General features: G+C 66.3%; 47 protein-coding genes and 1 pseudogene. 30 read left to right on the forward strand and 18 right to left on the reverse strand.

Annotated elements, in window-relative coordinates; all coding sequences use genetic code 11:
- Positions 1 to 165 precede the first annotated feature (165 nt).
- The 4 genes and pseudogenes from AB0B25_RS26655 to AB0B25_RS26670 form a co-directional block, all read right to left on the reverse strand.
- Entirely contained in the window at positions 166 to 1,440 is a 1,275-nt protein-coding gene (locus AB0B25_RS26655; RefSeq protein WP_357184950.1) for a HEAT repeat domain-containing protein, read from the reverse strand.
- A pseudogene (locus AB0B25_RS26660) lies at positions 1,423 to 2,277 on the reverse strand (IS5 family transposase); the annotation flags it as partial. The pseudogene AB0B25_RS26660 and the gene AB0B25_RS26655, both read right to left, overlap by 18 nt.
- A 167-nt stretch (positions 2,278 to 2,444) precedes the next feature.
- A complete protein-coding gene (locus tag AB0B25_RS26665) occupies positions 2,445 to 3,428 on the reverse strand; it encodes an EamA family transporter (RefSeq protein WP_357184832.1) in 984 nt (327 codons plus the stop codon).
- A 678-nt stretch (positions 3,429 to 4,106) separates the two neighbouring features.
- Positions 4,107 to 5,258 (reverse strand): TauD/TfdA family dioxygenase, encoded by a 1,152-nt coding sequence (locus tag AB0B25_RS26670; RefSeq protein WP_357184835.1) that lies wholly within the window; start codon positions 5,256 to 5,258, stop codon positions 4,107 to 4,109.
- A 341-nt stretch (positions 5,259 to 5,599) separates the two neighbouring features.
- Here AB0B25_RS26670 and AB0B25_RS26675 point away from each other — a divergent pair, with 341 nt between their 5' ends.
- The gene (locus AB0B25_RS26675; RefSeq protein WP_357184838.1) at positions 5,600 to 5,725 is read left to right on the forward strand and encodes a hypothetical protein; all 126 of its coding nucleotides are present in this window, start codon (positions 5,600 to 5,602) and stop codon (positions 5,723 to 5,725) included.
- An 880-nt stretch (positions 5,726 to 6,605) separates the two neighbouring features.
- On the opposite strand, the gene AB0B25_RS26680 is transcribed toward AB0B25_RS26675, so the two are convergent.
- On the reverse strand, positions 6,606 to 6,971 hold the full coding sequence (locus tag AB0B25_RS26680) for a cytochrome P450 (protein ID WP_357184841.1): 366 nt from the start codon (positions 6,969 to 6,971) through the stop codon (positions 6,606 to 6,608).
- On the opposite strand from AB0B25_RS26680, the gene AB0B25_RS26685 reads away from it, so the two are divergent.
- Genes AB0B25_RS26685 through AB0B25_RS26695 form a run of 3 tightly spaced genes read left to right on the forward strand, consistent with a single transcriptional unit; the run spans position 6,953 to position 11,672 of the window.
- A complete protein-coding gene (locus AB0B25_RS26685) occupies positions 6,953 to 9,115 on the forward strand; it encodes a methyltransferase (protein ID WP_357184844.1) in 2,163 nt (720 codons plus the stop codon). The two genes, AB0B25_RS26680 and AB0B25_RS26685, sit on opposite strands and share 19 nt — an antisense overlap.
- The gene (locus AB0B25_RS26690; RefSeq protein ID WP_357184846.1) at positions 9,112 to 10,830 is read left to right on the forward strand and encodes an SDR family NAD(P)-dependent oxidoreductase; all 1,719 of its coding nucleotides are present in this window, start codon (positions 9,112 to 9,114) and stop codon (positions 10,828 to 10,830) included. The genes AB0B25_RS26685 and AB0B25_RS26690 overlap by 4 nt, the downstream gene beginning before the upstream one ends.
- A 5-nt stretch (positions 10,831 to 10,835) precedes the next feature.
- A complete protein-coding gene (locus AB0B25_RS26695) occupies positions 10,836 to 11,672 on the forward strand; it encodes an alpha/beta hydrolase (RefSeq protein ID WP_357184953.1) in 837 nt (278 codons plus the stop codon).
- A 3-nt stretch (positions 11,673 to 11,675) separates the two neighbouring features.
- Here AB0B25_RS26695 and AB0B25_RS26700 read toward each other — a convergent pair whose 3' ends face one another.
- Entirely contained in the window at positions 11,676 to 12,497 is an 822-nt protein-coding gene (locus tag AB0B25_RS26700) for a MaoC/PaaZ C-terminal domain-containing protein (protein WP_357184849.1), read from the reverse strand.
- Between the two features lie 337 nt (positions 12,498 to 12,834).
- Positions 12,835 to 13,314, reverse strand: a complete 480-nt coding sequence (locus AB0B25_RS26705) for a nitroreductase family deazaflavin-dependent oxidoreductase (RefSeq protein WP_357184851.1) — start codon at positions 13,312 to 13,314, stop codon at positions 12,835 to 12,837.
- A gap of 276 nt (positions 13,315 to 13,590) precedes the next feature.
- Between AB0B25_RS26705 and AB0B25_RS26710 the strand changes: the two genes are divergently transcribed.
- Positions 13,591 to 15,774 (forward strand): molybdopterin-dependent oxidoreductase, encoded by a 2,184-nt coding sequence (locus AB0B25_RS26710; protein WP_357184854.1) that lies wholly within the window; start codon positions 13,591 to 13,593, stop codon positions 15,772 to 15,774.
- 100 nt (positions 15,775 to 15,874) lie between these two features.
- On the opposite strand, the gene AB0B25_RS26715 is transcribed toward AB0B25_RS26710, so the two are convergent.
- Positions 15,875 to 17,668, reverse strand: coding sequence for a molybdopterin-dependent oxidoreductase (locus AB0B25_RS26715; protein WP_357184856.1), 1,794 nt, complete (start codon positions 17,666 to 17,668; stop codon positions 15,875 to 15,877).
- A 147-nt stretch (positions 17,669 to 17,815) separates the two neighbouring features.
- A complete protein-coding gene (locus AB0B25_RS26720) occupies positions 17,816 to 18,436 on the reverse strand; it encodes a TetR/AcrR family transcriptional regulator (protein ID WP_357184859.1) in 621 nt (206 codons plus the stop codon).
- 148 nt (positions 18,437 to 18,584) lie between these two features.
- Here AB0B25_RS26720 and AB0B25_RS26725 point away from each other — a divergent pair, with 148 nt between their 5' ends.
- The 4 genes from AB0B25_RS26725 to AB0B25_RS26740 all read left to right on the forward strand — a co-directional run bounded on the left by AB0B25_RS26725 (position 18,585) and on the right by AB0B25_RS26740 (position 21,876).
- On the forward strand, positions 18,585 to 19,358 hold the full coding sequence (locus tag AB0B25_RS26725; RefSeq protein WP_357184861.1) for a GMC family oxidoreductase N-terminal domain-containing protein: 774 nt from the start codon (positions 18,585 to 18,587) through the stop codon (positions 19,356 to 19,358).
- Entirely contained in the window at positions 19,359 to 20,162 is an 804-nt protein-coding gene (locus AB0B25_RS26730; RefSeq protein WP_357184865.1) for a GMC oxidoreductase, read from the forward strand.
- A 133-nt stretch (positions 20,163 to 20,295) separates the two neighbouring features.
- The gene (lexA, locus tag AB0B25_RS26735; RefSeq protein WP_357184869.1) at positions 20,296 to 20,958 is read left to right on the forward strand and encodes a transcriptional repressor LexA; all 663 of its coding nucleotides are present in this window, start codon (positions 20,296 to 20,298) and stop codon (positions 20,956 to 20,958) included.
- Between the two features lie 48 nt (positions 20,959 to 21,006).
- On the forward strand, positions 21,007 to 21,876 hold the full coding sequence (locus AB0B25_RS26740; RefSeq protein ID WP_357184872.1) for an NAD-dependent protein deacetylase: 870 nt from the start codon (positions 21,007 to 21,009) through the stop codon (positions 21,874 to 21,876).
- Between the two features lie 127 nt (positions 21,877 to 22,003).
- On the opposite strand, the gene AB0B25_RS26745 is transcribed toward AB0B25_RS26740, so the two are convergent.
- A complete protein-coding gene (locus tag AB0B25_RS26745; RefSeq protein ID WP_357184874.1) occupies positions 22,004 to 25,612 on the reverse strand; it encodes a CHAT domain-containing protein in 3,609 nt (1,202 codons plus the stop codon).
- On the opposite strand from AB0B25_RS26745, the gene AB0B25_RS26750 reads away from it, so the two are divergent.
- From AB0B25_RS26750 to AB0B25_RS26760, 3 genes are all read left to right on the forward strand, one after another.
- A complete protein-coding gene (locus AB0B25_RS26750; RefSeq protein ID WP_357184876.1) occupies positions 25,606 to 25,962 on the forward strand; it encodes a hypothetical protein in 357 nt (118 codons plus the stop codon). The genes AB0B25_RS26745 and AB0B25_RS26750 overlap by 7 nt on opposite strands.
- On the forward strand, positions 25,959 to 26,834 hold the full coding sequence (locus AB0B25_RS26755; RefSeq protein WP_357184879.1) for a hypothetical protein: 876 nt from the start codon (positions 25,959 to 25,961) through the stop codon (positions 26,832 to 26,834). The genes AB0B25_RS26750 and AB0B25_RS26755 overlap by 4 nt, the downstream gene beginning before the upstream one ends.
- A 181-nt stretch (positions 26,835 to 27,015) precedes the next feature.
- Positions 27,016 to 27,477, forward strand: coding sequence for a Tn3 family transposase (locus AB0B25_RS26760; protein WP_357184882.1), 462 nt, complete (start codon positions 27,016 to 27,018; stop codon positions 27,475 to 27,477).
- 113 nt (positions 27,478 to 27,590) lie between these two features.
- Here AB0B25_RS26760 and AB0B25_RS26765 read toward each other — a convergent pair whose 3' ends face one another.
- From AB0B25_RS26765 to AB0B25_RS26775, 3 genes are read right to left on the reverse strand one after another with little or no spacing between them, the layout of a single operon-like run.
- Positions 27,591 to 27,905 carry a hypothetical protein gene (locus AB0B25_RS26765; RefSeq protein WP_357184884.1) on the reverse strand — a complete coding sequence of 105 codons (315 nt, stop codon included), beginning with the start codon at positions 27,903 to 27,905 and terminating at the stop codon, positions 27,591 to 27,593.
- Positions 27,902 to 28,207 carry a hypothetical protein gene (locus AB0B25_RS26770; RefSeq protein ID WP_357184887.1) on the reverse strand — a complete coding sequence of 102 codons (306 nt, stop codon included), beginning with the start codon at positions 28,205 to 28,207 and terminating at the stop codon, positions 27,902 to 27,904. The genes AB0B25_RS26765 and AB0B25_RS26770 overlap by 4 nt, the downstream gene beginning before the upstream one ends.
- Positions 28,208 to 28,220: 13 nt before the next feature.
- On the reverse strand, positions 28,221 to 28,520 hold the full coding sequence (locus tag AB0B25_RS26775; RefSeq protein WP_357184890.1) for a tyrosine-type recombinase/integrase: 300 nt from the start codon (positions 28,518 to 28,520) through the stop codon (positions 28,221 to 28,223).
- Positions 28,521 to 29,786: 1,266 nt separating this feature from the next.
- Here AB0B25_RS26775 and AB0B25_RS26780 point away from each other — a divergent pair.
- The 11 genes from AB0B25_RS26780 to AB0B25_RS26830 all read left to right on the forward strand — a co-directional run bounded on the left by AB0B25_RS26780 (position 29,787) and on the right by AB0B25_RS26830 (position 39,586).
- Positions 29,787 to 30,542, forward strand: coding sequence for an IclR family transcriptional regulator (locus AB0B25_RS26780; protein ID WP_357184893.1), 756 nt, complete (start codon positions 29,787 to 29,789; stop codon positions 30,540 to 30,542).
- Positions 30,539 to 31,339, forward strand: coding sequence for an ABC transporter ATP-binding protein (locus AB0B25_RS26785; RefSeq protein ID WP_357184896.1), 801 nt, complete (start codon positions 30,539 to 30,541; stop codon positions 31,337 to 31,339). The genes AB0B25_RS26780 and AB0B25_RS26785 overlap by 4 nt, the downstream gene beginning before the upstream one ends.
- Positions 31,336 to 32,154 (forward strand): ABC transporter permease, encoded by an 819-nt coding sequence (locus AB0B25_RS26790; protein ID WP_357184898.1) that lies wholly within the window; start codon positions 31,336 to 31,338, stop codon positions 32,152 to 32,154. Before AB0B25_RS26785 ends, AB0B25_RS26790 begins: the two co-directional genes overlap by 4 nt.
- A gap of 65 nt (positions 32,155 to 32,219) precedes the next feature.
- The gene (locus AB0B25_RS26795; RefSeq protein WP_357184901.1) at positions 32,220 to 33,224 is read left to right on the forward strand and encodes an ABC transporter substrate-binding protein; all 1,005 of its coding nucleotides are present in this window, start codon (positions 32,220 to 32,222) and stop codon (positions 33,222 to 33,224) included.
- Positions 33,224 to 34,153, forward strand: a complete 930-nt coding sequence (locus tag AB0B25_RS26800) for an amidohydrolase family protein (RefSeq protein ID WP_357184903.1) — start codon at positions 33,224 to 33,226, stop codon at positions 34,151 to 34,153. Before AB0B25_RS26795 ends, AB0B25_RS26800 begins: the two co-directional genes overlap by 1 nt.
- Positions 34,146 to 34,865 carry a dienelactone hydrolase family protein gene (locus AB0B25_RS26805; RefSeq protein WP_357184905.1) on the forward strand — a complete coding sequence of 240 codons (720 nt, stop codon included), beginning with the start codon at positions 34,146 to 34,148 and terminating at the stop codon, positions 34,863 to 34,865. Before AB0B25_RS26800 ends, AB0B25_RS26805 begins: the two co-directional genes overlap by 8 nt.
- Complete coding sequence (locus tag AB0B25_RS26810) at positions 34,862 to 35,689, forward strand: MBL fold metallo-hydrolase (protein WP_357184908.1); 828 nt, start codon at positions 34,862 to 34,864, stop codon at positions 35,687 to 35,689. The genes AB0B25_RS26805 and AB0B25_RS26810 overlap by 4 nt, the downstream gene beginning before the upstream one ends.
- A complete protein-coding gene (locus tag AB0B25_RS26815; RefSeq protein ID WP_357184911.1) occupies positions 35,689 to 36,831 on the forward strand; it encodes an ATP-grasp domain-containing protein in 1,143 nt (380 codons plus the stop codon). The genes AB0B25_RS26810 and AB0B25_RS26815 overlap by 1 nt, the downstream gene beginning before the upstream one ends.
- Positions 36,828 to 37,712: a succinate--CoA ligase subunit alpha gene (locus tag AB0B25_RS26820; RefSeq protein ID WP_357184914.1), complete on the forward strand. Its 885-nt coding sequence runs from the start codon at positions 36,828 to 36,830 to the stop codon at positions 37,710 to 37,712. The genes AB0B25_RS26815 and AB0B25_RS26820 overlap by 4 nt, the downstream gene beginning before the upstream one ends.
- Positions 37,709 to 38,407: a class II aldolase/adducin family protein gene (locus tag AB0B25_RS26825; protein WP_357184917.1), complete on the forward strand. Its 699-nt coding sequence runs from the start codon at positions 37,709 to 37,711 to the stop codon at positions 38,405 to 38,407. Before AB0B25_RS26820 ends, AB0B25_RS26825 begins: the two co-directional genes overlap by 4 nt.
- Positions 38,408 to 38,428: 21 nt before the next feature.
- Positions 38,429 to 39,586, forward strand: coding sequence for an acyl-CoA dehydrogenase family protein (locus AB0B25_RS26830; RefSeq protein ID WP_357184918.1), 1,158 nt, complete (start codon positions 38,429 to 38,431; stop codon positions 39,584 to 39,586).
- Between the two features lie 186 nt (positions 39,587 to 39,772).
- On the opposite strand, the gene ligD is transcribed toward AB0B25_RS26830, so the two are convergent.
- Positions 39,773 to 40,735, reverse strand: coding sequence for a non-homologous end-joining DNA ligase (gene ligD / locus AB0B25_RS26835; protein ID WP_357184920.1), 963 nt, complete (start codon positions 40,733 to 40,735; stop codon positions 39,773 to 39,775).
- 235 nt (positions 40,736 to 40,970) lie between these two features.
- Here ligD and AB0B25_RS26840 point away from each other — a divergent pair, with 235 nt between their 5' ends.
- Complete coding sequence (locus tag AB0B25_RS26840; protein WP_357184922.1) at positions 40,971 to 41,201, forward strand: DUF6400 family protein; 231 nt, start codon at positions 40,971 to 40,973, stop codon at positions 41,199 to 41,201.
- 309 nt (positions 41,202 to 41,510) lie between these two features.
- On the opposite strand, the gene AB0B25_RS26845 is transcribed toward AB0B25_RS26840, so the two are convergent.
- The 3 genes from AB0B25_RS26845 to AB0B25_RS26855 form a co-directional block, all read right to left on the reverse strand.
- On the reverse strand, positions 41,511 to 42,959 hold the full coding sequence (locus AB0B25_RS26845; RefSeq protein ID WP_357184925.1) for an amidase: 1,449 nt from the start codon (positions 42,957 to 42,959) through the stop codon (positions 41,511 to 41,513).
- 498 nt (positions 42,960 to 43,457) lie between these two features.
- Positions 43,458 to 43,640, reverse strand: a complete 183-nt coding sequence (locus tag AB0B25_RS26850; protein WP_357184928.1) for a hypothetical protein — start codon at positions 43,638 to 43,640, stop codon at positions 43,458 to 43,460.
- Positions 43,641 to 44,015: 375 nt separating this feature from the next.
- A complete protein-coding gene (locus AB0B25_RS26855) occupies positions 44,016 to 45,221 on the reverse strand; it encodes a site-specific integrase (protein ID WP_357184931.1) in 1,206 nt (401 codons plus the stop codon).
- Between the two features lie 641 nt (positions 45,222 to 45,862).
- On the opposite strand from AB0B25_RS26855, the gene AB0B25_RS26860 reads away from it, so the two are divergent.
- The 4 genes from AB0B25_RS26860 (at position 45,863) to AB0B25_RS26875 (ending at position 48,548) form a co-directional block, all read left to right on the forward strand.
- Entirely contained in the window at positions 45,863 to 46,813 is a 951-nt protein-coding gene (locus tag AB0B25_RS26860; protein ID WP_357184933.1) for a hypothetical protein, read from the forward strand.
- Positions 46,814 to 46,978: 165 nt separating this feature from the next.
- Complete coding sequence (locus AB0B25_RS26865; protein ID WP_357184936.1) at positions 46,979 to 47,557, forward strand: DUF308 domain-containing protein; 579 nt, start codon at positions 46,979 to 46,981, stop codon at positions 47,555 to 47,557.
- Between the two features lie 196 nt (positions 47,558 to 47,753).
- Positions 47,754 to 48,164: a hypothetical protein gene (locus AB0B25_RS26870; RefSeq protein ID WP_357184939.1), complete on the forward strand. Its 411-nt coding sequence runs from the start codon at positions 47,754 to 47,756 to the stop codon at positions 48,162 to 48,164.
- Positions 48,165 to 48,362: 198 nt separating this feature from the next.
- Positions 48,363 to 48,548 (forward strand): TIGR02391 family protein, encoded by a 186-nt coding sequence (locus AB0B25_RS26875; RefSeq protein ID WP_357184942.1) that lies wholly within the window; start codon positions 48,363 to 48,365, stop codon positions 48,546 to 48,548.
- A gap of 184 nt (positions 48,549 to 48,732) precedes the next feature.
- Here the strand turns inward: AB0B25_RS26875 and AB0B25_RS26880 are convergent, their stop codons facing one another.
- Positions 48,733 to 49,053, reverse strand: a complete 321-nt coding sequence (locus AB0B25_RS26880; protein ID WP_357184945.1) for a hypothetical protein — start codon at positions 49,051 to 49,053, stop codon at positions 48,733 to 48,735.
- Positions 49,054 to 49,881: 828 nt separating this feature from the next.
- Here AB0B25_RS26880 and AB0B25_RS26885 point away from each other — a divergent pair.
- Both AB0B25_RS26885 and AB0B25_RS26890 read left to right on the forward strand, forming a co-directional pair.
- Positions 49,882 to 50,208, forward strand: coding sequence for a Tn3 family transposase (locus AB0B25_RS26885; RefSeq protein ID WP_357184948.1), 327 nt, complete (start codon positions 49,882 to 49,884; stop codon positions 50,206 to 50,208).
- A complete protein-coding gene (locus AB0B25_RS26890; protein WP_357184956.1) occupies positions 50,172 to 50,489 on the forward strand; it encodes a Tn3 family transposase in 318 nt (105 codons plus the stop codon). Before AB0B25_RS26885 ends, AB0B25_RS26890 begins: the two co-directional genes overlap by 37 nt.
- The last annotated feature ends 341 nt before the right edge of the window (positions 50,490 to 50,830 follow it).

Below are 50,830 nucleotides of genomic sequence, written 5' to 3' on the forward strand. Positions count from 1 at the left end.
TTCGGCGCTACATCATCTGGCGGAACAAGCACGTCGAGGACCAACGGCTACACGAAATCGTCAACAGGGCAAACGTAGCCTGATGCGGCACTAGTAGCGTCGCGCGACTTGTGATCTACGAAGCCAGGCAGGAGATCGACCGCGATGTCGCGATTGTTCGGATGGTCAGTCCCAGTCCCACCGGTGCCTGGTTCCGACTTCGCGCTTCTCGATGTTCTTCTCGCCGCTGGTGAGATCGGCCACGAGGTCGGCCGCAAGCTGTCTGACGTCGGCGTCGGGGTCATGTTCGACACGTGTGGCCAGATAGGTGACGGTGGGTGTGCGGTCCGCTGCGCGCTGGGCGACGTGCACAATCTCGACGAGTAGTTGTGCGCGGAGATCGGGGTCGGGATCGTCAGAGGAACGGCGGCGAATGAGGGCGGCGATATCCTCCCGGTCTGTCCAGAGGGCCAACTTTTCCCATGCCGCGCCGCGGACATTTCCGTGGGTGTCCACGACAGCGCGGTCACGCAGCAGTTCCAGGTCGGGGCCGTCGTCCTGCCAATCGAGTTCTTCGACAGCGTGGGCGCGAACCTCCCAGGACGGGTCGACCACCGCCATGCGCCGCACCATCTCCTTTGTTTCGGGATCGTCGTGACCGCTTGCGGAGAGTTTGAACATCATCGTGCGACGCTCTCGATCGTCGGGATGGTGCTCGGCAATCTCGCGCAGCAGCGCGCGGACCTCGGGGTCGTCGGTGAAATGATCGAGGAGATACACCGCGAACCGGCGACTCTTGGCAACGGGATCAGCCGCAACGTATTCCCGAAGTCCGCTGATTGCCTCGGGGTGGTGGGGCCACAGCACCCCCGAATTGCTGGGCCGCAAGGCTGTCCGCAGTGCTGCCTCGCGCACGTCCGGATCGTCGTCGGTGGTGACCCGCTCGTACAGCGCCTGAGCTATCGCAGTCGTGACTACAGTGCGGTATGTCCCCAAAGCGTCGACCGCGGCCGCACGAACCTTGGCATCGGGATCGACCACCGCCTGTAGCGCGAGAACGAACGTGCCCGGATCGGCACCGTCTTCCAGAGCGTTCATCGCCTCGTATCGCACTCCGGCCGAGCTGTCGCTCGTCAGACAATCGCGGATCGCGGCAAGCGTGTCGGGATGGTCACTCCAGAACGTTCGCAAGGTCCACAGTGCCCGCATGCGCACGCCCGGGTCCTGCGACCTCACATCCTCATGCATCCAGGACATGTTGCGCACTACCAACATGGGGAGCGGCGCGTCCAGTGGGCGGAAATCTCTATTCCACAATCCCGGTTGCGAGCACCCCGGATAGAACTGGCCGAGCATCATGCCCTCCGCCACGAATCGGTCTTTACTCAGCGAATGCACAGCGTCGATCCGGTGGTTGTCCGTCAAATCCTGAAACTTGTGTCGGAGCCATTGGTTGATCACGGCGACGTGGATCGTGGCCAGGTAGCGGACGGCGAGTTCGTCGAATCCGGTGGCCACGGCACGATGTCGTTTGAGCTGGTTGATACTTCGTTCGACCGTGTTGCGGTCGCGGTAGACGACCGCGTCGAACGCGGGTGAGCGGCCACCGGCACTGCCACGATTCCGGCGATGGGCCGCTTGGTCGGCCGGAACGGGAATCGTGGCTTTGATTCCGTGCCGGCGCAGCCAGTCTCGGTTGCGGCGGCTGGAGTACGCCTTGTCGGCGAGCTTTCCGACCTCGATCGCGTCGAGCACGGTCGTGAACAGCGGACTGTCGGCGGCCTGACCAGCGGTGACCAGTAATGCCAGCGACCGGCAGCCCTGCTCACACGCCAGATGCAGCTTGCTCGTCCACCCGCCTCGTGACCGGCCCAATCCATGATCGGCAGGCTCGGGCCCACTGTCGCCGCCCGGCGGTTCGGCCTGACCGGCACCATCGCGGCGGGCACCGGCAGCGTGCTGATGGGCCCGCACGATCGTCGAGTCCACGCTCACCTGCCACCGGATCGCGCCCGCCGCTCCAGCGAAGACCTGCAACAGTTTCCAGATCACCAGCCACACCCCGCCGCGCTGCCAGCGGCGGAACAATCCATAGATCGCCGACCAGGATCCGTACTGCGGTGGCACGTCGCGCTACGGGCAACCGACCCTCGTGGGCCACCTGATCCCGTCGATGAACTGCCGTTTGGTTCGCGCAGGCGGGCGTCCCGCCTTCTTCCCACGAGGCAGCAACGGCTCCAACCGCGCCCACTGGGCATCGGTGAGATCCGCCCGTCCCGCCACCGCTACGCTGGGCACGAGGTCTCCGGTATTCGTTCTGGCCTGGCACCGCGCAGCGGCGCCACCCCCACCTCACTTCGACACAGAACCTACTAGTGGCAGCGAGAGGACACTCGCTGCGGAGCTGCGGTAGTCGCTCGGCGGGCTATGGTCGCTAATCGTGGTGCGGGAACTGCCCCGACGATTCAGGACGCCGTCTCGGTGATATGGCGCAGCGGCGCCTCGGTCCGACGATCGCGGGTTTCGCCCTGCCGGGTCGAGCCGATGCGATCCACGGACTGCGGCGGACTCCAGGCGGCGCCGACGCATGCCACGGCCACCAAGCTGATACCCAACCACTGGGTCACCCGCAAATTCTCCCCGAGCAGTATTAAACCGATGCCCGCCGCCACCACGGGGTCCAGGCTCATCATCACACCGAACACCGCCGACGGGATCCGGCGCAGGGCCGCCAGTTCGATGGCATTCGGCACCAGAGACGATAGGACGGCGACGGCTGCGGCCCACGCGATGAATTCCGGATTCACCAGGACCGCAGCATCGTCCGCGACCACCAGCGGCAGCGCCAGGAGTCCGCTGAAGCCCATGGCCAGTGCGAGTCCGTCATTGCCAGCGGTATGTCTGCCGACCACGGCGCTGCATGCGATATAGGCGCCCCAGCCCGCCCCGGCCACGGCCGCGAACAGCACGCCGCTCCACGAAACCGGCCCTCCGCCGTCTACCAGCAGCAGCACACCCCCACCTCCGAACGCCACCCACAACGCGTCGCGCCAGCGCCGTGATCCGATCAAGGCGATCGCGAGTGGGCCGAGTAAATCGATGGTCACCGCCATACCCAGCGGAATACGGTGTAGCGCAGCATAGAAACACAGGTTCATGGCCGCCATGGCCACGCCGAGCGCGGCGATCGGCACCAGCGCCGTGCGCTCTACCCGTAGCGACGGTCGCCACAGCAGCATGGCGAATACGCCTGCCAACACGAGCCGGACACACGCCACAGTTGTTGGCGAACCGATCGAGAACAGATGCTTGGCGATGACCGCACCGAGATGGACACTGACCATGGCGACGATCACGAGCAGTGATGTGGGCACTCCGACCCGCGGCTCGGCGAAGCGCAGTGTGGCGCGTGCGCGTGCGCAGGCGTCCGGGACCGGACCGATGGCCACGTGTCGGTCCATATCGGGACGCGACTTCGGCCAATGTGGCCAACGATGCGTGCTGTGCAGGAGAATTCGGTGGTGCATTCCGCGCGATCTGCTCGAGTGGATGGGCGGCGCGGACGGATGTTTCTGCATGGAAATAAACTTTCATGACGCTCGGGCACAAAGTCCGTGTCGGCACGCTCGTAACCGCCGCCACCTCGAGGTCGTAGCGAAATGCGGCACCGGATTCGCGGCAATCGCTCGACCGAGCGGATGGCGGACTCGACCTGCACCCGGCTGCAGCCGGCCACGCATTCAGTGCTCCAGGATGTCCGGGGAGGCTCCGGGCCCAGGCATGGTCACGATCCTGACGCGCGGACGAAGACGCATGCTGATACGAGAGCGACAGAGGGCACGTGGCCGCTGTAGGGCCGATACAGTCCGCGTCATCGTTTTGCCGTCTCCAGTGAGTCAGCGGGTTCGGCTCGGGTGTGACGATCCCGCGGAAGCCGGGGCGATCTCGGATCGCTGACGTCGACGCCAAGGATGGAAGACCCGATTTGATGGTGACGGGAACTCCGTAATCGGCTCGGACGGCAAGCAGCGATGCGAGCTGATCGAGTAGTTCTGCGACGGCGGTGATCCGGTCGGTATTCCATGGCCGCTGCCGAGGATGTAGTGATGTCGATCAACTCGATCGGTTCACTCGCCAGCACGAGGGTGTGGGACTGTACGAACTTGTTCCTGAGTACCGCGCTCGGCCTGCAATGCTCGTGCCGCCCGAAACGGCGCGACGATACATTGACCATAACCATTCTCGCTGGCCTCCTCGTTCCGCCGCTGTCGTTCCGGAAGCCAAATGTTCACTCGTTTCAGCCACCGATCAGTGCCGTCGTACCGCGGGGTGAACGGCACCCGGCCGTGCACTGCGACGTCGTTGTCCAACAGCAGCACTTCGCCCGGCGCGAGCACAGCGGTCACGCAGACACGCTCGAACTCAGCGGTGAGCCGGTCGTATGCCGCACGGAATTCGGGGTCGGCCTCTGCGAGGGGGGTGTACGCGGGGTCGTAGCGCACCGTCTGTTCGGTGGCGTCGGTCGCGGTCCAGAGAGTGGGAACAGTTGGCGCCGAGTGTCCGGTCAGGTCGGCGCCGTAGGACACGTCCGGCAGGATCGGCAGGGTGGGCGTGCTCAGCTGAATGCGGTCCCGAGAGGAGAGCGCGACGCGGCGTACCGAGGACGCCGTGGTGCCGACCGAGTCCGCGTTGCGCAGGCAGCCCAGCAGCAGCAAGTGTGACCGCCTGGGATGGAATGCGTCTTCGGTGTGCGGACTCAGCAGTACTTTGCTGCTCGCGCCGGATTGTTCGTACTCGTGGCCGAGCGCTGGGATGATGTTGTTGACGAGCCGGCCGTCCTGTTGACCGTCCCAGCCGAACGGCTCGCCCGCGCTGCGCGCGAGCAGCAGCATGACGAGGTCGAGTTCGAACGAGTGCGCGCGCCACACCGGATCGCCGCTCCAGACCGCAGCGTCCCGCCAGCTCGGTGGCGTGGGCCCGATTTCATTGTCTGCCAGCGGAAGACGGCTGACGATGGTGGCTCCCGCCGCGGTGGCGGGCGGACGCATCACATGGCGTACCTCGGCGGGCAGTTCCGCGACGCGGGTGTCGATCTGGTCGATGAGCACCGGATCCGTGAGGGTGCGCGCCGCGGCGGCCGGATCGACGATCGCGGCATCGAGTAAGGCGCATATCTCTCTGGCGAGCGAGCGGACTGCCTGGCCTGCGCCGACGGACAGTTCACGTCTTTCGATATCTTGTTGGTGCTGTGTCTCATTTTCGGAAAGAACAATCTCCATCGGAAAAACTCCTGCTTCACATTTATTCGAAATGCATGTGCGTAATACGTGCGTGAGCAGAACGAAAATGCTTCCATATACGCGCTGCCATGCGGCTGTGCGGATTTATATTTCGCAGATGCTGTTGATCTGTCTACCGGCGGGGGAGCAAGATTTCCCGGTGGGCGGGCACTGGCGATTCTGATGACAGAAGAATTGTGTTTGCGGTTCTGGGTTGTGCCGTCTGTGGGATGCGATCGTCGCAAGTCGTTTGCATTGTGGATATGGGGGAAATGCCTACGATATGCCCCCCGGTCACAGCGGCGGGATGTCGCGATCGTGGACACACCAGCTGCAGTCGGGTGAGTGCGGTCGGCGTGGTCGCTGAGGTCGGTGAGTATCAGACGGAGCGGATGGCGATCGCGTCGGTAGCGGACAAGCTCGGGATCGGTTCGACGGAATCCTGCGAACTGGATCCGGTGGGGTGAGACGGGGCGCGTCTAGCGAGCCGCGGCACCGCACGCGGACATACCGGATCGCGACTGGACCGCGGCTTCGAGTATTTGTCCATGTCAGCGATGGCTATCGCGCTGTACGCACGACGATCGGCCCCGGCGAGTTCGGCAGAGAAGACCTGCCGAATCGGATTCAGGGGCCGACTTCGTGCACCGCGGCATCGGCGCGTACTCCGAGGGCCGCCGGCAGGACCATCCGGCATACGGGCATATTCGACAGGTGTCCGTGCAATGTGATCACGGCGTTCGCTGCGGCTCGCCGACATTCCTGGACAAGGTCGGCGAACGCCGGGGGAAGAGTCCCAGTCAGAGGTGCCGGCTCGTAGAACACGGTGCCCAGCTCGTAGCCGAGCGACTCTGCAGCGGTCCGTAGTAGGTCTTCACTCGACTTTCGGTCGTGTGCCCGGAGCAAGTCATCTCGCAAGTATCCGTATGCAAGAGGCAATAGTTCGGTCATCGGATATACCGTTTCCTGATTCGATGTGCATGTCGACGGTCCCCGTCGCCGTTAGTACTCGGATACCCGTCGGGTATGGAGAACTTTCGGGTCGGAACTACGACCCCACCGAGCATCGTTGCTCGACCTCGACTTCACTCCGTTGTGCGTCGCAGGGGTCGCGATCGTCCTTGGCGGGTATCGTCTTGCGGTTGACGCTCCCTTCCGGAGTCGACATATGTGTCCTCCCGCGCTTCCGATTCTCGTCGGAGAGGTCGTGTGCTCACATGGGGGAAATGCCTACATCGGACTTTCGATCGACGCGTCAGTTCTGGGGAGCTGACGCCGAGGCGTGTCCAGCAGTACTGGTCCGAGGGCAGGCATGGGGAGCGTTCGTGGCAAGATCGCGCGGTACGCCTAGCGGCAGCGGACCGGCAGGTGTTGCGGGCCGCGGATGACCCGGGACGGGCAGTAGCGTGCCGGACCGGTCACGCTGATTCGGGGAAACCGCTCGAACAGTGCGCGCAATGCGATCTGGCCTTCCAAGCGGGCCAGTCCGGCGCCGATGCAGTAGTGCACGCCGGTGGCGAACGATATGTGGTCGCGTGCGTTCGTTCGGCCGAGATCGAATCGTTCCGGTTCGGAGAATACCGAAGGGTCGCGGTTGGCGGCGGCCAACAGCGTGACCACCGGAGTCTTTTTACGCAGCTCCTGACCTGCCAGCTGGGTCGTCTCCCTGGCCACCCGCACGCTGTATTGCGCGGGTGCCTCGAGTCGTAGCACTTCCTCGACGACTTGTCTGGCCAGGTCGGGATTCGGAGGGTGATGCCGAGCGCAGCGCGGTCACCCTTGGGCCCGCCGAGCTGGCCGGGGAGCTCGAACCCCTCCGCCGCCAGGTCGCCGATCGCCTGGACCGACGGGTCTACGCCGGCGCGTATCAGCGGGATGTGCGTCGACTGTGTACCGCGTACGTGGCCGAATGCCTCCGGGAGTTCGCGCCGGGCGCCGAGTTCGCGGTGGACGAGATCCCCTCGCTGCTGCCCCGATACCACCGCGCGTTTCAGGGCCTGCTGCGGCTTCTGGTCGCCGACGGTGCGATGAGCGAGCACGGCGACCGTTACCGGAGGGAACGAACCGACGAATCCGATCCGGAAACGTTGTGGGCCGAACTGTTCACCCGGCATCCTTCGTGCGCCTGGGAGCTGTTGCTGCTGCATCGCACCGGTGCTCGGCTGCATGACGTGCTGACCGGCGCGGTCGATCCCCTGGAACTGCTGTTCCCGGCCGGGTCCTCCGCCGAGGCCGAGCCCATTTACCACACCTCGCCGGTGGCCCGCTTCTACAACGTGCTTGCCAAACACGTCCTCCAGCGAGTCGCCGAGGCCGCGGACCGGCGACGAACGCTTCGTGTGCTGGAAGTTGGCGGTGGGACGGGCGGGTTGACTGCGAGCCAGCTTCCAGCGCTCTGCGAGCAACAGTGCGAGTACGTATTCACCGATGTATCGCCTGTGTTCGTCGCGGCCGCGCGGGAACGGTTTTGGGACTACGATTTCGTCGACTATCGTGTGCTGGACCTCGTACACGACCTGCAGACACAGGATTTCGCCTCGGGCTCGTTCGACGTAGTCGTGGCGTCCGACGTCGTGCATGCCACCGCCGATGCCAAGAAGTCCCTGCTCTACCTGCAAGAAATGCTCGCTCCGGGTGGTCTGCTGCTGTTGATCGAGGCAGCCCCCGACACCCCGTGGCTCGATCTCACCTTCGGCCTCACCGCGGGCTGGTGGTCCTTCCGCGACCTGCGGCTGCGCCCGGACGGTCCGCTACTGTCGGCGCAGGAATGGCAGGACCTGTTGCGCTCGCTGGACTTCGACGATGTCGCTGCGCTCGGGGATCCCGATCACCTCGGTTCCGGTTCGCAATCGATTCTCCTGGCTCGCGCTCCGGAGGCAGAGCCGACCGGTGGTCCCGGTGGCGCAGCGGCCGATGGTTTCGGCGATTGGCTGATCCTGGACGGCGACGATCCGCTCGGTGCGGAACTGGCCGCGCGGATCGGCGCGCACGGTGGCCGCGCCACCCTCATGAGCAACCGTGCCGAGCGTGATCTCGAGGCCTTGGAGCCGGAAGGGATCATCGATCTGCGTGGCGCGCGTGGTCTGCCGCTGGAGCGGGCCCTGACCGAATTGTCACTCGGAGTGATCGACCTGCTCCAGCGTGTGTGCCGTAAAGAGTCCCAACACTGGCCTCGGCTGTATGTACTGACTCGCGGAGCGCATTCTTTCCGCAACAACGAGATCGACCTGTCCGCGTCGGCGGTGTGGGGTCTGGGCGCCGTGGTCGGGCTCGAACTGCCACAGCTGCGCTATACCGCCATCGACCTGGATCCGACGCCCGGCCCGGGCGAATCGGACGCGGTCTGGGCGGAGTTGCGTACCGACGACAACGAACGGGAGATCGCACTGCGCGCGGGTGAGCGGTTCGTGCGCAGGCTCGTTCCGCGATCGTCGGATCCCGAGACCATCCCGGCGCGGGATCTTCCGCCCGGCACCGCATTCGCGCTGACCACGGAAGTTCCCGGGTCATTGGACGAAGTGCGATACCGCGTGTGCAAGCGCGTCGCGCCCGCAGCCGGCGAGGTGGAGATCGAGATCGCCGCTGCCGGCGTGAACTTCCTCGACGTGATGATCGCCCTCGGTCAGGTGCCGCCGCTGGAATCGGCGGGCGGGTGCCGTTTCGGCGCGGAATGCGCGGGCATCGTCGCACGGGTCGGCGCCGGTGTCAGCGGGATTGCCGTCGGCGACGCGGTGGTGGCCGTCAACGCGGCGCAGGGCACATTGGCGAGCCATCTCACCGTGGCCGCCACCGCTGTGGTGGCGAAGCCGGCGAACCTGAGTTTCGAGGAGGCGGCCGGACTTCCCATCGTTTCTTGACCGCGTGGCATGCTCTGCACAAGCTCGCTCGGCTCACCGCCGGCGAGCGAGTGTTGATTCACGCCGCCGCGGGAGGGACCGGTCTGGCGGCGGTGCAGATCGCCTGTGCGGCAGGTGCGGAGGTATTCGCCACTGCCGGTAGTCCGGAGAAGCGGGCGCTGTTGCGCAGACTCGGCGTGCGGCATGTCTTCGACTCGCGGGCATTGGACTTCGCGGACGAGATCCTCGTGGCCACCGATGGCGCCGGGGTCGACGTGGTGCTGAACTCGATCGCGGGCGAATCCGCGAGCCGCAGCATCGCCTGTCTCGCACCGTATGGTCGCTTTGTCGAACTCGGCAAACGTGATCTATTGCAGGACAACAAGCTGGGCTTGCGGCCTTTCTTGCGCAACCTCGCGTATTTCAGCTTCGATTTGCGACAACTGCTGGTGGACCGGCCGGCCGCCGTGCACGCGGAGTTCGAGGCGCTGATGGCACGGTTCGCTTCGGGGGAACTGCACCCGCTGCCCTATCGGGTTTTCCACCCGGCTCAGGCGGAAGCGGCTTTCCGGCATCTGGCGGCCGCGCGGCATATCGGCAAGCTGGTGCTGGCGATGGACGAGCGTGAAGTGCCTGTCGTGCTCGCTCCGGAACCTCCGTCCACCGAGGGAACGTGGCCGATCACCGGCGGCCTCGGCGGCGTGGGGTCGGCCATGGCCGATCGTCTGGTCGACGCCGGAGTGCGTCACCTCGTGTTGGTCGGTCGTTCCGGCGCGTCCAGCGAGGTGGCCGCGTCCAGAGTGGCGGAGCTTCGCCTGCGCGGCGTGCAGGTCGTCGCCGAAGCGGTGGACATCGCTTCCCGCGCCGCGGTGGCCGCGCTGCTCAGCAGGATCGAAGATGAGCTGCCGCCGCTGCGTGGGGTGCTGCACTGCGCCATGGTTCTCGATGACGCGTTGATCACCGATATGGACCGGGACCGGGTGACGAACGTCGTGGCGCCCAAGGCTTTCGGCGCATGGTATCTGCACGAGCTGACCGCGCGCCTGCCGCTGGAGGCGTTTGTCCTGTTCTCTTCCGCGACCTCCATGGTCGGCAACCGCGGCCAGGCCAACTATGCCGTGGCCAACGCGTTCCTCGACCATCTGGCCCAGGTCAGGCTGGCCGCCGGGCAGCGGGTACTGACCGTCAACTGGGGTGCTTTCTCGGATGTCGGATATGTGGCCAGGCATGACGCCGTGGGCCGCCGCGTGGCGACCACCGGAATGGAGTCCTTCACCTCCGCCGAGGCGTTCGAGGCGCTGCGCGCGCTCTGGGGTGACCGCCTTCCACAGGTCGGTGTACTGCCGATGGATTGGCCGCAGTTCTTCCGCCAGCACGGTCTCGAACCGGAGGCGCAGCCGCGCTATGAACATCTGTCCACCGCGGGCTCGGAGCACGTGGACGTGGTCGACTCGGGCAGCCCGCTACGCCAGCAACTGAGCATTCAGCCACCGGAGGCGCGCAGCGGACTGATCACCGCGGCGTTGAAGGTCCGTTTGGCGGGGGTGCTCGGTATTCCGCTGGATTCCCTGGACGAGAACATGCCGCTGATGGATTATCTGGACTCACTGCTCGCGGTCGAGGTCAGTGCGTGGCTGGAGCGGGAGCTGGGTATCAAGGTCACCATCATGGAACTGATGAAGGGGCCAAGCGTGGTGCAACTGACTGCCCAGATCCTGGCTCAGCTGGACCGGTGACAACCATGGACGACGTCGCGTTTCGGCTGCCCCGCGCTGGAGTCACGGTGCGCGGGAAACGATCTCGGGTGGCGGGCGGACTGCCGACACTGTGCCTGCACGGTTTGCTGGACAACTGCGCGAGCTTCGACCTGCTCGCGCGACGACTCCCGGATCTGGACCTGATCGCGGTCGACCTGCCGGGGCATGGCCTTTCCGATCCCATTCCGTCGGCCACCTGCCACTATTTCGACTACGTGGCGTGTGTTCTGGAACTCGCGCAAACCCAGGGCTGGCAACGCTTCCAGTTGGTCGGCCATTCGCTCGGTGGTGCGTTGTCGTCCCTGGTGGCGGGCATTCACCCGGACAAGATCGAACGGCTCGTCCTCATCGACGCGATCGGGCCGCTGTCGGTCGTTCCGGAACAGGCTGTGTCCGGTCTCGCGCGGTATCTGGACACCTACCTTCGCGGCGATGAGCATCCCGTGTACCGCAGTCGGATCCAGGCGGTCAAGGCTCGTGTCCAATTGGCGGACATTCTGTGGGAAACTGCCGAAGCCTTGGTCGAACGCGACTTGCGGGAGGTGCACGGTGGCTACTCGTGGCGACACGATGTGCGGCTCAACCGTGGCGTCACCGCGACCTTCCATGAGGAGCAAGTACTGGCCTTCCTGCAGAACATCACCGCGCCGACCCTGTTGGTGACAGCGGAACGAACCGCGTTGCAAGAGGCCTTCTACCCGCAGCGGATCAACAGCGTGCCGAAGCTGCGGCAACTCACGCTGCCGGGCGGCCACCACCTGCACATGGAGAACGCCGACGCGGTGGCGGACGCGATCGGTGCCTTTCTGGCGACGGGTTGACGCTCAACCGATCGTCAATGTGCCCGACAGCACCGGCTTTTCGGCTCTTTCCAGGACGGAGGTGACGAAACGGCACGCGCTGTCGTCCGCCCACATCCGGGTGCGCAATGTCTCACCGGGGAACACGACGCCCAGGAAGCGGGCCGAGTACCTGCGCACCCGGCCCGGGTCGGCCTGCGCCAACGTCTCGAGCACCGTCGCGCAGACCATGGCGTAGGTGCACGCACCTTGCAGGATGGGCATCGGAAATCCGGCGGCTTCGGCGAAAGCGGGATCGGTGTGCACGTTGTTGCGCATGGAGTTTCCGCGACCACACCGTTGGTATCGGAGTGCCTGCTGTGGCGTGGTCGGCAGGTCCGAGCAGGTGTCCGGTCGGCGATCCGGCGTCGGCGCGGTTGCGGCGCCGGGTGGTCCACCACAGCCACCCTCGCCGCGGGCGTGAATGCGTGACACCCCGGTGATCAAGGGATGCCCGTCGGGGTCGGCGAGCGTGGTGTGCTGGACCAGCACCGCCGCCGTGCCGAGGTCCTCGACCTCGACGATCTCGCTACGAGAACTTGCCCTTCCCGCAACGGGGATCCGTCGGTGCACCACGATGTCCTGTTCCCGGTGCAGCAAGGTGGCGAGGTTCAGCCGGACACCGGGAAAACGCACCTCGGGCGGCTCGGGTCGGTAGAACTCCGGCGAGGCGACGCCGAACATTCCGGGTGCGGTCATCGCGAATGTCGGCAGCGCGATGTCGAGTTCGTGATTCCACCCCACTGCGCGGTGGTATCGGTGGACATCCGAGTCGGCCCAGTGGAAATCCTGTTCCGGCACGCTCACGCCGATCGCTGTATCTCGAAGTTTCGGCATAGTCAGCGCCACCGCCAAGGGCGCGCGCAGCGCTGGGGCCGGCCGCGCACGAAGCAACTGCGGGGCGGTTCGGTGCAAGCCTGCAGGCGGGAGGATGCGGGTGCGTTGACGATGTCGTCACCGTATCGGACAAAACTGGCTGCCCGCCGGTTGCTGGCTATCCATCCGTGGGGATCGAACGCGTCGTCCGGCTGGTTCGGCGGAGTGGAACGCAGATCCCGTTCCACTCGACCGCGGTCGGCTTCATCGCACCCGCCGAAACTCTGCCGCGCCCGTTCCCACGATGTCGAGCTCGCCGACGTCGTCACTAGGGGAGACGGTGCAGCTGGAAGATCCGGAACCGACGTCCGCCCGACAACTCGTGCTCCATGGCGTAACCAGGCCAGAACTCGAGCGCCAGGTCCCAGGCGCGTTTGCGGTCGACACCGGTGATCTCGGTGACCGAAACTGGGAAACGCTCGCCACGATGGCGCACTGTCGCACCGTTGGCGGCGCGCATATTCGTCGACCACACCGGGTGCTTCGGGCGGCCCCAGTTGGAGCCCAGAATCAGGAAGTCGTCGCCATGCGGGACATACAACAGCGATGTCGTGCGCGGAATGCCTGTCTTCCATCCCGGGACCGTGACCTGCACCGACGGCAACCCGGCCAGGTCCAGAACCCCCATCTGGCCGCCGCTCACCCGCCGGATCAGCCGCTCCAGCGGAAACACCACCGGCGCCGCGCGCATCGCCCAGCGCTGCTGGGCCAGCCGACGGGAGAGTGAAGGGAGCGGATTCGACACCATGCTCGAATACTGGCACGTCGCTGGTCTCGAGCTGAATCGATGAGCTGGGACCGAGTGGCATCTCACATCCTGCCGCCGTCCCGTGCTGCCTTGCGATCGCGGTCCTGGAACAAACCGGTTGTCCGTCGACCGTGTGTCCATCCGCGACCCGGTGCGGTGTCGGCCGGTTACGGTGGGGTTTGTGACCACGCATCTGACTCATTGGGGCGCGTTCGAAGCCGCAAGCGACGGGAACGGCTGACGTCGGTGCGGCCGTGGGGCGGGGATCCGGAACCGATGCCACTGATCGAGAACGTCGCTTCCGCGCAGCATCATGTGACCAGAATCGATCAGCCGTATGTTCGTCGGGGATGGTTGGAGAACGGGCCCGGCGCGGCTCCTCGGGGAGCGGAGCCGTTCGTCCCTGTGTCGTGGGAACGGGCGTTGAAACTGCTGTCCGGTGAGCTCGGGCGGGTATACCAGCAGCATGGCGCGGAGGCGGTGTACGGCGGCTCCTACGGGTGGGCCAGCGCGGGGAGGTTTCATCACGCGCAGAGCCAGTTGCATCGGTTCCTCAACTGTCTCGGCGGCTACGTACGCCATGTCAACAGCTACAGCCTCGGCGTATCGGCGGTGCTGCTGCCGCACGTGATCGGTGATATGGACTGGGTGATGCGGCACGCGACGGCGAAGACGGTGCTGGCCGCACACTCCGAGTTGGTCGTCGCGTTCGGCGGCTTGTCGCCGAAGAACGCGGCCGTGTCACCGGGTGGGGTGTCTCGGCACAATGCGCGGACCTGGATCGCCCGGGCCCGCGCGCGGGGTTGCCGGTTCGTGTCGATCAGTCCGCTGCGCGACGACACCCCGTCCGAGGCTGCGGCCGAGTGGATCGCCCCGTTGCCCGGCAGTGATGCGGCGATGATGCTGGCGCTGGCGCAGGTGCTGGATGCGGAAGGTTTGGCGGACAAGGACTTTCTGCGCGAGTACACCGTCGGCTACGACCGCTTCGCCGAGTACCTGCGTGGTGCGACGGACGGCGTCACGAAGGATCCGGAATGGGCCGCCGCGATCACCGGCGTGCCCGCCGACCGCGTCCGGACGCTGGCGCGCGAGATGGCCGCCGCGCGGACGTTGGTGACGGTGAGCTGGTCGCTGCAGCGCGCACAGTACGGTGAGCAGCCACTGTGGTTGGGTGTGGTGCTCGCGGCGATGCTGGGTCAGATCGGGCTGCCCGGTGGTGGTTTCGGGCACGGTTACGGGTCGACCGCCGACCTCGGTGAACCGGCGCGCATTCCGGTGCCGCGATTGCCGCAGGGACGCAACGGTGTCGAGACCTTCATCCCGGTCGCGCGGATCGCCGACATGCTGCTGAATCCCGGTGTGTCCTACCGGTACAACGGCCAGAATTTGGTGTACCCCGATATCCGGCTCGTGTACTGGTGCGGCGGAAACCCGTTTCATCACCATCAGGATCTCGCGCGGTTGCGTCAGGCTTTCGCCTGTCCGGACACGGTGGTGGTGCACGATGCGTTCTGGACGGCCACCGCGCGGCACGCCGACATCGTGCTGCCGTCGACCATGTCCATCGAGCGGGACGACTTCGGTGTGGGGGAGGGAGACCGGATGTTCTTCCCGATGCGGGCGCTCACCCGGCCGCACGGTGCGGCGCGCGATGACCACTGGATGTTTGCCGAGCTGGCCGGGCGACTCGGCGTCGGCAAGGAATTCACCGAAGGTCGCACCGTGGACGAGTGGTTGCGTCACCTGTATGAGGATTGGCGGCTCGTCCAGTCCGCCGCGGGGCACGACCTGCCCGGTTTCGATCTGTTCTGGGCGAGTGAGAGCATCGAGCTTCCGGTGCCCGAACCCGATCAGGTGCTGGCCGCGCAGTTCCGCGGTGACCCGGACCGCTTCCCGCTCACGACGCCGAGCGGGAAGATCGAGATCTTTTCCGAGACCATCGACGGTTTCGGGTACCCGGACTGCCCGGGTCACCCGGTGTGGCTGGAGCCCGAGGAGTGGCTGGGCGGTATGGCCGCGACACAATTCCCGCTGCAGTTGGTGGCGAACCAGCCGCGCACCAAGCTGCACAGCCAGCTCGATGTCGGCACGCACAGTCAGTCGGCGAAAATCGGTGGGCGTGAACCGGTTCGGTTACATCCGTCGGACGCTGCGGCGCGTGGCCTGAATGGTGGTGAGATCGTCCGGATCTTCAATGATCGCGGCAGCTGCCTGGCCGGGCTCATCATCGATGACGCGGTGCGGGTGGGCGTCGCCCAGCTGTCCACCGGCGCGTGGTATGACCCGGACCCGGCAGATCCGACGTTCTGCCGTCACGGCAATCCGAACGCGCTGACCGCGGACCGACCCGCATCCACGCTGAGCCAGGGCTGTACCGGCCAGCTCGCCTTGGTGCAGATCGAAAGGTATTCGGGTGTGGTGGCCGATGTGACGGTTCGCCGCCCGCCTGCGACGAGCTAGCGGTGTAGGACCACTCCGGCCATCATGGTGCTACTTTGCGGATCGTGGATCAGTGGCCGGTAGTCAGGTCGAGTCACTGATGAATCGTGACGTGTCGCATCTAGAGTGACTGTCGGTAGCCGTAATACTCGTGGTCTTCGTTGTAGCCGCCGTGCCCACCACCGACTTCCGAGAAATGGGTGACGAATTCGATCGCCGCGACCCACTTGACATGCTTGAAGCCGTGCTGCAGTTCGTTTCGCAGGCGCAACGGCGCACCGTGCCCGAAGGTCAGCGGCGCACCGTTCATGTCATAGGCGAGCATCGTCAGGTGGTGAGTCATCTGTTCGATCGCGTGCGCGTCGTAGTACGTGCCGCCGTCGGAGCCTTCGGCGAGAGAGTAGAAGATCACCCATTCGGCCTTCGGGAGTGGCTCGACGAGGTCGAGGATGGTCTGCATCGAGACCCCGCCCCAGGTGGCCACTCCGGACCAGCCCTGGATACAGAAGTGCTGGGTGGTTTGTCGGTGGTACGGCAGCGCACGCAACTGTTCGAGAGATAGTTCGACGGGATTCGCCACCTGACCGCAGATGCGCAATCGGTAGTCGATGAACCCGGTCTCGGACATTCGCTTGTACTCGTCGCTGTCCGGGTAGGTGCCGTTGTGCCACAGGTACGGTGAGATGTCCTTGTCGGTGTATGCGCCCGGTTTCGGGTCGGCGTACTCGAACAGGCGTTGCAGCGGTCCGATCAGGGCGTACCCGACGCGTTGGACGGTCCGCGGATGGCGGAAAGTGAAGGGTGTGGCAGCCACCCAGCCGACCACGACGACAGCCATCGCCACGGTGAAAACTGCGAAGCCGATCCAGCTTTCGTCGTCGCGGCCGGCAAACATGTGGTTGAGATTGCGCAGCGCGCCGGTGGTCACGACGAACGTGACGTGGATGGCGATGAACAGCAAAAACCAGAGCATCACCAGGAAATGCAGGGAACGTACGAGCTGGATGTTCAGCGGTTTGCTGATCCAGGTGAATCGGGTCGACAGGGCTGGTGACATACCGAGGCCGGTGAGGATCGCCAGGGGCGCGGCGACGAAGACGGTCAGGAAGTAGGCCAGTAGCTGCAGGCTGTTGTAGGCCACCCAGCCGTTGCCGGTGGGCCAGTCGAGCGACAGGTAACGGATCAGTACCGTCACGGCATTCGGGAAGACATCCCAGCTGGTGGGGACGAGGTGTCGCCACTGGCCGGTGGTGAAAAGCAGGATGTAGAAGATCGCGCCGTTGATCACCCAGAGGACGTCGGCGCCGAGATGCCACCACCTGGCCAGACCGATCGAGTGTCTGATTCCGGGCAGTCCGACGTGCCGCGGCAGCCCTACGGAATCCTCCTTCGCGGTCCACAGCGGGTCGGATGGGACGCGATGCTGAACGCGTAGCCATTCGGTTCCCGGGGTGCAGTCTCTGCTGAAATACAACCGTGGGTGATCGACGAATATCTGGATCCCCGATCGGAGGATGAAGATCATCAGAAAGAGATTGAAGAAATGTTGCCAGTCGACCCAGGCGGGAATGCCCGGACTCGGGTCGATGCCGTCCGGGATCCGCGTCCCGGGATAGCGCGCCATGAAATCCTGGATGGCCGGGACGTTGTGCGCGCCCTTGGCGACCGCGATCGCGGTGATCAGTGCGAAGAATCCGATCGGAAGCAACCAGAGCACGTTGAACCATCGGTCCCGGCCGGCTCTCAGTCGTGGTGCGATACCTCCGGTGTGGGGTATCCGGCCGGCCCATGTGGCTGGGTTGACGACGTCTTCGCCCGGCCGGAGCCGGGCGCGGTAGGTCGACACCGAGGTGTTGTCCATCCCCTGAGCCGGTGTGGAGGCAACTGGTGGGGTAGGTCGATCGACGGTCCCCATTCCTCGAGGTTAACCGCGCGCCAACTTCTCGACCACGCTCGAGCGACCGACCGCGATCGATCGACGCATTCCGGGCGGAAGCAGTTCCGTGGTCAGGCCGCCACCGGATCGACCGGCAGCGGTCGATGCGGTGACATCATTTCGCGCTCAGGTCGGTGGACGGCCGGAACTCATGCGCTGAGCGACGGCATCGAACATCAGCATCACCAGGTCCACCACAGTGCTGCGGGTCAGCCCCTGCTCGCCGTCCATCCACGCAAGCAATAGTTCGTCGGCGGCCGCCACTATCGCGAGCCCGAGCAGATGCGTGTCGGTCTTGCTCCGAGTCGAATTCGGGGGCAATAGGTCGGCGACCAGTTGGGCAAGCCGGTGTAGTCCCGCTTGGCGTTGCTGACGGGAAACCGGTCCGCCGCTGAGGATCTCGCGTAGTTTGACGCGGGCCCGACCGGGATTCCCGTCGAGTGAGCGTGTGAGCGTGTCGATCATGGCGCGAGCGCCCTCGGACGCCCCACTCGCGTTCGCGATCGCCGCGCGGCAGGCCACAACCTCTTCATCGATCAGCCGCGTGTAGACAGCGGCCAGTAACGAGTCGAGATCTGCGAAGCTTTCTCCGAAGTAACGGTCCCGCAACGCGGATCTCTGCAGCACGGAGCGTATCGACGTGGCGGCGAAACCGCGTTCGCCGAACAGTTCGGAGCCCGCATCAATCAGTCGCGTTCGTCGTTCGGCAGCGCGTTCGGCCGCCGTCTTGCCGTCGTAGTCCCTCATAGTCGCTTCCATTGCCCATCGCCACGGGTTGCTTCTCATGCGGAAGTGTATCCATACGGTTTCACTATCTGGAGACAACTATCATCTGATAGTATCTGTCCCCAGATAAGCTTATCGTGCGGGCATGACTCCAACACCATTGACTCCAATGACCGAGAATTTCGACTACATCATCGTGGGCGCGGGCAGTGCCGGCTGTGTGCTGGCAATCCGGCTCACCGAGGACCCCGCGACACGAGTGCTCCTCTTGGAGGCCGGACCGCCCGACAGTCTGGCGACCATCCGAGTGCCGGCGCTGTTCAGCGCGCTTTCCGGTTCAGAGATCGACTGGAACTATCAACTCGAGGAACAGGCCCACTATCAAGGCTCGACCACGTTCCCGCGAGGCAAAGCGCTCGGCGGTTCATCCTCGATCAACCTCATGATCTACATCCGTGGACACCGCACCGACTTCGACCGGTGGAGCGCGCTGGGCAATGCCGGATGGGACTACGACAGCGTGCTGCCGTATTTCATCAAAGCCGAGCAGAACAGCCGCCTCGGCGACCCATACCATGGCAGCGACGGGCCGGTACACGTCGAGGATCGCTTGTTCACCCACGAGTTGTCGCATGCCTGGGTGGACGCAGCCGCCCAGTGGGGATTGGCTCGCAACGACGACTTCAACGGGGCGTCGCAACTCGGCGTCGGCGCCTATCAGGTCAACTGCCACCATGGCCGTCGTTGGTCGTGCGCCGATGCGTATCTACGTCCGGCGATGCGGCGGCCCAATCTCGTCGTGCGCGTCGCGGCCCAGGTGACCCGGGTCCTTCTCGACGGCAACCGGGCGATCGGCGTCGACTATGTCGAGCAGGGCGTCGAGCGAACCGCACGGTCGGAGGTAGAGATCCTGCTCAGCGGTGGCGTCATCAACTCCCCGTAGTTGCTTCTGCTGTCGGGGATCGGTCCGGCCGACCAGTTGCGTGCGCTGGATATCGACGTCGTCGCCGACCTACCCGGCGTGGGCGAGAACCTGCACGACCACACGGTGGTGCCGCTGGTGTGGGCGACCGAGCACTCCACGGATCTGCTCGAAATGGCCGGCCCGGAGAACATGACGCGCTGGCAGAGCGGTGCCGGCGGCCCCTTCGCCTCCAACGGCGGTGAGGTCGGAGGTTTCCTGTCGACCGAGGGCGGTGAGGTGCCGAACGTCCAATTCATCGGCGGCCCCACCGCGTTCGTCGATCATGGGCGCACCAGCCCGCCGCTGCCGAACTTCACCATGCTCACCGCGTCCACGCAGCCGCGCAGCCGCGGCCGGTTATGGCTGAGATCGGCCGACCCGCTGACCCATCCCCACATCGATCCGGCGTACTTCTCCTGCCCGGAGGACCTCTCGGATATCGAAGCAGGACTGCGCGGGATCGCTGAGCAAAGCCCGATCGTCGAGTATCTGAGCGGCTTGAACCTGCCGGCTCAAACAACCCTGGACGGCGCAGCCCTTGCCGACCATGCGAAACGATGGTCGCAGACGGAGTACCACGCGGTCGGAACATGCGCGATGGGCGTCGACGAACGCGCTGTCGTCGATCTGCACCTGAAGGTGCACGGCACAGATGGACTACGCGTCGTCGACGCGTCCGTGATGCCGACCATCGTCTGCGGCAACACCAATGGGGCCACCGTGATGCTTGCGGAAAAGGCCGCCGACCTCATCACAACCGGGTCCGGCGCGTCGTTGTCCTGAACTCGTCGCACACGGCGGGGCGTCGCCGCACGACACTGTGCGACCACGAGTGATGTGGATTCGCGGTCGTGCCGGGGCAGGTCGGCGTGGCCCGTAGGCACGGCTCGGTGGCCGCCGCCTCTACCATTCCGGGGTGACCGGATACGACCGGCTCGACACGTTCGAGCACCTCGACACCTCGACACTGCCGCCACGGCAGCAGCGGATTCTCGAAACGATTCGGGACTGGGTGGTCCGGTACGGGTATCCGCCGAACACCCGCGAGATCGGCGACGCAGTGGGATTGCGGTCATCGTCGTCGGTGTCCAAGCATTTGAAGAGTCTGGAGGAGCGCGGATTTCTGCGCCGCAGCGAGTCACTGTCGCGTGCGATCGATGTGCGGATGTTCCTGTCGACCACGGTCGGTCGGGAAACCGCCGACGATACGGTCGCGGTGCCGGTGGTCGGCGACATCGCGGCGGGCACGCCGATCCTGGCCGAGGAGCATACCGACGACTCGATGAGGCTTCCCCGGGAGCTGGTCGGGCGCGGCACCGTGTTCGGGCTGCGTGTGCGTGGCGATTCGATGGTCGACGCGGCCATCTGTGATGGTGACATCGTGGTGATCCGCCAGCAGCACGAAGCGCATTCCGGGGAGATCGTCGCGGCGATGATCGACGGGGAAGCGACGGTGAAAGTGTATCGGCGGCGCAACGGGCATGTATATCTGGAGCCGCGCAACCCCGCCTACGACGTGATCGACGGTGACGAGGCGGTTGTCCTCGGGAAGGTCGTCTCGGTGATGCGTCGCATGTGACCCGGCCTCGGCAGCTGTTCGCCGTGGCGTCGTCGTACCCTGAACCGCATGTCGGACGTCGCGCGGGAATATCCCGGCGCCGAGTTCGAGCGGCTGGTGGAGCTGCTCGACGGGCGCCGGGTCGTTGCGCTGACCGGTGCGGGGATTTCGACCGACAGCGGAATTCCGGACTACCGGGGTCCGTCCTCGCCACCGCGCAACCCGATGACATACCAGCAATTCGTCGGTGACGCGGCGTTCCGGCAGCGGTACTGGGCGCGCAACCATGTCGGATGGCGCCGGATGGACGGCTCGTGGCCGAATCCGGGCCATCGCGCGCTGGCCCGGCTGGAGCACTCAGGCGTCGTCACGGGGCTGATCACCCAGAATGTGGACCTGTTGCACACGAAGGCAGGTCACCGCCGGGTGATCGATCTGCACGGCACGTACGCGCGCGTGTGCTGCCTGGGCTGCGGGGCGCTGATCTCGCGGCTGGCGCTGGCCGAGCGGCTGGAGGCGACCAATCCCGGATTCGCGGCGGCAGCGATCACCAAGGGGCTCGAGGTCGCCCCTGACGCCGACGCGGTGATCGCCGACACCGACGGTTTCCGGATGGTGGACTGCGAGCGTTGCGGTGGGATGCTCAAGCCCGACATCGTGTACTTCGGTGAGAACGTGCCGAAAGACCGCGTTGCCGCGGCCTACGAGCTCGTCGACAATGCGGACGCACTGCTGGTCGCCGGGTCATCGCTGACGGTGATGTCGGGGTTGCGATTCGTGCGCCACGCTGCCGCGCACCGCCGCCCGGTGGTGATCGTCAACCGGGGCCGCACCCGCGGTGACGAGTTCGCCGCGCTCACCGTCGACGCCGGATGCTCGCCAGTACTGACCGCGCTGGCCGACCATGTCGGTGAAAGTCGCGTTCTGGCAACGGGATAGCGTCGATCGGTTCGAGTCTGGCCTCGGGAAACGGATCGGGGACGTGATGTCAATGGTTGTGGCTGTCGCTATCTCGCGCCGGACGCGCCGGTGGGTGGTCGCGGGGGGCAGACCAACCGTAGGCAACTCAATCGCCGACGTGCACGTGGGCGGCCCACCTGGTCGGCACGGCCGGATAGGTGTCGCGCATGTGGCGCAGCGTAGCGGTGAGTGCGGTGGCGGCCTGGGCCGTGTCGGCGGGGTGGGTGCCATGCGCGGTGAGCGCCGCGTAGACCGCCTCGGCGGTCTCGGTGCTGTCGGCAGTGTGCCACAGTGTGCCGATGACGCCGCGGAAGCCGGCGAGATGGAACGCCGACGCCAGGTTGAGCGGCTCGTCCAACAGTGCCGGGTCAGGGCCTGCGGTGTCGCATGCGGAAAGAAACGCGAGTTGTGCCTGCGTGGTGCGCAGATCGTGCACGAACGAGGGGACGAACAGCGAATCGCTGAGCATGAGCCCGCCCTGGTCGGGGTGCTCGGCCGAGCTGACCGCCCGGCTGTGGCAGGCGAAGTGGGCGATCGCGTGCTCGTGCAGGCCTTGCTTGATGGCGTCGGGGTCGGCGGCGGAGTCGATGAGCAGGGTGGAGCCGGGCAGCAGCCTGGCCACCGTCTCGGCCTCGGAGCGGGCGCTCGGCAGGACGAGCACGCCTTTCCGCTCGCCGACGCCGACGACCAGCGCGGTGTGGCGGGTGTGCTGCGGGCGAGGGGTGGTCGATGTGTCGGCGAGCGCGGTCAGCGACGGTGTGTACGAGGAGACGACCTTGTCGAATACGGTCTGCCCCGTACCGTCACGGTGTTTTCCCGCGGCGTGTAGTGGCAGCTGAGCTGTGATTCCGATCGGGCACCACCACAGCCGCGAGGTCGTGACCCGGTCCAGCACCGGCCCGGCTGTGCTGTCCCACAGCCATTCCAGCACGGCGTGCACGTCCAGTTGGGCTTGTTCGCGCCGGTCGAACGAGCACGCTGGGTCCTTGACGTCGGCGAGCGCCGCCCGCAGCCGCTTGATCTGGGCGCGCGCCGTGGTCTCGGTCATCTCCCGCAGCGGCACCGCCTCGACGGGTTGCGCGTAGTCGGCGGGAACCACGAGCGCCGTGCCCGCGGCACTGACGATGACCACGGTGTGCCCGGCCGTGCGCGTACGCAAGACGTCGAGATTCGGTGGCGTCAGCAGATCTTCGAACCCCGGCACTGCCCGCGTCTCGGTGAGTAGCCGGTCCCGCCGTGCCGCGAGCAGCCGGATCTGTTCGACGGCCCGTGGTCGCGGGTCCCAGTCTCGGGTGGAGATCCGGCCGTCGAACTCCACCTCGAGGTGAAATGTGAGGTCGGCGTAGGTGTCGGCATCAGCCAACTTGCGCTCGACCTGGCTGAGTTCCTCGGCCAGTTGCGGCTGTGTACGGCGCAGTCGTGCCCAGCCGCGGCGGATACCCCACGCGTCACCGAACAACACGCCCCGGCACTGTTCGACCAACTCCAGTGCCCGGTCGAGCTGGCCCGAACGCGCACCGGCCTCGACCACCCGGTCGGCGAGGCCGTCCAACTGCCGCACCGCCGCCAACCTGCGGGATTGAGGCAGCGCCCGGCTGACCGTCGCGGGGATGGCGGCGATGACGCGTGCTTGCGCGTCCAGCCACGTCGCCGGGTCGGCCTCGGCATGCATCACGGCCTGGGCCTGTTCACAGATCATCCGGTGCTGCGCGCTGGCGGCCGGGTGCGCGGAGACCGCCTGGTAGTAGGTGATCGCGAGCTGGCGCAGCTGGTCGGCACGCGTCCCGCCGAACCCGGCGAGTTCACGCGCCGAGCGCGCCAGGGCGATCGCCCGCAACGGCCACCAGTGATGGCTCTGCGGCGTCTGATCGACGGCCTTCTGCGCGAGCTCGAGCGAGTCGTCCAACGCGTCCAGATCACCGCATTGCCGGTATCGGTGATAGAGCAGGTCGGCGATGGTGCTCTCGATCCGTGGAACGTCGGGGTGATCGAGACCCATCAGCGTCAGTGCGGCTCGGTAGGCGTATTCGGCCTCGCGGAACGGTTCGGCGTCCGTCACGTTCGTCTCGGCCGCCTGCGTCTGTAGGGCGGCGGCGTAGTTGTAGAGCATGCCGATCCGGCGTACGTCGTCGGCGGGGATGGTGGCCACGGCCGACGCGCCCGCCTCGACAGCTGTGGTGAACATGCTGTGATCACCGGCCTGGGCCACCTTCTGGGCCGCCCTCGACAGCGTCGACCAGCGCAACGGGAGGTTCGAGTCACCGGGTGGGGTCAGTGCGACAGCTTCCTCCGCGACGGCGACGGCCTCCTGGCCTGCTGCGGGGTTGTCGCCGAACTGGAACTGCGCGATCAGCGCGGACGCGAGTGTGCTGAGCCGGAGTGCGCGCTGGCCATCGTCCGCGGGCGAAACATCCACCGCGGCGCGTGCGGCATCGACGGCCTGCTTCGCCTCGTCACGGGAGCCGGTCCATCGGGCGGCGGTCGTCGCGGAGTTGGCGAGTGCATTCAGCAGCCGCGCTCGGCCTGCGTCGTCCGGTGACGTGGTGAGCAGCGCTTCGATCACCGTGTCGTAGGCGAGCATGCTCGCCTCGGTGTCGCCGCCGATCTCGCCGAGGTCGCTGTGTGCGTGGTAGAGGTCCAGTAGCGCGGCCGGCCTGCCATCGTGGTCCAGTGGTAGCCCGATGGCCAGCACCCACGCCTGGTCACGTCGCCGCTCGAGCACCTCGAGCGTGACCTGCTGTCGATGCAGGCTCTCGACCAGGTCGTACTGTGCCTGCAGCGCGCGGCGATCGCGATGGCAGGTCAGCAGGAATCGCGTTGTTTCGGGACCGATCCGGTCGCTCACCTCTCGCTCGAGTTGACGGAACTCGGGCACGGTAGCCGTGTCGCCGAAGTCCCGCTGCAGCGCGTCGACAAGGTCGCGGCAGGTGACCAACGCGCCGGCCAGGTGTATGGGCGTTGCAGTGTCGGTATAGAGATCGGACTGGTACTGGGCGAGTTCGATCACGACGTCGCGCCACACCGGGCGTTCCCGCAGTGCCAGCTGGGCAGCGGCCCGGTAGTCGGCGAGGATCCGCCCCGGCCGCCTGCCCGCGTTCAGCTGTGCTCGGGCGTGGTCGACCAGCCGGCGGGCGCGCTGTGGATCGTCGCGGGGTGTGCGGGTGATCATCCAGTCGAGCCCGTTGAGGACGATCTCGCGGTAGGTGTCCGTGCCGTCGTGCTCGTCGATCATGAGCAGCAACGTGGCGTGGTCGGCAGTGAGCGCGGCCGTCATTCGGTCATCGTCCAGCGCATTCATCAACGCCGTGTAGGCGTTCGCGAACGCTACCAGCGTCGCGCGGTCCGGGCAGTCCTCGAACTCCTGGCGTGCCTCGTCCAGCGCCTGGTACTGCGGCATGGCGGTGACTCGCGCGACCGCGAAATCACCGGGCCCGCCGGTGATGGCGGCTGCGATCTCCCGGTCGACCAGGCCGGTGAACCCGCTCTGTGCCTGGAACCGGAGCCAGTGCGCCCGAGCGAGGTGCGGCAGCAGGTGCGGAGGGCACTGCGCCGGTGGCGGCAGACCGGCCGAGAGTAGCGTGGCGATGTCACCGGTGTACTCGAAATCCTCGACTACCAACCGGACGTCGTCGTACACGCCTAGCCCCCAATCCCGTTCGGTCCACGGTAGCGTGATCGGTAACGCGGAGAAGGAGATTCGGAGTCGGCATGACACCAACGACCGGTCCTCGGGTCGAAGTCCTTTGCTTGCAGGCGGGAGAAGCGCTGGCCGAACGCGCTTCTCGCTACGGTGTCGCGGACGTGTTGGCCAGAATCGTCGCGGCGGTCGAGCGCGGCGAAGTGTCCGAGGCGGACCTCGACCTACTCGACAGCGCCTTCGCCCAGCACGGCATCGACAACCTGACCCGGACCCACCGAGGCTTCGAGCCGTGGAAGGGTGCCCGCAGCGTCGTGGCCACCGCATGGGTGTGCCCCGCGAGTGCGTGCCCACGCGCTGCGACCGAGATGCGTCCGTTCTGCCGGCTCACCGGGCAGCCGTTCCGCGAGACCAGGATCGACCTGTGACCGCGTTTCTCACCGAACTCGGCAAGAACATGGCCACCCGATGGGCTTCCGCGCTCGCGCTGCCCGCCGCGGTGTTCGTGGCCGTTGCGCTGGTGGCGGTCACGCTCGGGCCATCACACGCACTCGATGTCGAACTGTTGCGGACGCGGGTGACGGCGGTGTCGAGCGGGCCCGCGCTGGTGTGGGCCGCGGCGGCGTTGCTCGCCGCGACCGCCGTGGTGGGGCTGGCAGTCACCGCGCTCGGTGGCGTCGTGATCTTCGCGTGGGGAGTGACCGGCACGGGTGTCGGTCGGCCGTTCGTCGCGCTACGCCACCGTCGTTGGCGACGTGCGGCGGCGAAAGCGGACGTCGCGGTCAAGGCGGTACTGGCCGACCGATCGGACCGTCGAGCCAAACGTCAGGCGCGTCGGGCCGTGCTGCGGCGCGACGCGATCTCCCAGATCGAACCGCAATGCCCGACGTGGGCGGGCGACCGGTTGCGGGCCGTGGACGAGCGGGTCGGCCGTGGCACGGGACTCGACCTGACCACGACGTGGCCACGGCTGTGGCTGATGCTGCCCGATGCGGCGCGGACCGAGGTGGCAACGGTCCAGGAGCGGTGTGGCGCCGCCGCCCGTACCCCGGTGTGGGGCTTGGCCTATCTGATGGTCGGTGTGTACTGGTGGCCGGCGCTTGTGCCGGGTGTGTGTGCGTTTCTGGTGTCACGCCATCGGATTCGCCGCGCGGTGGGGGTGTACGCCGACCTCGTGGAGGCGTCGGTCGACCTGTATGCCAGGGACGTCGCCAACCAGATCGGGTTCGAGTTGACAGGTAGGTTGACGCCGTCGATCGGCGAGCAGTTGACCGAGGTGCTGCAAAAACGGCTCAGCTAGTGTCCCGCACCAGGAATTCGTTGAGTAATTCGGGGCCGGTAGGCTCGCCTCGTGGCGGGCAGGGGTCGGCCGGTGGCCGAGGTGGTATTGACCGACGAGGAGCGGCGAACGCTGAACGCTGCAGCGGTGGGCGCGGCGGGCGAAATCGTCACCGGCGCTGGCTCAGCGTTGCCGGATCGTATTGGGTTGCGCCGCGGGCGGGCCGGGGAAACGGGCTGGCTGCAAGGCCAGCACCGCGCCCCGGTCCGACCCAACCATCCTGCGCCTGGCCGACGATGAACCGTATCGGCGCGAGGCCAAGGCACAGGCCAACCTTCAGGAGGGCCGCCACGACCTGGGTCGCGCCATCTTCCACGGTCACAAAGGCGAGATCACCCGTAGCTATCTCGACGGTATGGAGAACCAGTTGTCGGCGCTGGGCCTGATTCTGAACTGCGTCGTGCTGTGGAATTCGGTGTACAGCGATCGGGCCCTGACCGCGCTGAGAGAGCAGGACTACCCGGTCCGCGAAGAAGACGCCGCCCGGCTGTCGGCGTTCATCCGCAGCCACATCGGCCTGGACGGGTACTACGCCTTCCACCTGCCCGACCTCGACGGAACCCACCGCCCGGTACGGGATCCGGACGCGGAGAACGACGAATGAGGCACCCGCTGCCGGCCGGGTGCCCACAGCAATACTGGTGTCGAAGCCGACGAATACATGAACGGGTCGATCAGTCTATGCCGAAATCCAAGGGTCGCAAGCCGAATACTCGCTCATTGCTTTGACCCCCTTTTTTCATCTCTTCCGCATCGTGGTAATACTTTCGCAATTTCTTCGATCAGGAAAGTGTCGAGTTCGGTATCGGAAAGTTCGCCAGTCCCGTCCATCCACCAGCCACCGATGCATTGAACGGCCGGGTAAGGTAAATTGAATGCATTCTGCATCAATTCCATCAAGTCGAGCGTCGACACATCTGGGTACAGTGTCAACATCTCTCGAAGTATCCGAGAGGGAACCCATCCTTCGCGATATTTTGAGGCCACCAGCGCGGCAGCCCCTTCGTCGAACTTCGGCTCGTAATAGTTCATCGGGTAAACTCCACCATTGCACTGGTGTACTCTCCGGGGCTACCCTCGACGTTCACAATTTCCACCCTCTCGAACCCCGCTTTAGCAGCTTGTTTTCCAGTCCATGTCTTCGCCGCCGCCGCCTCCAGCGACAATCCCTTACCAGTGAGCTCGTTCAAGCCGGCAAGGTTCGATCCGAATTGCCAATTTCCCACTATCGAAGCGAACTTTCCTTCGAAGAATTTCAGAATTGTTTGGAACTGTTCCGCACCGTTCAGCAGAGTCGACCGTTGTCCGTTTTCCAGTTCAGTTCTGACGCTCACGAAGAGATGTTGATCACCGACCTGCTCGCCGCCGTGCGGCGGGGTCGCTGTCGGCTTGATACCGCCGTAGCCCGTCGTCGGAGACCCGCGCGTATTTGGCGAGGCTGCGTAGGGAGGTTTGCCCCGACAGTTTCATCAGCACCGGCGTCGAGGCCTCTTCCTCGGCGGCGTGGGTCAGCCGCGAATGCCGCAACTGGTGCAGCGTGTACGGGCCGTCGTCGAAACGTTCGGTGTAAGTCTTGAACAACTCCGCCGCACGCCGATACGACAGGCGCGCCCGCCCGGTCGAGGGGTCGATATCGTTGCGGGCCACCGAAAGGCCGGGCTCTGCGGTCGGTGAGAAACAACGGACCGGATTTGCGGCCGGCCAGTATCCGCGGCAACAACCGCGCCGCGCCGGTCTGCCACGCGATGACCTCCCGCGCCCCGCCCTTGCGGGTCACCGCCGCGCACCGGTTCGCCGTATCCAGGTCAGGTACATCGAGCATCAGCACCTCCTCGGCACGCGCCGAGGACTCGTACAGCATGTGCCACAACACCCGTTCCCGCAGCGCCGCATCCGATCCCAGGATCTCGGCGACCCGCTCACGGCTCAGTGCTTTACTGGTATCCGGTGGTGCGGGCCGGGCCCGCAACCGCACCAACGGATCACCGGCCAGCCACTGCTGTTCGCGCCAATACCCGCACGCTGCCGCGAGCGCGGTCAACCGGATGTTGAACGTCTTGGGGGCCTTGCTGCCCCACACGAAGGTGAACCAGCCACTTACCCGGTCCGGTTCCTGATCCAGCAGCGCCACATTCGTGTCCGCGCCGAAATCTGCCACCAACTTCTCCAGCGCCGCCGCATAGGTTGCACGCGTGTTGGACATTGTGATCGTGGCCAGGTAGATCCGCACCGCGTCGGCCAATCGCACATCATTCACCGGCGTCGGCAGCATCCGAACCCGTCCCATCGACCGGCCTCCCACCAGTACCGCAGATAGTTTCCCGAGCTGCCGCCGCGTGAAAAGGGCATCGCGCAGGACGACTGCGACACTACCGCACATAGTGAGCTGCTAAGTGCGGTAACCGCTAAGCGCCGGATTTCTCAACGATGTTCCTCGACCCCCAGATAGCGAGCGGCGAATTGCGCTGCAGGAACCGGCCTCGACTCGGTCGACATCCTGGCGATCTGCGGCGAATGCAGTGCTCTCACCGCCGTTCGGTCGTTGGTTCGAGCCGTCGTGGTCACAGACCCCGGACCTGCGGATAGTCGCCACACACAAGGTGTCACGTTCGTCGGTGCGGACGGGATCGCGCTGGCCTGTCCATGATGCCGAATCCGACGGCGTGGAGAAATCGGCCCGCTCGCCGCGGGTACAGCACGGGGCGCACCTACTCCGTCGTCGGCGTTGTGCTCGTGAGTGGCGTCTGTCTGGTTCACCACCGACCACGTGTCGGGAAAGGCTGCCGATCGGCGATCGGATAGCCAGCAGGTTTTCCGGGGCACGGATCTCTTGACCTGGATGTCATCGCGTGATTAGCATCACGCGATGTTAACGTGTGATATTCGACTTTCACCTAATGAAAGGCATGGCTGATGCGGTCTAGTGACCGGCTCCTCGAGATCCTCGAGACGCTGGGCAGCGTCGAGGCGATGACACTCACGCAACTCGCCCACCGAGTCGACCTCACGGCACCGACCGTTCTGCGCCTGCTGCGTGCCCTCGAGGAGCGCGCCTGGGTCACCCGGCTGCCCTCGGGGGCGTACGCCGTCGGCCCGCAGTTGCTGGCGGCAGCGGGAAAGGCGTTGCAGCGCGACCCGCTCATCGCGGCCGCTCAGATCGCCCTCGAGAAGTTGCGCGCCGAGCTGGATGAGACTGTCTCGCTCACCGTCGCCGCGGACACCCAGCGCGTCTGCCTGATCGAACTCGAGAGTTCGCAGCAGCTCCGGTTCGTCCACGGGGTCGGCACCGTCGGCCCACTGGCCGCCGGCGCCAGTGGCAAGGTGCTGCTCGCGTTCAGTGAACCGAAACTGCTCGACAAGGTGTGTGACGGCCCGCTCGAGATCTACACCGAGGCTACGCCCGGCGCCGACGACCTGCGCCGCCAATGCGCCGACGCACGCAAGCAGGGGTGGGCGATCAGCTCCGGCGAGCGCAGTCGCGGCGCGTGCGCGATCGCAGTGCCCCTCATCAGTCCGCTCACCCGAGCGGTCTACGCGCTCACTGTTTTCGCTCCCGAGGCCCGCGCCACCGCCGATTCGCGGCGAGAGTGGCTCACCGCACTGCAGCGAACCCGCGACGACATCGTCCACCAGCTAATACCCGATCAGACCGGAGTGTCCACCCCATGACAGCCGACACGCTCACGCCGACTGAGGCGCCGTACCTCGTGCTCAACGATCTCAACTTCAGTTACAAGCGCAACCGCAAGGAGAACCCGGCGCTGAGCCACCTCTCCCTCTCGGTTCGGCGGGGCGAGTTCACGTGCCTGGTCGGCCCGTCCGGCTGCGGCAAGAGCTCGTTGCTGCGGATCCTGTCCGGCCTCGAGACGGCCAACGACCCACGGACCATCCGCTGGGCGGGCCGTGCACCGCGTGCCGCGATGATCTTCCAGAAGGCGGCGGTCTTCCCCTGGATGTCGGTGCAGAAGAACGTGGAGTACGGCATCGAGCGCAGCGTTCCCAAGAAGGAACGCGCCGCGAAGGCCGCGCACTGGATCGAGCGGATGGGGCTGGCGCCGTACGCGAAGCGCCGGGGGTCCGAGCTTTCCGGCGGCATGTCGCAGCGCGTCGCCATCGCGCGCGCCCTCGCCGCCGACACCGAACTGTTGCTGCTCGACGAGCCCTTCGCCGCGGTCGACGAGCCCACGCGGATCAAGCTGCAGCAGGACCTCCTCGCGGCGTGGCGGGAAACCCGCCCGACTGTCTTCTTCGTCACTCACAGCATCTCCGAAGCACTGCTCCTCTCGGACCAGGTCGTGATGCTCTCCGCCTGCCCCGCGACCGTCCGTGAGGTGGTCCGGCCTCCGTTCGGAGAAGAGCGCACCCTCGTCGGCGTTCAGGCGCACCCCAACTATGCCCGGCTCTCCGAAGCGCTGTGGGACGGACTCCAGACGGAGATGATGAAGCAGCGGGAGGCTCAGCGATGAGTGCCACGATCGTCGACGCGGCCCCGACGCGCCCGGGCATCCGCCTCAGCCGGGTCTACGACGTCGCTCGCAAGGTGGTTCTCTTCGCCGCCTCGCCGGTGATCCTGCTGATCCTCTGGCAGGTCCTGGCCAAGGCCGGCGTCCTCGACGCACGCTTCTTTCCGGCGCCGTCGGCGATTTTCGACAGCCTGCGCGGCGGCCTTGTGCACGGCACCCTGTTGCACGACACGGTGCTGACCACCGGCCGACTCGCCATGGGCCTGCTGATCGGCGGCGTCTCCGGTCTGGTCGTCGGCATCGCCATGGGGCTGTCCCAGTTCGTGCAGACGGTGCTGCGCCCGCTGGTCTCGATGACCTACCCGATCCCGAAGATCGCGATCCTTCCGCTGTTCCTCATCATCTTCGGCCTCGGCGAGACCGCCATGTGGGCGATCGTCTCGGTCGGCGTCTTCTACCCGGTCGCCCTCAACGCCTATGCCGGCATCCGCGAGATCGACCCGATCCATCGCGAGACGGCGGCCGTCTATCGGGTCTCCCTGTGGCGCCGGATCAGTACCGTCGCACTACCGGGCTCGCTCTCGCTCATCCTCACCGGTTTCGAGCTGGGCATCGGCGTCGGGTTCCTGCTGGTCGTAGCGGCCGAATTCATGGGCAGCAGCGCGGGCCTCGGTCACGCCATCTGGCAGTCCTGGCAGACCTTCGCCGTCTCATCGATGTACGCCGCGCTGGCCGTGATCGCCATCTACGGGCTGGTGATCCAACTCGTCATGAGCTGGCTGCACCGCATGCTCGTGCCCTGGCGCACCGAGCACTGATCCTCCTGTTCTCCTCCGGGATCCGTCGGCACCGCTGGCGCATCCCATCACGAAAGGCTCCACCTATGAACGCGTTCAAGACCCGTGCCTTGGTCGCAGTCACCGCCGCGGCGCTGGCTCTGGTCAGCGCGTGCGGCAACGACTCCGCCACGTCGGCAGGAGACTCCGGCACCGCGACGCTGAAGATCGGCCTGTTCGGAGCCCTCTCCGACGCGGGCCTGATCCTGGCGAAAGAGAACGGCTACTTCACCGAGCAGAACATCGACGTGTCGTTCACCCCCTCACAGTCGGCGCCCACGATCATCGGGCTCGTCGCCAGCGGCCAACTCGACGCCGCCGGCACGGCGCCCACGCCGGGGCTGTTCAACGCGTTGGGCTCCAATGTCTCGCTCAAGATCGCCGCCGACAAGGGCCGTATCGACCCCACGCACAGCTGGACCGGTCTTGTCGTGCACAGCGACGGGCCGACCTCGGTGGCCGAGTTGAGGGGCAAGAAGATCGCCCTGCCGGACATCAACACCTCCACCGGCGCCGAACTCGACATGGCGCTGCAGGGCGCCGGGCTCTCTACGAAGGACGTCGACCTCGTGTCCGGGTCCGCGGCCGACAACTACTCCGCCTTCGTGGGCGGCGCCGTCGACGCGGCGGCGCTTCAGGAGCCGTTCATCGCGCAGGCGATCGCCACGGGCAACGCGAAGGTGCTCGTGCCGTTCGGACAGGTGCTGCCCAACGGTCAGAACGGGATCATGCTCTTCGGCGAGAGGCTCTCGAAGAACACCGCGCTGGCGAAGCGGTTCGTGACGGCCTATCTGAAGGGTGTTGCCGACTACAACGCGGCCTTCCCGACCGACGGTTCCGCGGTGGTGGGCCGTGACAAGGTCGTCGCGGCGCTCGTCGCCAACACGGCGGTGAAGAAGCCGGAGGTCTACGAGGCCATGCAACCGACCCTCTTCGACCCGACCGGTGCGGTGGATACCGCGAGCATCGACGAGATGCAGAAGTTCTTCGTCTCGATCGGATCGCAGCAGAAGGTCATCCCGTCCAGCGACTACCTGATGGCGGTCAACTGATGCTGGATGTCCACTGCCACTTCGTCCCGGGCCCGACGATCGCGACGCTCGACAGCTTCCCCACCGTCCGACTCGGGGACGGGGCGATCTCACACGCCGGCCGCACCCTGCCGCTGCCGGCCCGCCTGGGCGACGCGGACGGCTTCGCCGCGCACATCGCCGGACTCGATCTGGCTGTCGTCTCCCCGCCGCCCGGGCTCTACCTCGAGTCCCTCGCCGAGGAGCGACCCGGCTACGCCGAGCAGGTCAACGACGACATTCTCGCGTGGGCGCCGGACGGAGTGGGTGTGCTCGGTTGGCTGCCGCTGTGGTCGCCGGCCGCGGCCCTCGCGGCGATCGAGCGCCTCGCGGGTCACCCGAAGGCGGTCGGCCTCACCATGGGCACCACCCACGGGGCTGCGCTCGTCGATTCGTCGTACGACCAGGTATGGCATGCTCTGGCCGAAGCTGGTTTGGCGCTGCAACTGCACCCCGACTCCGACCCCTACCGGCCGGACGCGAAGGGGCTCGCCAACGCCTCGGTTCTCGGCTTCCCGTCCGCCACGACCGCCGCGGTGGTCCGGCTGCTGCTCGACGGCGACGGCTTCTGGGCCAGCGGCGCGCGCCTGTGCCTGGTCCACGGCGGCGGGTTCCTCGCGCTGACCCTGCCCCGGCTGCTGCGCGGCGTTCCGGGAAAGCGCGACGTCGTCGTCGAGCGCATGACCAGGCTTTTCGCTGACGCGCTCGTCTTCGACGAGCCGGCCACTCGGCTGGTCGAGGCGACCTTCGCCCCCGAGCACGTCCTCCCCGGCTCCGACTGGCCGTTCCCGGTCGGGCTTCCCCAACTCCCCGAGCGTGACGACTGGCGTGCGGCTCTGGCCGGCTGGTCCCCACGGGCCGCCGCACTGCTCCCGCTCACCACCACGCGAAAGGACAGGCAAGATGGCTGAATTCGTCAACGTCCGCACCGTCGATGGCCCGATGCAGTGCGCCCTCGCCCGCCCCGACGGGACGCCACGCGGCGGCATCGTCATCATCCAGGAGGCATTCGGGCTGACCGACCACATCGTCTCCGTGGTCGACCGGATGGCCGGCGACGGCTGGCTCGCCGTGGCTCCGGCGCTCTACCACCGCTCGGAGAACGCCACCTTCGACTACGAGGACCTTCCGCCCGCGCTCGAGATGATGGGCACGCTCAACCCGACCGACATGCAGGTCGATGTCGACGCCGCCTTCACCCTCCTCGAGGATGCCGGCTTCAGCGACGCGCAGTGCGGCATCGTCGGGTTCTGCATGGGTGGTGCCATCTCCCTGCGCGCCTCGACCCTCCGCGAGTTCGGCGCGTCGGTCACCTACTACGGCGGCGGAGTCACCTTCGGCCGCTTCGGCCTGCCGCCGCTCATCGACCTGGCCCCCGATCTGAAGAGTCCCTGGCTCGGCCTGTACGGCGACCTCGACCACTCGATCCCCGTCGAGGGTGTGGAGCAGCTGCGTGAACGCGCCGCGAAGGCGCAGGTGCCCACCGAACTGATCCGATACGCTGCGGCCGGGCACGGCTTCAACTGCGATGACCGACCCGACCACTACAACGCCGAGGCCAGCAAGGACGCCTGGGCCCGCATGCAGGCGTGGTTCGACCAGCACATCGAGGTCGCCGGATGACCCTCGAGCACACGACGGTGCACCGGCGCGAAGTCGCGCCCGGTGTGCTGGTCTACGAGGGTGAGCACGGCATGCCCAACGCCGTCGCCCTGATCGGCTCGGAGCGGCTGGTCGTGGTGGACTCGCTGTTCACCCCGCGGCACGCGGAGGTGATGATGGCCGACGTGCGCACCGTGACCGACCTGCCGGTCAGTGCCTTGGTGAACACGCACTTCCATGGCGACCACACGCTCGGCAACGGTGTCATCCCCACCGATCGGATCATCGCCGCGGCATGCGTGAAGGAGCGACTGGAAACGCGGGGCGAGGAGTACCTCGATCTGCTCTGCGGCATCCGGCCCGACCTCGAGCCGGAGATCGCGAACGTCACCTGGGTGCTGCCGACCGAGGAGATCGACGGTCCGCTCGACCTCGACCTCGGTGGTCTGACCGTGCAGTTGCGACCTGTCGGCGGTACCGCGCACACCGAGGCCGACCTCTACGTGCTGGTGCCTGAGCATCGAGTGCTCATCGCTTCGGACCTGATCTTCAACGGGGTCCTGCCCGTCGCCCGAGACAGCGACCTGCCCGGTCTCCGTGCCGCCCTGCACGCGCTCGGGCAGCTCGACGTCGACATCGTCGTGCCCGGGCACGGGCCCGTCGGCGGTCGCGAGCTCATCACACAGCAGCTGGCAGTACTCGACGACATCGCGGCGGCCATATATCGAGCTGCGGCCGAAGGTCGCGACCTGACCGACGCGGCGGTGGCCGCGGTCGCCGCGCTCCTGCACGCCGACGAGCGGATCGCGCCGTACGTCGCACACTTCGGAAGGCAGGTGGCCTGATGGTTTCGCTGTTGGAATTCCAGGCCAAGGACATGTTGCGCGTCGCGGGCATCCCGGTGCCGGACGGCACGCTGGTACGCACCGCCGACGACCCGGCGCTCGGTCGGCGGATGGGAGGTGTCTGCAAGGCCCAGGTCGCGGCGAAGAACCGCGCCGCCTCGGGGGGAATCCGCTTCGCGGACGACGCCGCCTCTGTGGTCGCCGAGGTGGCGGCACTGCTGTCTGCCGACATCGCCGGCCACCGGGCCGCCGCCGTGCTCGTGGAGAACAGGCTGCCGATCGCGCAGGAGTGGTTCGTCTCGATAATCACCGACCCGTGGGGCTCGGGCCTCGTGCTCCAGGTGAGCGACGCGGGCGGCTCCGGCGTCGAGGACCGGCTCAGCGGTGGCGCCCGCCACGAGCTGTCGTTCACGCCATCGGCACCGCCGTCCGCGGACTCGATCATGGTCACGTTCGGCTGGAGCGGCCCCGACGTCGAGCAGATCGCTCGGCTGTGTGCCGACTTGTGCCGAGTGGCGCTCGCGCGCGACTTGCTGTTGCTGGAAGTGAATCCGCTGGCGATCACGCGCGAGGGTGCTGCCGTGGTCGTCGACGCCCACGTCACCGTCGACGATGCCGCGGAGTTCCGGCAGGAGTGGGTGAATTCGCTCAACGGCGACCTGGACCTGGTCCACGTCGGCCGAGCCTGGCGGCGGCGTTACGGCGGCGACTTCAAGGTCGTCGACGCCGAGGGCCAGGCCGCGATCCTCAACACCGGCGCCGGTGCCGGAATGCTGGTCATGGACGAGCTCGCTCGCCGCGGCATCCACGCCTACAACTTCAGCGACATCCGGGCCGGCTCGCCGCACCTGCGGCGGGAGCGGTTCGACGCCGCCGCCGACCTGATCTGCAGCGGCAACGAGGTCGGTGTGGTCATTGTCAACATCCACGCCGGCATCACCGACCTCCGCACGCTGCGGGAGGACTTGGAGCATGTGATCGGCCGCTTCGGCGCGGCCGACCTGCCCACGGTTGTTCGGTTGCAGGGCCCCTACTCGGAGGGGACCGGTGCGGCCCTCGCTGGCCTACCCGGCGTCGTCATCGAGCCACGGCTCGAGTACGCCATCGACAAGATCTGCGAGTTGCTAGGGGTGACCGCGTGAACAATTTGCGCACCATGCTCGAGGCCAGTGGCCTGATCGTGCACGGCCTCGCCGGTCGTGCCGCGATGGTCCAGATCGAGGAGATCCAGCGACAGGGCACCAAGGTGGTCGCCGGTGTGTCGTCCTCGAAGAACGGCCAGCAGCTCGCCGGCATCCCGCTGTACGCCACGATCGCCGAAGCGGCGGCCGAGACCGGCGCCGACGTCGCGCTGCTATTCGTGCCGGCACAGCACGCGAAGGCCGCGACGCTCGACGCGCTCGATGCCGGGATGAGGCTGGTGGTGTTGCTCGCCGAGGGTGTGCCGGTGCTCGACGTATTGGCGATCCGCGAGCGGGTCGGTACGGCCCGCCTGATCGGGCCGAACTCCCCAGGCGTTGTCGTGCCCGGCGTGGCGAAGCTGGGTTTCATGCCCACGCAGGCGGTCTCTGCCGGGCGGGTCGGGCTGGTCTCGCGCAGCGGCACGTTGTCCTACGAGGTCTCGCGCTCGCTTTCCGAGCGCGGTGTCGGGATCTCCAGCTGGATCGGCATCGGCGGCGACGTCGTGCCGTTCACGTCGATGGCCGAGGCGGCTCAGCTGGTCGCCCACGACCCGGACACCGACGTGCTCGTCGTCGTCGGCGAGATCGGTGGCACGGGCGAGGAGGGTCTTGCGCAGGCGATGGTGGACGGGCTGGTCGATGTCCCCGTGCACGCGCTGATCGTCGGCGAGTCGGCCCGACCCGACGAGCCGCTCGGCCACGCGGGCGCGGTCATGCTCGGTGACGCCGGCAGTTACGACAGCAAGGTGCGCCGTCTTCGCGAGGCCGGGGTCGTCGTACACCACACACCCTGGCAGCTGGCCGACGCCGTCACAGAACTCACGAGAGGAGCGGTCCGATGAGTCCGATGAGCACCGACAAGGACCTTCTGGCCGAGGCGACCCGGGTCGCTGCCGCATATGACCTGATCGGGATGTTCGGGCACCTGAGCTATTACCCCGAGCCCTCCGGCGACCACTACCTGCTCAGTCCCGGCGCGGGCTTCCAGAAGCAGAAGTGCGCCGGCGACGACGTCTACGACGTCGCGTTCGACGACGAGTGGGTGCCGGGCCTGCCGCTCGAGATCTACATGCACTCCGAGGTGCACCGGATGCACCCGGAGGTGGGTGCGCTCGTGCACAGCCACTCGCCCGCGCTGACGCAGCTCAGCACCCTGGCGGAGGTTCCGGGCGAGGCGCTGCTGCTGCACGCCTCCTTCTGGCCCGACGTGGTCCCGGTCTTCGAGGAGACCCACCTGGTCGTCGAGCGCCACGACGCCGTACACCTGATCGAACAGCTCGGCGACAGTCCACTCATCCTCATGCGCTGGCACGGCGCCGTCATCGTCGGCGCCACGCTCGAAGAGGCTGTCTTCCGTTCCATTCAGGCCGAGGCCAACGCCCAGGCCCTGCTCACTGCGATGGCGTCGGGGCGACCCTACGTCTCGCTACCGGCCGGCCCCGAGCGGCAGAGGACTGCGGAATCGGTCATCACGCCGCGGATGCTCGGCCTTCACCGCAACTACCAGGCAGCGCAGCTGTCGTCGAAGGAGTCGTAGATGTCTGACAGCCGCTACGGGTTGACCGCGCAGCAGCAGGAACTCGCGCTGCGGGTGCGCGAGATCGCCCAGGCCGAGTTCGCGCCGCGCTCGCTCGAGTGGGAGACCACTGGTGCCTTCCCCGAGCCCAACATCAAGTTGCTGGCCGAGGCCGGTGTGCTCGGCGCCGCCGTCCCGGTGGAGTACGGCGGCCAGGGCGGCAGCTGGCTCGACTCGGCCGTCATCCTCGAGGAGGTCGCCAAGACCTGTTACGTCACCGCCATGGCCACCCTCGGCGAGCTGGGCGTGCAGCCGCGTGCCATCGCGGCGTACGGCAGCGACGAGCTCAAGGCCGACCTGCTCCCGCGCATCGCTAAGGGCCAGGCGATCTGCTCGATCTGCATTACCGAGCCCGACACCGGCAGTGACATCTCCAGCGTGGCCACGACGGCCCGCCGCGACGGGGACGAGTTCGTCATCACCGGCACCAAGGCCCTCATCAGCCGCCTCGACGTGGTCGACGTGCTGCTTGTCTGCCTGCGTTATGCGGAGCCGGGAACCGCGACGAACGGCCTCGGGAACGTCGGCATGATCGTTGTCGAGCGCGAACGCGCCGGGGTGCGTGTCAGTGAGGGCGTGCAGACTCTCGGTGGTGAGAAGCTCTTCACCCTCACGCTTGACGAGGTCCGCGTGCCGGCGAAGAACGTCCTGCTCGGCCCGGGGGAGTTCGCCAAGCTGATGTCGGCGTTCAACGGGCAACGCTGCCTCAACGCCTCGATCAGCATCGGCATCTCGCAGGGTGCGCTCGATCATGCGATCGCCCGGTCGACCGAGCGGGTGCAGTTCGGCCGACCGATCTCCGGCTTCCAGGGGCTGCGCTGGATGATCTCCGACTGTGCTCTGGACATCGAGGCCGCTCGCGCGTTGGTACACAAGGCGGCTTGGAACGACGGCCGGCAGTTCCCGTCGCGCTACGACTCCGCCATCGCGAAGGTGTTCTCCAACGAGATGTCGCTGCGGGTCACCGACCGGGTACTGCAGATCTTCGGGGGTCACGGCTTCACCCGCGACCAGCCGGCCGAGCGCTACCTCCGGTGGGCGCGGTATGGCGGTTTGGGCGGCGGCACCCCGCAACTGTTGCGCGACGGCATCGCCAAGGAGCTGTACAAGGCGGCCTCGCAGGAGAAGGCGCACGCCTGAGTCTGCGGTGTGCTCTTCAGCTCGGTGGGCATCACGCCGCGGGATCGCTTCCGTGGCGGAGGTGCGCGCGTGGGCCTGGTGCGCAGGTCGGCGATTTCGCGGGGGGAGGGCTTCAACCGGTCGGGATCGATCCCCCCGGATACCAGCCGGGTCCGGATGCCGCGCCCTGCGGATCGCGGCGGCAACTCAGAGCTGCTCGTTCGGCTGCGGCGCGCGGGTTACTTGGTCGGTGGATTTGTCGACTCGCAGTCCGCGCCACGAGGGGTGTCGAAGTCGGCCGTCGCCAGTCCATTCGGTGAAGGACACTTCTCCGACAAGAGTGGGCTCGACCCATATTGCATCCTTGACGTCAGCGTCGAGGGTGGCCGTCTGCTGTCGCAGCGGTGCGAGTCTTGCGCGCAGGTTGTTGAGGGTTGCCTGCGTGAAGCCGGTGCCGACATTGCCGATGTAGACCAGTTTCCCGGTGCCGTCGTGGACCGCCATGAGTAACGAGCCGATGTGGTCGGACCGGCGCCCGGTTCCCGGGCGCCAGCCGACGATGACGATCTCCTGGTCGTGCACGTTCTTGACCTTCGTCCATAGTGGACTGCGTCGCCCAGGTAAGTAGGTGCTGTCGAGGCGTTTGGCGATGATGCCTTCGAGATGGCGACGTTCGGATTCCGCGAGCGCGGTGGCTCCGGCATCGGCGAGCCGGGGTGGGACTCGCCACTGTGGGCCACGCAAACCGATCTGTTCGAGCAGCTGTCGTCGCTGGTGGTAGGGCAGACCGATCAGCGATCGAGCACCGATGTGCAGGAGATCGAAAATCATGTAGGTTGCCGGGGCCGTTGTCGCCAAGGCCCGGATCGTCGCTGGGTTGCGCTGGTGCATTCGGGGCTGCAGTGCCTCGAATGAGGTGCGTCCGTCGGCAGCGAAGACGACGATTTCGCCGTCGACGACAAACGGGGGGACTGCGGGAGCCATGGGCGCGAGTTCAGGCCAAGCGACGGTGATGTCCTTATCGTTCCGGGACATCAGGCGTAAGTCGTGGTCGACGTAGCCGATCGCGCGGATCCCATCGAATTTCACCTCGTAGGCCCAGTGCTCGTCGTCGCCGGGGAGGGTTCCCGCCTTCGCGAGCATCGGTGAGTAGTGCGGCAACTCGGTCACGCCCGCGGCTCCATCATCGCCCGACCTTTTGCGAACACGGAGTCGGCCTCGACAGTGACCTGAATGGTACCGATTGGTCTGATTATTGTCGTCGACTCGAGCGCGGTCCAGTCCGCGCAGGGGCATCGACTGTGACGAAGTCGAACCGGAGAACGTGATGTAGGTCATTGCCCGAGACGGCGTGGTTGGGCATCGTCGGCACTTCGTTTTGGAGAACCTGGTTGGAGATGCCTTAATGGCCGACCACAATTTTGCTTATGACCTCACGCTGGACGAGGCACGCCGGCGCAGCGCTGTCGTCGCGGCGCTCGGGGACGACTGGGATCCGGTCGCGGTTCTCGCCGAGGAAGAACTGGCGTACGACATGCTGTACTCGAATCTCGACGATGAGCAGCAGCGGATCTACGAGGAACTCATCCGGGCCGGGATCCTGCCGGACCGGGCGCCGCGCCAGATAGCCGACTGATCTCGCCGCCGAGCACGAACCACGACCGGTGTTCGGCCTGTTGCCTCCGGCGAGTGACCCGACCGGTCCGGCTCTCGGCCGAGCTTCGCGCGCAGTGGATATGCAGCGACGCCGCCGCGGGGTGATTCCCCGTGCTCGGCGTGCTCGTCGCGGCACTCAGCCCGCTTGTGGTCACCTCGTGCAGTATTCGGTCCTGGCTTGGTGCAAGCGGGCTCGCCGGTGTCGTCACCAGAGTGGCCTCTTGAACGCGAGTGCGCAGGCCTGGCGGCGGCCGGGGCGCCGACGCACTGGCATGATGTGGTACGCGCATTACGGTGCCTGGAAGCCGCCGATCTTCTGCTCGAGCAGTTCGGCCAGCCGCAGCGGGGTGCGGTCCTCGAACATCGGACCGATGAGCTGCACGCCCACCGGCAGGCCCTCGGGTGAGCGGCCCGCCGGTACGGCGGTGGCGGGCAGGCCGGGCATGGTCGCCAGACCGGCCCAGACGAGCTGGTCGAAGTACGGGTACTCGACACCGTCGATGTCGATTCGGCGTGCCAGCGGATCAGGGTTGTAGTCGTGCGGGAACGCGGGAGTCGGCGTGATCGGACACACCACGGCATCGAACTCGGCGAACAGCTGCCGCCAGCCGTGGCGGTGCAGCTCGCGACGGTTGTTCGCCGCCAGCCGGTCGCGGTGACTGGACACCATCGCGCGCAACCGGGCCGCGTCCAAATTCAGGTCGTCCGCGCTCAGTTCGGCTGCGCGGCTGCGCAGTTGCTCGTACTCGTCGACGGGAAAGTATGCGACGGAGCCCGAAAACAGCAACTGCATGAACAGCGTCGCGGCCTCGGTCATATCGGGCAGCAGCGGACTGTGCCGTTCGACGCGGGCGCCGCCGTCGGCGAGCGCGTCGGCCACCCGGTTCACCCCCGCCCGCACCGCGGACCCGGTCGGAATGAGCGGATGCTCGTCGAGGACCAGGACTCGGAAGTCGCAGAGCCGTTCGTGGCGGGCGGGCGGCAGAGCCAGATCGAACGCGACGCCGAGTGTCAGTGGGTCCGGTCCGGCCATGACGTCGAGCAGGAGCGTGAGGTCGCGGGCGGTGCGCGCCATCGGACCGACGACGGCGAGATCGAGGTCGACCGGCAATGCGGGCGCGGACGGCGGGACCATCCCGCGGGGCGCCGCCAGCCCGAGTGTCGGCTTGTGCGCGTAGACACCGCAGAAATGCGCGGGGGTGCGCAGCGAACCGGCCATGTCGGAGCCGATGGACAGCGCGCCGAATCCAGACGCCAGGGCCGCCGCCGATCCGCCGGAGGAACCACCCGACGTGCGACCGTGATCCCACGGGTTGTTGGTGGTGCCGTAGATCTCGTTGAAGCTCTGGATATCTTGCAGCCCGAGCGGCACATTGGTCTTACCGAGCACAACGGCGCCCGCGGCGTCGAGCCTCGACACCTGTAGCGCGTCCTCGGCCGGCAGATAGCTCCGGTGCATCGGCATGCCCCAGGTCGTGGGCAGCCCGGCGATGTTGTAGCACTCTTTGACCGTCACCGGTATGCCGAGCAGCGGCCGGTCCTCGCCACGGGTGCGCGCCTGGTCGGCACGGTGTGCGGCGGCCCGGGCACGGTCGAAGGTCCGCACGCAGATCGCGTTGATCGCCTTGTCGTCCCGCTCGATATGGGCGATCACTTCGTCGGTCAGTTCCACCGAGGTTACGTCACCGGCACGCAATGCGGCCGCTTGCTCTTCGGCCGACCGAAAATTCCACTCCATGAATTCGACGGTATCGGTCTGCCGCAGCGGACATAAAATGCCGCTTTGCGCAAACGGAAAAGTCGAACGGTGACCTTCAGTGCAAATTGACGCACGCGTTATGTCGTATCCCAGGTCACGGTGTCGGCAGAGTTGACTCGATTGGCGCAGGCCATGAAATGCCGTTTCGCACAACGGGATAGATGTCACAAGTGCCGTCGTGTTCCCCTTCCGGCCGCAGATTGTGCGACCTGGTCATGGCGACGTGCGGCGAGATCGGTGCCGGCCCGGGAATTCAGGAGACGTGCTCACGAGGCAGGCGGACCCCGTGCACAGCCGGAAAATGCAATTAATTCCCAAAACTAGTGAGGTAGCGGTATTGCATCCGTGCATTGTTCGTCGTTCGAAGGCACCGGCATTCGTGGTGGGGTGCTCGCGGGGCGATGGTTACTCGTCGAAACGTCAGCGGTTCGGCTGGAGGGCGGTGGCGGTTGTCGAGTGCGGCGTGTCCTTCATCTGTCAATGGGTCGTTGCGCCAGAACTCGGCCGGCATCGAACCGAGCTTGATGCGCCCACCGGTTGGACGGCTTCGGTGATGATGGCTGTGGCCTCGGCCTCGATGTTGTTGTTGCGTTGGATCGCGCGGGCGTGCAGGGCGCGGTGGATCTCGTCGGAGGGGTCGGGAATCGTCGATTCGGCCATGCGGTCACATGCCTGGGCTGATGTGGTCTGACCTCACTCTATGGCGCGTGTCGATCGGCGGCTCGGGTGACGAGGTAATCGGTCCAGTCTCGTCGGGTTCGTGGCGCCCATCGTGTGGCGTGTTGATGTCGATGCGCAGCAGGTCGGCGGCGATCGGTCCGGGGATTTCGCGTGCCCAGCAGGCGCGGGCGGAGTTGCGTGAGCGCAACGGTGTTGCATCAACACACGTCGTGTTCGCGGAACGTTGGAATCATCCAGGTAGGGCGCGATTCCGCGGCGACACGCTAGGGCGGCAATTGCTCTCAACCGGCGTCGCGGCCTTCATCGCGAGATTGTGCAGTGCTGCAGTCAACGCAATTCATCCTGGTTGCGGAATCAGAGCCCTAGTTTGGTGACGGCGTTGTCCTCGAGGGGGTTTGCGGTGCGGATGTAGCCGTGCACCGTGCGCGGGTTCGACCATCGGCCCTGCCGCATGATCTCGCGGTCACTGGCCCCGCCGAGGGCAGCCTGGGTAGCGAAGCCGGCGCGTAGCGAATGGCCGGAGAAGAGGTCAGGGTCCAGTCCGGCCCGAGCGGCGTAGCGCTTGACCAGTTCGGCCACAGCACGGCCGGACATCGGGCGGTCGGCGATGCCGCCGTGACGGGTAATGGTGGGAAAGAGCGGGAGATCCCCGTCGGCGAGAGTGGTTCCGGTGAAGCCGTGGCAACGGTGGATACCGGGATCGGCGACGGGCAGGTCGGTCAGCCACGCGCGGACGCCGAGGGCTCCTGCGCCCGCGTGCGTCTCGCGCAGACGCACCCAATCGGCGAACGCGCAGACCGGGCAGGTGGCGGGTCGGCGCCCGCGGGGGAGGGCGACACGTTGCTCCGCGGTACCGGAGGGGTCGGTTTTCGTCGTGGGCAGCCGGACCAGCAGGATCGGCTCGCCGGTGCGGTGATCGAGGCTCACCTCGACATCACTGATGCGCAGCCCGGCGAGCTCGCTGCGGCGCAGCGCACCGGCGAAACCGATGAGCAGCGCCAGCGCATCCCGGCGGCGGGCGGGTTCGGAGGGCCAGCCCGGTTCGGGAAGGCCGGCGAGCAATTGGTCGAGGGTGTGCAGGAGAACGGGGCGTTTCCGGCTGGGATTGGTCCGGCGGGTGCGACGGATGCCGCGCAGAGTGAGGCGCACGACATCCGAACGTGTAGGTGAAGGCAGTCCATTCGCGGCGTGCACGGCGGCGATCGCGGCCGACTTGCGTTCCAACGTGGCCGGACTGAACGCCCAGCCGCCGGTGTCGCGGTGCGCGTCGGCCGCGGCGGCGAGATAGACGGCGACGTCGAGGGCATCGGCGGGTAGCGCCTGCCTGCCCTCGGTGGTACACCAGGCCGACCATGCGATCCAGTCGCTGCGATAGGCGCGCAAGGTGTTCGCCGATTGCGAGGCTTCGAGATACCGGCGCAGCGAACCAGCCTGATCGTCGTCGAACCGATCACGCACCAGACGCAGTGCCGCGGCATCCACCAGCACACTGCGTACACCGCGGCGCAACTCCGCACGTACCGAGTCGGGAACCGCGACGACGGAGGATGGATCGTCCATGGCACGGCTCCCGCGGTCGAATCGGTGACTGGCATTCTGCGCCAGCATATTCGGCGAGAGAACTCACCCTATGACACCGGGGCGGGAAAGTCCTGCTTCCCCTCGCCAACGGACTCCTTCCGGATAACGCCTCCGTGCTCGGCGCCTGATCGGAGCACGGTTGCTCCAAACGAGCTGTCACCACTGCACGACCCGTGCGCGCCGACGGACGGGCATCCCGACTCGGCCATCGCCGAGAACCAGGTACCCAGTTTTCATCGGGTTTCGTTGGGGTTTAGTTTCGTTGTGTGCAACGAAACTAAACGAATTCAAAGTGCTGCTACTCGAAAAGGTCCGACCGTTCTGACCTCCGATAAGGTTCACTTATCGGAGGTCAGATTGCCACTGTGCCGTTCTGAGGTTCTCGGCGACCGCTGATATTTCGTTTCGTGTGAATACGTCAATATTTACGAAATAAACGCTACGATTTCACGGTGTCGAACGTGTGCAACTATCCGGGCTGTTCCCGTCCCATCCAGCGTGGAGGTGGCCCCGGTCGGCCATCGGAATACTGTGATCACCCGGATCACACCCGATGGCGCGCATGGCGGGAACGTCAACGGCAACAGCAGGAGTCGGACACGCCAGCAGTTCCTGTCACTGTGACGCAACAAGGTCCGGTCACTGCCGCCCGGTTGCGGGCGGATGAACTGCTCACTCAGTTCCGTGGACTCGCTGACCAGTTGAACAACACGATCGCCGCCGCTGTCGCCGAATTGTCCACGCTGGCCGACCCATCCATTGCCGAAGCCCAGGTCCAGGCGGTGCAGGCGGACGCAGCGCGGCGGATCGCCGAGGCCGAGGTCGCTTCTGTGGCAGCCGGTCAGGCACGCAGACAGGCAGAGGAAGCCAGGGCGCTGGCCGAGTCCGCGGCCGATGACGCGGCGGACGCCGCCGAACAGGCTGAAGGTCGGATCGCCGAGGCGAATTCGGTGCGCGATGACGCACTGCGTGAAGTCGAACGCGCGGCCAAGCAAGCAGCCGACGACGTGTTCGCCGCGCGCAGCGCCGCGGAAGCGGAGATCTGTACTGTGCGACGCGAATCCGCTGACGAGGTCGAACGTATCCGACAGGAGGCGGCTGATGAGGTCCAGCGCGCCGAACGGCGCGCTGACACCGAGATCGTGCACGCGCGGCGCGAAGCGGCAGCGCAGGTCTCGGCTGCCCAGTCCGAGCGAGACCTCGCCGTCCAGCGGGCCGCCGACGCCGAACGCGCGGCCGAACGGGCCGAGCAATCCGCAGCCGAACGGGGGGAAGCCGCGAATGAGGCGCGCACCGAATGGCGCAGGGTCCGCGCGGAACTCGACAACGCCCGTGCCGAACTCGCCGAAGCGCGCCGCACTGCTGTCGCCGACCTCGCGGCAGCTCGCGGCGAGGCCGCGGCGGCGCTCAACAAGGCGCATGCGGAGGCTGCCCACCGAATCGAGGCACTCGATGAGGCCCGAGTTCAAACGCTGGCCCGCGCTGAGCGTGCCGAAACTCAGCTCGACGAGTTGCTGGCCGACGCTCGCCGAAAGTCACCCGCTGCTGACTCGACTGCCCGCGACGCGTAGCTGAACGACGATCGGCGGCCTCATCAGCCCGATGAGACTCGGGCGTGGCCGCCATCTATAAGTCGCCATGACGCCGCCACACCGAATATCGGGTCCCTGCTGGGGAATTGAGCGGACTACAGGCAAATGGACCGCTAATCGCAGCTTCGGTCATATCATGTAGCTATGCCCGAAACTGACGTCGCAGGGCGTACGGGACCACTGGCCGGCAGTGTCCGGCAGGCGGTATCGGTGGCCGGTACCTGCTCGATGATCGTGGGTGTGGCGTTCGCGGTGTGGCCACACAAGTCGCTGCTGACAGCGGAATCGCTGTCGGGCGCTTATCTGCTGCTCAACGGAGTGCTCCAACTGATCGTGGCGCTGGGCGCGCGCTTCGCGGCGGCCCTACGCCTGTTGCTGTCTGTCAGCGGCCTGCTGTCAGCTCTGTTGGCCGCGCTGTGCTTCGCGGGCGGCAATTCGGTACTGCTGCTGGCATTGTGGATCGGGTTGGCCTGGGCGATTCGCGGAATCTGCCATGCCACTGTGGCGGTCTGGGTCGGCGGCTTGCCCGGCGGGGGGCAGCAGGAGGTGATCGGCCTGGTCACGCTGGTGCTCGGCGTCGTCGTCGGTGTGCTGCCGTTCGACTCGCTGGAAGCGTTCGGCTGGGTGATCGGGCTGTGTCTGTTCGCGATCGGCTCGATGGAACTCAGCGTGGTTGTGCGGCACGGGGCGGTCGCAATTCCCGGGATGGCGCCGAACGTTTAGCCGGAACTCGCACCGCGACAACGATTGTCGTACAGCACTATGGAGTCCCCCGATATGCTGCGATTGTGCCTTGTCCCCACCGTTGGGGCGCAGTGACGTCACTATTCACCCTCACGATCACGGCTGAACTGACACACGCGGCGTCCGACTTCGCCGATGAACGACGGCGGAATTCACTAGCACAACCAGCGGTGGCGTGGCCGATTCCGGCGCGATCGTGGTCGGCGCGGGCGCGCCACCGCCCGGGTGGCACGGCCGCGATCACGGGCCCGCTCGACTGACTTTTTCGACCTACGGACAGCGGGTCGACGCGCAGGGCTGGGGACTGGAGGTGACCACCACCGGCTATGGCGATTTGCAGGGCGGCACCGAGAAAGACCTCTGGTACACGGGCGCATTCAGTGGCACGTCGAGCGCATCGCCGATCGTTGTCGACGCAGTCGCGAGTTACCAGGGAATGAGTGGTGCGGCAACCGGACGTAGGACGCCCGCGCAGGTACGTGCGCTGTTGCGCGAAACGGGATCACCCCAGACCGACGCGTCGGGAAGGTCCGCGACCCAGCGGATCGGCGACCTGCCGGACCTGAAGGAGATGTTCCTGCCGTGAAACGGGCTCACCCACGGATCAAGCGAGGCCGCGTCTTCCAAACCTACGGTGATCATGTCCACCGTAGGTTTTGTAGCGGGGGTCGAGGAACAGAACCGCCTGATCCGGCGCTAAGGATTTATGGCGGATAGTCGACCACTATCTGCCATAACTCGCTACCGCCGGATTTCTGGCGGATGAGCCTCTTTCCCCGAGTCGATGCGGCGTGGGGTGATGGAATTCGGGTCCGGCTGCTTCGCTGCGATCCGGAACCCGCTCGGACACCTGCCGAATGACCAGATCGAGCTCAACGAGCAGTCCGCGCTGGAGCGGCTGTGTGCGTTTAGCCTGTTCGCACGCTTTATAGAAGAGGCTGACCTGGTGGAACAGCGGGACCCGGAATAGTGAAGTGAAGGAATGTCTTTCCGTTCCGCTCCTCAGCGGTGTAAGTTGTCGCGCCTAGTTTCCGCAGCATTCCGAGACTGCTGGCGTTCTCGGCTTCCACCGCCCCTCCCATCGTCACCACGTCGGCGAGCTGCGGTTCCCTGAGCAGGGCCGCGAGAATTGCCGTGCCGATACCGCCGCGCTGTCATTGCGGGTCGACGGCAGTACACACTCCGCCGTGATAGGGCGGCTCCACGGGGCTCAGCCTTCCGCTCGGTCCGCTCTGGCCGGTGATCTGTACGGAGACATAACCAACAGGTGCGCCGGTGCGCGGGTCGCGCGCCATCCAGCGCAGCGTCCGGCGCGCGATGCGACCTCCTGGGGTGGGGTCCCCCACCTCACGATCTCGTAGCAGGTCTGCCAGGTTACCGACGTAGCTCACGATCGCGTCGTTCTCCCACCACAGACCAAGTACGGCCCTGTCCTTCGGCGTGTATTCGGTCAGCTCGACCGAAGGCGGTTCCACGCCTCCATCTCACCAGTCTCGACTCCTTCGCGAAGGTCAGTTGTTAATTCCGTAGAGACGTTCTGCCTCTCGGGCTGGGTCGAGTCCGGCCCGAGATCATCAGCGGAGGCACTCCGACATTGCGGCGAGGAAGTCCGCCACGACCACGAAGTGCTGGTCTGGGGAGATAGGCGGTGGTGACACCGAGTGCGACACCGCGGCGGGCGAGGATCAACTCGCGCAGGACGTCGGGGTGGTCTCGAATTCCCAGGTCTGCACGATTCGTTCCAGGTCACTGTCAACAATCCGTCCGCGTGTGACTGTGCGTAGGCGTCCGGGACCGGGCGGGGCAGCAGGTCAACTGCTTACGGGACCAGAGCCGGTACCCGCAGGAGTCGGGCCGGGCAGCGGTGCAGGTGCAGGTGCAGGTGCAGGTGCAGGTGTAGGTGTAGGTGCCGGCGATGTGCGGTTGAACGACTCTTTCATGCGTGACAAAAAGCGTCGCCACCAGCATGGGGGCGACCCCTCCGGCGGGTCTACATCAGGCTCGTACTTCACTGCGAGGTAAGCGATCTCCGAGTCTTTGAGGGCCACATGCTCGAATACTGCAGGGTAGTCGATGGTGTTCTGCCGGTTTCCGTTCGAAAGCGATGAAGAAGAATGCGATGATGCCCAGCCAGTTGTTCGGCGTCATAGCCGCCTACGCCTAATCCTTGATGTCACACGCGGCTGCGCCATCGGACTGTCCCTGCGCCTGGGTACTTGGTCCCGCCTGCGCCTGCTGTGCCTGAATCGCTTGAACCCCGCGCGGCGGCGGAGCATTGAGAGACTCCAACGTCCTGTACCCGGATGCAGTCAGCGCGTCGCCGTCTCGGTGTGTTTGTGTTTCGCGGTTCCGTGACACGTTCATCCTCCGGAAGTTGCAGGTCGGCGGCTCAGTTGAGCGCTCAATCTTCCCACTCCGCCTCCCTGCTGGTCGGCAAGCTCTCGGCCTCGGGGCGGCAGAACGCCCTTGCCGCAGCGTTGAAGGAGTACGGGGCGATGCGGCGCACGATCTACGCCGCGAAATATCTGTCCGACCCCCGGACTATCGGCGGCGCATCGCCCGCCAGCTCAACAAGGGCGAATCCCTGCACGCCCTGCGCCGGGACCTGCTGTACGCGCACGAGGGCATGATCCGCGCCCGCCACCTCGAGACCCAGACCGAACAAGCCTGGTGCCTGACCCTGGCCACGAACGCGGTCATCGCCTGGACCACAAGTATTACGGGCTCGCCGTCGAGCAGATGCGCCGGACCGGACGGCGCATCGACGACGAAGTCCTCGCACACATTTTCCCCTGCGCACAGCGAGAACATCAACTTCTTCGGCGCGGTCGAAGTCGACATCGACGCCGAGTTGGCCCAACTCGGCCCCACCGGATACCGACCGCTACGGGTCCGCGACACATTGTTCTGATCCAGCCACCGCCCGGCTGTCGAGGCCCGTCGAACATCGCGATAGCCGAGTACGGTCGGCTATGTTGCGACAGTGATGAAGGTCGACTCGGACAGGCTGCGGGCCCTGCTTGCTGAACACTCGCTGGAGCCGGGGGATTTGGGGAGGTTCTGCGAAGGTGAGATGGGGGAGTTTCTGGACGAGGTGCGAATCCTGGCCACCGACGCAGATCCGACGATCCGACGACAGACGTGTGATGTGCTGGATCTAGTGTGTCGTGCCTGAAATCAGGCAAGTAAGTTGATATTTTGTTTGTGTGTCGCATCGTGGACCTTCTGCTGTTGAGATCACGCTGTCCGATG

It is taken from the genome of Nocardia sp. NPDC049190 (assembly GCF_040648115.1).
Classification (GTDB): domain Bacteria; phylum Actinomycetota; class Actinomycetes; order Mycobacteriales; family Mycobacteriaceae; genus Nocardia.

What these genes read in the sequence shown, in the direction of transcription:
- AB0B25_RS26800 (WP_357184903.1), top strand. Translation starts at nt 33,224, where the DNA reads ATGCTGGATGTCCACTGCCACTTCGTCCCGGGCCCGACGATCGCGACG.
- AB0B25_RS26710 (WP_357184854.1), top strand. Translation starts at nt 13,591, where the DNA reads ATGCCACTGATCGAGAACGTCGCTTCCGCGCAGCATCATGTGACCAGA.
- AB0B25_RS26720 (WP_357184859.1), bottom strand. Translation starts at nt 18,436, where the DNA reads ATGAGGGACTACGACGGCAAGACGGCGGCCGAACGCGCTGCCGAACGA.
- AB0B25_RS26670 (WP_357184835.1), bottom strand. Translation starts at nt 5,258, where the DNA reads ATGGAGATTGTTCTTTCCGAAAATGAGACACAGCACCAACAAGATATC.
- AB0B25_RS26765 (WP_357184884.1), bottom strand. Translation starts at nt 27,905, where the DNA reads ATGAACTATTACGAGCCGAAGTTCGACGAAGGGGCTGCCGCGCTGGTG.
- AB0B25_RS26695 (WP_357184953.1), top strand. Translation starts at nt 10,836, where the DNA reads ATGGACGACGTCGCGTTTCGGCTGCCCCGCGCTGGAGTCACGGTGCGC.
- AB0B25_RS26740 (WP_357184872.1), top strand. Translation starts at nt 21,007, where the DNA reads ATGTCGGACGTCGCGCGGGAATATCCCGGCGCCGAGTTCGAGCGGCTG.
- AB0B25_RS26850 (WP_357184928.1), bottom strand. Translation starts at nt 43,640, where the DNA reads ATGGCCGAATCGACGATTCCCGACCCCTCCGACGAGATCCACCGCGCC.
- AB0B25_RS26865 (WP_357184936.1), top strand. Translation starts at nt 46,979, where the DNA reads ATGCCCGAAACTGACGTCGCAGGGCGTACGGGACCACTGGCCGGCAGT.
- AB0B25_RS26845 (WP_357184925.1), bottom strand. Translation starts at nt 42,959, where the DNA reads ATGGAGTGGAATTTTCGGTCGGCCGAAGAGCAAGCGGCCGCATTGCGT.
- AB0B25_RS26815 (WP_357184911.1), top strand. Translation starts at nt 35,689, where the DNA reads ATGGTTTCGCTGTTGGAATTCCAGGCCAAGGACATGTTGCGCGTCGCG.
- AB0B25_RS26725 (WP_357184861.1), top strand. Translation starts at nt 18,585, where the DNA reads ATGACCGAGAATTTCGACTACATCATCGTGGGCGCGGGCAGTGCCGGC.
- AB0B25_RS26715 (WP_357184856.1), bottom strand. Translation starts at nt 17,668, where the DNA reads ATGGGGACCGTCGATCGACCTACCCCACCAGTTGCCTCCACACCGGCT.
- AB0B25_RS26855 (WP_357184931.1), bottom strand. Translation starts at nt 45,221, where the DNA reads ATGGACGATCCATCCTCCGTCGTCGCGGTTCCCGACTCGGTACGTGCG.
- AB0B25_RS26810 (WP_357184908.1), top strand. Translation starts at nt 34,862, where the DNA reads ATGACCCTCGAGCACACGACGGTGCACCGGCGCGAAGTCGCGCCCGGT.
- AB0B25_RS26825 (WP_357184917.1), top strand. Translation starts at nt 37,709, where the DNA reads ATGAGTCCGATGAGCACCGACAAGGACCTTCTGGCCGAGGCGACCCGG.
- AB0B25_RS26885 (WP_357184948.1), top strand. Translation starts at nt 49,882, where the DNA reads ATGCAGTCAGCGCGTCGCCGTCTCGGTGTGTTTGTGTTTCGCGGTTCC.
- AB0B25_RS26790 (WP_357184898.1), top strand. Translation starts at nt 31,336, where the DNA reads ATGAGTGCCACGATCGTCGACGCGGCCCCGACGCGCCCGGGCATCCGC.
- AB0B25_RS26840 (WP_357184922.1), top strand. Translation starts at nt 40,971, where the DNA reads ATGGCCGACCACAATTTTGCTTATGACCTCACGCTGGACGAGGCACGC.
- AB0B25_RS26805 (WP_357184905.1), top strand. Translation starts at nt 34,146, where the DNA reads ATGGCTGAATTCGTCAACGTCCGCACCGTCGATGGCCCGATGCAGTGC.
- AB0B25_RS26875 (WP_357184942.1), top strand. Translation starts at nt 48,363, where the DNA reads ATGCGGCGTGGGGTGATGGAATTCGGGTCCGGCTGCTTCGCTGCGATC.
- AB0B25_RS26795 (WP_357184901.1), top strand. Translation starts at nt 32,220, where the DNA reads ATGAACGCGTTCAAGACCCGTGCCTTGGTCGCAGTCACCGCCGCGGCG.
- AB0B25_RS26780 (WP_357184893.1), top strand. Translation starts at nt 29,787, where the DNA reads ATGCGGTCTAGTGACCGGCTCCTCGAGATCCTCGAGACGCTGGGCAGC.
- AB0B25_RS26705 (WP_357184851.1), bottom strand. Translation starts at nt 13,314, where the DNA reads ATGGTGTCGAATCCGCTCCCTTCACTCTCCCGTCGGCTGGCCCAGCAG.
- AB0B25_RS26785 (WP_357184896.1), top strand. Translation starts at nt 30,539, where the DNA reads ATGACAGCCGACACGCTCACGCCGACTGAGGCGCCGTACCTCGTGCTC.
- AB0B25_RS26750 (WP_357184876.1), top strand. Translation starts at nt 25,606, where the DNA reads ATGACACCAACGACCGGTCCTCGGGTCGAAGTCCTTTGCTTGCAGGCG.